At 39.6% G+C, this 57,671-nt stretch carries 44 protein-coding genes, 2 pseudogenes and 1 CRISPR repeat array (1 of these 47 running past the window's edge); of the genes and pseudogenes, 22 read left to right on the top strand and 24 right to left on the bottom strand.

Annotated elements, in window-relative coordinates; genetic code table 11:
* The 7 genes from I8748_RS06825 to I8748_RS06795 form a co-directional block, all read left to right on the top strand.
* A protein-coding gene (locus I8748_RS06825) for a radical SAM protein (RefSeq protein ID WP_198123896.1) crosses the window boundary here: on the top strand, positions 1–405 show its 3' portion. 546 nt of this gene lie to the left of the window's left edge; only the last 405 of its 951 coding nucleotides appear in the window; its start codon lies beyond the left edge, outside the window; it ends in the stop codon at positions 403–405.
* A 289-nt stretch (positions 406–694) separates the two neighbouring features.
* Complete coding sequence (locus I8748_RS06820; RefSeq protein WP_198123895.1) at positions 695–1,564, top strand: FkbM family methyltransferase; 870 nt, start codon at positions 695–697, stop codon at positions 1,562–1,564.
* Positions 1,565–1,684: 120 nt separating this feature from the next.
* Positions 1,685–2,677: a Rieske 2Fe-2S domain-containing protein gene (locus I8748_RS06815; protein WP_198123894.1), complete on the top strand. Its 993-nt coding sequence runs from the start codon at positions 1,685–1,687 to the stop codon at positions 2,675–2,677.
* A 167-nt stretch (positions 2,678–2,844) separates the two neighbouring features.
* A complete protein-coding gene (locus I8748_RS06810) occupies positions 2,845–3,852 on the top strand; it encodes a Rieske 2Fe-2S domain-containing protein (protein WP_198123893.1) in 1,008 nt (335 codons plus the stop codon).
* Between the two features lie 20 nt (positions 3,853–3,872).
* Positions 3,873–4,838: an aromatic ring-hydroxylating oxygenase subunit alpha gene (locus I8748_RS06805; protein ID WP_198123892.1), complete on the top strand. Its 966-nt coding sequence runs from the start codon at positions 3,873–3,875 to the stop codon at positions 4,836–4,838.
* A 53-nt stretch (positions 4,839–4,891) separates the two neighbouring features.
* Positions 4,892–5,890, top strand: coding sequence for a Rieske 2Fe-2S domain-containing protein (locus tag I8748_RS06800; RefSeq protein ID WP_198123891.1), 999 nt, complete (start codon positions 4,892–4,894; stop codon positions 5,888–5,890).
* 45 nt (positions 5,891–5,935) lie between these two features.
* The gene (locus I8748_RS06795) at positions 5,936–7,117 is read left to right on the top strand and encodes an acyltransferase family protein (RefSeq protein ID WP_198123890.1); all 1,182 of its coding nucleotides are present in this window, start codon (positions 5,936–5,938) and stop codon (positions 7,115–7,117) included.
* 103 nt (positions 7,118–7,220) lie between these two features.
* Here the strand turns inward: I8748_RS06795 and I8748_RS06790 are convergent, their stop codons facing one another.
* The 6 genes from I8748_RS06790 to I8748_RS06765 form a co-directional block, all read right to left on the bottom strand.
* Complete coding sequence (locus I8748_RS06790; protein WP_198123889.1) at positions 7,221–8,996, bottom strand: ABC transporter substrate-binding protein; 1,776 nt, start codon at positions 8,994–8,996, stop codon at positions 7,221–7,223.
* On the bottom strand, positions 8,993–9,736 hold the full coding sequence (locus tag I8748_RS06785; RefSeq protein WP_198123888.1) for a sterol desaturase family protein: 744 nt from the start codon (positions 9,734–9,736) through the stop codon (positions 8,993–8,995). The genes I8748_RS06790 and I8748_RS06785 overlap by 4 nt, the downstream gene beginning before the upstream one ends.
* A 38-nt stretch (positions 9,737–9,774) precedes the next feature.
* Positions 9,775–10,998: a DegT/DnrJ/EryC1/StrS family aminotransferase gene (locus I8748_RS06780; RefSeq protein WP_198123887.1), complete on the bottom strand. Its 1,224-nt coding sequence runs from the start codon at positions 10,996–10,998 to the stop codon at positions 9,775–9,777.
* A gap of 117 nt (positions 10,999–11,115) precedes the next feature.
* Positions 11,116–12,486 (bottom strand): MFS transporter, encoded by a 1,371-nt coding sequence (locus I8748_RS06775; RefSeq protein ID WP_198123886.1) that lies wholly within the window; start codon positions 12,484–12,486, stop codon positions 11,116–11,118.
* A 341-nt stretch (positions 12,487–12,827) separates the two neighbouring features.
* Positions 12,828–13,994, bottom strand: coding sequence for an AAA-like domain-containing protein (locus I8748_RS06770; RefSeq protein ID WP_214662459.1), 1,167 nt, complete (start codon positions 13,992–13,994; stop codon positions 12,828–12,830).
* An 816-nt stretch (positions 13,995–14,810) separates the two neighbouring features.
* Positions 14,811–16,166: an AAA-like domain-containing protein gene (locus I8748_RS06765; protein ID WP_225896338.1), complete on the bottom strand. Its 1,356-nt coding sequence runs from the start codon at positions 16,164–16,166 to the stop codon at positions 14,811–14,813.
* 1,210 nt (positions 16,167–17,376) lie between these two features.
* On the opposite strand from I8748_RS06765, the gene I8748_RS06760 reads away from it, so the two are divergent.
* Positions 17,377–18,255 carry a hypothetical protein gene (locus I8748_RS06760; RefSeq protein WP_198123883.1) on the top strand — a complete coding sequence of 293 codons (879 nt, stop codon included), beginning with the start codon at positions 17,377–17,379 and terminating at the stop codon, positions 18,253–18,255.
* 185 nt (positions 18,256–18,440) lie between these two features.
* Entirely contained in the window at positions 18,441–20,135 is a 1,695-nt protein-coding gene (locus tag I8748_RS06755) for a M3 family oligoendopeptidase (protein WP_198123882.1), read from the top strand.
* Between the two features lie 205 nt (positions 20,136–20,340).
* A CRISPR array of direct repeats spans positions 20,341–22,084; the repeat unit is 37 nt; unit sequence GTTTCAATCCCCTTGCGGGGTAATAGAAAGTTGAAAC.
* A 628-nt stretch (positions 22,085–22,712) separates the two neighbouring features.
* On the opposite strand, the gene I8748_RS06750 is transcribed toward I8748_RS06755, so the two are convergent.
* The 3 genes and pseudogenes from I8748_RS06750 to I8748_RS36245 all read right to left on the bottom strand — a co-directional run.
* Positions 22,713–22,910 (bottom strand): DUF2811 domain-containing protein, encoded by a 198-nt coding sequence (locus tag I8748_RS06750; RefSeq protein WP_198123881.1) that lies wholly within the window; start codon positions 22,908–22,910, stop codon positions 22,713–22,715.
* Positions 22,911–23,647: 737 nt separating this feature from the next.
* Positions 23,648–24,103, bottom strand: coding sequence for a hypothetical protein (locus tag I8748_RS06745; RefSeq protein WP_198123880.1), 456 nt, complete (start codon positions 24,101–24,103; stop codon positions 23,648–23,650).
* An 815-nt stretch (positions 24,104–24,918) separates the two neighbouring features.
* Positions 24,919–24,990, bottom strand: a pseudogene (locus I8748_RS36245) (sortase B protein-sorting domain-containing protein); the annotation flags it as partial.
* A gap of 237 nt (positions 24,991–25,227) precedes the next feature.
* On the opposite strand from I8748_RS36245, the gene I8748_RS06735 reads away from it, so the two are divergent.
* From I8748_RS06735 to I8748_RS06725, 3 genes are all read left to right on the top strand, one after another.
* On the top strand, positions 25,228–26,019 hold the full coding sequence (locus I8748_RS06735) for a DUF928 domain-containing protein (protein WP_198123879.1): 792 nt from the start codon (positions 25,228–25,230) through the stop codon (positions 26,017–26,019).
* Between the two features lie 457 nt (positions 26,020–26,476).
* A complete protein-coding gene (locus tag I8748_RS06730; RefSeq protein ID WP_198123878.1) occupies positions 26,477–26,716 on the top strand; it encodes a hypothetical protein in 240 nt (79 codons plus the stop codon).
* 29 nt (positions 26,717–26,745) lie between these two features.
* A complete protein-coding gene (locus I8748_RS06725) occupies positions 26,746–27,564 on the top strand; it encodes an SDR family NAD(P)-dependent oxidoreductase (RefSeq protein WP_198123877.1) in 819 nt (272 codons plus the stop codon).
* 80 nt (positions 27,565–27,644) lie between these two features.
* Here the strand turns inward: I8748_RS06725 and I8748_RS06720 are convergent, their stop codons facing one another.
* The gene (locus I8748_RS06720; RefSeq protein ID WP_198123876.1) at positions 27,645–28,445 is read right to left on the bottom strand and encodes a carbonic anhydrase; all 801 of its coding nucleotides are present in this window, start codon (positions 28,443–28,445) and stop codon (positions 27,645–27,647) included.
* Positions 28,446–29,084: 639 nt separating this feature from the next.
* Between I8748_RS06720 and ypfJ the strand changes: the two genes are divergently transcribed.
* On the top strand, positions 29,085–29,942 hold the full coding sequence (gene ypfJ / locus I8748_RS06715) for a KPN_02809 family neutral zinc metallopeptidase (protein WP_198123875.1): 858 nt from the start codon (positions 29,085–29,087) through the stop codon (positions 29,940–29,942).
* Between the two features lie 116 nt (positions 29,943–30,058).
* On the opposite strand, the gene I8748_RS06710 is transcribed toward ypfJ, so the two are convergent.
* From I8748_RS06710 to I8748_RS35615, 3 genes and pseudogenes are all read right to left on the bottom strand, one after another.
* Entirely contained in the window at positions 30,059–30,499 is a 441-nt protein-coding gene (locus I8748_RS06710) for a hypothetical protein (RefSeq protein WP_225896337.1), read from the bottom strand.
* A complete protein-coding gene (locus I8748_RS35620; RefSeq protein WP_263975722.1) occupies positions 30,496–30,933 on the bottom strand; it encodes a helix-turn-helix transcriptional regulator in 438 nt (145 codons plus the stop codon). Before I8748_RS35620 ends, I8748_RS06710 begins: the two co-directional genes overlap by 4 nt.
* A 3-nt stretch (positions 30,934–30,936) precedes the next feature.
* Positions 30,937–31,437, bottom strand: a pseudogene (locus I8748_RS35615) (AraC family transcriptional regulator); the annotation flags it as partial.
* A gap of 13 nt (positions 31,438–31,450) precedes the next feature.
* On the opposite strand from I8748_RS35615, the gene I8748_RS06700 reads away from it, so the two are divergent.
* The gene (locus I8748_RS06700; protein ID WP_198123873.1) at positions 31,451–32,458 is read left to right on the top strand and encodes an aldo/keto reductase; all 1,008 of its coding nucleotides are present in this window, start codon (positions 31,451–31,453) and stop codon (positions 32,456–32,458) included.
* Between the two features lie 195 nt (positions 32,459–32,653).
* Here the strand turns inward: I8748_RS06700 and I8748_RS06695 are convergent, their stop codons facing one another.
* The gene (locus I8748_RS06695; RefSeq protein WP_225896336.1) at positions 32,654–33,070 is read right to left on the bottom strand and encodes a MarR family winged helix-turn-helix transcriptional regulator; all 417 of its coding nucleotides are present in this window, start codon (positions 33,068–33,070) and stop codon (positions 32,654–32,656) included.
* A gap of 18 nt (positions 33,071–33,088) precedes the next feature.
* Here I8748_RS06695 and I8748_RS06690 point away from each other — a divergent pair, with 18 nt between their 5' ends.
* The 4 genes from I8748_RS06690 to I8748_RS06675 all read left to right on the top strand — a co-directional run bounded on the left by I8748_RS06690 (position 33,089) and on the right by I8748_RS06675 (position 36,770).
* Positions 33,089–33,289 (top strand): hypothetical protein, encoded by a 201-nt coding sequence (locus tag I8748_RS06690; RefSeq protein WP_198123872.1) that lies wholly within the window; start codon positions 33,089–33,091, stop codon positions 33,287–33,289.
* Positions 33,290–33,785: 496 nt separating this feature from the next.
* Positions 33,786–34,211 carry a hypothetical protein gene (locus I8748_RS06685; protein WP_198123871.1) on the top strand — a complete coding sequence of 142 codons (426 nt, stop codon included), beginning with the start codon at positions 33,786–33,788 and terminating at the stop codon, positions 34,209–34,211.
* A 930-nt stretch (positions 34,212–35,141) separates the two neighbouring features.
* Positions 35,142–35,390: a hypothetical protein gene (locus I8748_RS34970; protein WP_198123870.1), complete on the top strand. Its 249-nt coding sequence runs from the start codon at positions 35,142–35,144 to the stop codon at positions 35,388–35,390.
* A 381-nt stretch (positions 35,391–35,771) separates the two neighbouring features.
* Entirely contained in the window at positions 35,772–36,770 is a 999-nt protein-coding gene (locus tag I8748_RS06675; RefSeq protein ID WP_225896335.1) for a hypothetical protein, read from the top strand.
* A gap of 135 nt (positions 36,771–36,905) precedes the next feature.
* Here the strand turns inward: I8748_RS06675 and I8748_RS06670 are convergent, their stop codons facing one another.
* From I8748_RS06670 to I8748_RS06660, 3 genes are all read right to left on the bottom strand, one after another.
* Positions 36,906–37,439 carry a DUF421 domain-containing protein gene (locus I8748_RS06670; RefSeq protein ID WP_198123869.1) on the bottom strand — a complete coding sequence of 178 codons (534 nt, stop codon included), beginning with the start codon at positions 37,437–37,439 and terminating at the stop codon, positions 36,906–36,908.
* Between the two features lie 108 nt (positions 37,440–37,547).
* Positions 37,548–38,465 carry a YihY/virulence factor BrkB family protein gene (locus I8748_RS06665; RefSeq protein ID WP_198123868.1) on the bottom strand — a complete coding sequence of 306 codons (918 nt, stop codon included), beginning with the start codon at positions 38,463–38,465 and terminating at the stop codon, positions 37,548–37,550.
* Between the two features lie 483 nt (positions 38,466–38,948).
* Positions 38,949–39,185, bottom strand: coding sequence for a hypothetical protein (locus I8748_RS06660; protein ID WP_198123867.1), 237 nt, complete (start codon positions 39,183–39,185; stop codon positions 38,949–38,951).
* Between the two features lie 476 nt (positions 39,186–39,661).
* Here I8748_RS06660 and I8748_RS06655 point away from each other — a divergent pair, with 476 nt between their 5' ends.
* Both I8748_RS06655 and I8748_RS06650 read left to right on the top strand, forming a co-directional pair.
* A complete protein-coding gene (locus tag I8748_RS06655) occupies positions 39,662–40,333 on the top strand; it encodes a carbonic anhydrase (protein WP_198123866.1) in 672 nt (223 codons plus the stop codon).
* 244 nt (positions 40,334–40,577) lie between these two features.
* Entirely contained in the window at positions 40,578–41,270 is a 693-nt protein-coding gene (locus tag I8748_RS06650; protein WP_225896334.1) for a GFA family protein, read from the top strand.
* Between the two features lie 553 nt (positions 41,271–41,823).
* Here I8748_RS06650 and I8748_RS06645 read toward each other — a convergent pair.
* The 4 genes from I8748_RS06645 to I8748_RS06630 all read right to left on the bottom strand — a co-directional run bounded on the left by I8748_RS06645 (position 41,824) and on the right by I8748_RS06630 (position 52,179).
* Positions 41,824–42,891 (bottom strand): DMT family transporter, encoded by a 1,068-nt coding sequence (locus I8748_RS06645; RefSeq protein ID WP_198123865.1) that lies wholly within the window; start codon positions 42,889–42,891, stop codon positions 41,824–41,826.
* A gap of 725 nt (positions 42,892–43,616) precedes the next feature.
* On the bottom strand, positions 43,617–49,700 hold the full coding sequence (locus I8748_RS06640; RefSeq protein ID WP_198123864.1) for a hybrid sensor histidine kinase/response regulator: 6,084 nt from the start codon (positions 49,698–49,700) through the stop codon (positions 43,617–43,619).
* A 696-nt stretch (positions 49,701–50,396) separates the two neighbouring features.
* Entirely contained in the window at positions 50,397–51,425 is a 1,029-nt protein-coding gene (gene obgE / locus I8748_RS06635; protein ID WP_198123863.1) for a GTPase ObgE, read from the bottom strand.
* A 70-nt stretch (positions 51,426–51,495) separates the two neighbouring features.
* Positions 51,496–52,179, bottom strand: a complete 684-nt coding sequence (locus I8748_RS06630; protein ID WP_318781196.1) for a Mo-dependent nitrogenase C-terminal domain-containing protein — start codon at positions 52,177–52,179, stop codon at positions 51,496–51,498.
* A 294-nt stretch (positions 52,180–52,473) separates the two neighbouring features.
* Between I8748_RS06630 and I8748_RS06625 the strand changes: the two genes are divergently transcribed.
* Positions 52,474–53,085, top strand: a complete 612-nt coding sequence (locus tag I8748_RS06625) for a metal-binding protein (RefSeq protein ID WP_198123861.1) — start codon at positions 52,474–52,476, stop codon at positions 53,083–53,085.
* Positions 53,086–53,204: 119 nt separating this feature from the next.
* On the opposite strand, the gene I8748_RS06620 is transcribed toward I8748_RS06625, so the two are convergent.
* Both I8748_RS06620 and I8748_RS06615 read right to left on the bottom strand, forming a co-directional pair.
* The gene (locus I8748_RS06620) at positions 53,205–53,876 is read right to left on the bottom strand and encodes a response regulator transcription factor (RefSeq protein ID WP_198123860.1); all 672 of its coding nucleotides are present in this window, start codon (positions 53,874–53,876) and stop codon (positions 53,205–53,207) included.
* A 1-nt stretch (position 53,877) separates the two neighbouring features.
* Positions 53,878–54,978, bottom strand: a complete 1,101-nt coding sequence (locus I8748_RS06615) for a sensor histidine kinase (protein WP_198123859.1) — start codon at positions 54,976–54,978, stop codon at positions 53,878–53,880.
* Positions 54,979–55,495: 517 nt separating this feature from the next.
* On the opposite strand from I8748_RS06615, the gene kdpA reads away from it, so the two are divergent.
* Complete coding sequence (gene kdpA / locus I8748_RS06610; RefSeq protein ID WP_198123858.1) at positions 55,496–57,241, top strand: potassium-transporting ATPase subunit KdpA; 1,746 nt, start codon at positions 55,496–55,498, stop codon at positions 57,239–57,241.
* A 92-nt stretch (positions 57,242–57,333) separates the two neighbouring features.
* Here kdpA and I8748_RS06605 read toward each other — a convergent pair whose 3' ends face one another.
* Positions 57,334–57,582: a hypothetical protein gene (locus I8748_RS06605; protein WP_198123857.1), complete on the bottom strand. Its 249-nt coding sequence runs from the start codon at positions 57,580–57,582 to the stop codon at positions 57,334–57,336.
* Between the last annotated feature and the right edge of the window lie 89 nt (positions 57,583–57,671).

Raw genomic sequence — 57,671 nt, 5'->3', positions numbered from 1 at the left:
TACAACGTCTATGAAGGTTATTTTTACAAATGCCCAGAAAGTATCTTTCTCTCCCGTTTCCTACCTAACAATCCATCAAGTCAATCAACTGTAGATGGTATCAAAATTGAAGATTCTCCCAATTTTGCCCAAGATTTAATAGCCTATCTTGAATCCCCAACTCCATTAGCATCTTGCAAATATTGTCTAGGCACAGTTGGTAAATTATTTCCCCATGAACAAATATCCCGCAAGCATTGGAGAGAACCACAACAACATCCCATTGAAGAGTTAGTTGATTTAGAATACCTGTCTCGGCTGGAAAATGAAGGTTTAGATATCTTTGATTTGGGTGCAAGCTCTACCTTAATTGATGCAGAAAATTATCATCTTCCTGAACCACAAACTCAGGTAAGTTCTCTATAAACCAATACAGTTCAGTTCAGCTTTTTTCCTACTCTTTGCGCCCTTTGCGGTACCCTATCCTTCTCCTGACGGAGACGCTACGCGAACGGGAACGCCTGACGGCGAACGGGAAGCCGCTACTCTTCGAGTTCTGCGAAGCAGTACGCGTCTACGTTAAAAAAATTGACTTCGACAAAAAGTTTTAGCCTTAACTGAACCGTATTGCTCTATAAACCTAAATAATTACTTATCTCTTCCTTGGCGTACTTGGCGTACTTGGCGGTTCGTTTTTTTATAACAGGAGGCATAAATGAAAACGACATTAGAAAATAGTCTTGATATACAAGAAACCCAAACTGTCTTTTTAGAAGAATTTGGCATCACTATCAACAGCCAAAATCACAAATTTTTTCTCGATGCATTGGATCTCGCTAAACCCCTATTAGATATTCCCAATACCCAATTTACAGTCATCAATGACGACACAATTCGCGTCACCGTGGAAGCCGTCACAATCGATTTGCAAACCTATTGGGAAGTCTTTATCGTACACGAAATCTTTTTTGATGGCGCTTACAACATCCTGGCTACCAAAGAAATCGTCGTTTGGGATATTGGCATGAATGTGGGTATAGCAAGTCTATACTTTGCCTCCAAAGAAAATGTTCTGGCTGTTTTTGGTTATGAGCCTTTTGAGAGTACCTATAAACGAGCAAACCAGAATTTTGATCTCAATCCCGGACTCGTCAAAAAAATCAAGCATTATCCTTATGGCATTAGTCATGCTAATGCCAACTTGACAGTAGATTACTGCTATGAGTGGCACGGTGCAAGTACGGTAAATGGAGTACCGGAGATGCTAAATGGGCGAGATGATATTGTTTCCCAGGCGATTAATTTGGTCAGTGCCAATGATACTCTTGACATGATTATGGGTGAATATCCAGGAATTGATATCGTTGCAAAAATTGATTGTGAAGGGTCAGAATACGAAATTATAGAGTCACTTTATACTAGCAAAAAGCTTCGTCATTTCAAAGCCGTGTTGCTAGAGTGGCATGATCCACAAAAAAATAATTCTTTAAAACAGTGGTTTAAAGAATCAGGTTTCAGTATGATTTTTTTCAATCCCTATCACCCTTATGGGATTGCAATGGCATATGCATTTAGGACTGAATAAATAATAGTCATTAGTCCATCCCCTAAGTAGGGTGCGTTATGGACGCGAGTCCTAACGCACCAAAAAATTAAATTAAATTTAGACTGATTAAATCATCTGTGTGTACGAGGAAAATCATATATGTCTCGGTTTTCTTATCCTGCATTTCCTAATAGTTGGTTTCAAGTAGCTTGGAGTGATGAATTAGCTATTGGTGAAGTTAAACCACTGCATTACTTTGGTCGAGATTTAGTTGCTTTTCGCGGTGAAGATAGTGTAGTTCATGTTCTTGATGCTCACTGTCCGCATCTAGGCGCTAATCTGGCTATGGGTGGAAAAGTTGTTGGTAATAATGTCCAGTGTCCCTTTCATGGTTGGTGCTTTGATGGTGAGGGTAAATGTACAAGCATACCCTACACTACAAAAATTCCCCACAAAGCGAAAGTTAACAACTGGCCTGTTAGGGAAGCTAATGGAATCATTACGGTTTATTTTCACGCTGCTGGTAAATCTCCTAATTTTGAAATTCCAGTTATTAAAGGTGATGATGGTGAAGATTTAATTGTCCATGAAAAAATGAAATGGCGGGTGCATTGTCGTTCACGGGATTTAGTTGAAAATCTGGTTGATCCAGTACATATAAAGTTTTTACATGGTAATACAGTTATTCCAGAAGCAACTTTTGCATGGGGAGATTATTCTTTTGATATCCATACTATCGGCAAAGAAATAGTAGGAGAACAAGAAATTGAAGGGCGAACCCATTTCTCTATCTGGGGTGCAGGTTGTTTAATTTTAAATATTTGGAGTGAAGGACAAAAGTTACCGTTTGTTACTTGTAACTACATGAGTCCTGTAGATGAAGAATATGTAGATTTTTATATGTCGTTGTTAAGCGATAAAGCCGTAGATGAAACAACTAAACAAATAATAAGTTCCTGTAGCGAAAAATGGAAATCAGGAGCAGAAGAAGATATTATAATATGGAATCATAAAATCTCCCCCGAAAGACCTATTTTGTGTGAGGGTGATGGCCCAATCATGCAGTTTAGGCGCTGGTATTCCCAGTTTTTTATCTCAGAATTAGTTGATAAAGATAGCTTCAATATTGCTGAGCCTGTAGCTGTATTGTGATTACTTCCTTCCCCGCAAAAATTTACCTATATCCTCTTTACCTCTGTGTTCTCTGCGCCTCTGTGGTTCGTAAAAAATTAAGTATTTTTATACCGGAATAGAGTAATTGAAAATGCTGCACATGAATCATCCTTTTTTCCCTATTCCCTAATTTCTAGTTATTACTTATGAAAACACGATATCCCTTGACATCTTTCCCTAATGGTTGGTTTCGAGTAGCTTACAGCCAAGAACTACCAGTTAAAGGAGTGCAGCCACTCCATTATTTTGGTAAAGATTTAGTGCTATTCCGCACAGAAGACGGCGTGGCTCATGTTATGGATGCTCACTGTCCACATTTAGGCGCACATTTGGGACATGGGGGACGGGTAATTGGTAACACTGTGCAATGTCCTTTTCATGGCTGGTGCTTTAATGGCGATGGACAATGTGTAGAAATTCCTTACACGAAAAAGATACCACTAAAAGCACAATTGCAACCTTGGATTGTCAGGGAAATTAATGGCTTAATTATGGTCTGGTATCATAGCCAAAAAGAAGCACCTAGTTGGGAGATTCCCTTATTATCAGAATATAATTCATCAGAATGGACACCCTTTCGCACAGTTGGTAAATGGCGTATACGTTCTCATGTTCAAGACATTAATGAAAATGGCATTGATGCGGCTCATTTTCTGGCTGTACATGGAATTGACTCTGTAGATGATAGGGCTTTTTATGCTAACGATTCAATTCTCAACTGGTCTTGTCATGCCAAGATGAGTTTACCTGATGAGGATGGTAAATCAAGGGTAGAGGTAGTAAATCGACTTGATTTTACTTACTATGGTTTGGGATATCTGGTAGAAAGAATCTATCCAGGCTCAGAGTTTCAACCAGAGTTTATTAATCTGAATTCGAATACTCCGGTTGATGGTGAGTATGTTGATGATCACCTAATTATCAGCTTTAAAAAGTCTGGAAACGGCTCTGATAATTCTGATTTAGAGGCAATGATACTACAGGCGATCGCTACTGATGCAGAAAAAGATTTACCAATTTTAGAAAACAAGGTTTACCAAAGTTCTCCTGTGCTGTGTGAAGACGATGGCCCAATTATGCAGTATCGACGTTGGGCGAGTCAATTTTATAGTCCTGTTCCCAGTAATAGCAAAATTCCTCAATATCAGTCCTAACCATTTTTATAGACACGAATATGAAATCTAGATTTCCTTTTACATCCTTTCCTAATGGTTGGTTTCGCGTTGGTTATAGCAATGAATTAGCCATTAAAGAAGTTAAACCTCTACATTATTTCGGTCAAGATTTAGTCTTGTTTCGCACTGAAGACGGAATAGCTCATGTTATGGATGCTCACTGTCCCCATTTAGGCGCACATTTGGGTTATGGTGGGTGCGTCAAAGGTGAGACAATTCAATGTCCCTTTCACGGTTGGTGCTTTAATGGCGAAGGTAATTGTGTAGAAATTCCTTACACTAAAAAGATACCCTCCAAAGCTCAGGTGAAACCTTGGTATGTGCGAGAAATTTACGGGTTAATTTTGGTGTGGTATCACGCCGAAGGAAAAGCACCAACTTGGGAAATACCAGAATTACCTGAATATAATTCGCCACAATGGACTCCCTTTCGGACAGTGGGAGTAAACAAGATTTACTCTCATGTGCAAGAAATTGCTGAAAATGTCATGGATATGGCTCATGTAGAATTTTTACATGGAGTTAGTTCTGCTAAAGGTAAGCTTGTACAGACAGAAGGTACAATGTTGCACTGGCAATGGGTTCTTAATGACTATCCAGATTCGGAAGATGAAACCTTAAACATTGAAAACTACATTGATGTTAGTTTCTATGGTTTTGGTTACTGTGTTGTCCATAGTCATCCTGGTAATGATAATCCTGGAGAGATTCTTATCGTAGCTCTGGCTACTCCCATTGATCAAGAATATGTAGAAGGTCATCAATTTTTTAGTCTCAAAAAGCTGGCTGATGCAGAAGAAACAGCTGAGTTAGAAAAGTCTGCTCTAGAGACACTTAAAAGGGAGTCATCTAAAGATAATAATATTTTTGAACACAAAGTTTATCGCACTTCTCCTCTATTGTGTGAGGGCGAAGGTCAGATTCTGAAGTTTCGACAATGGGCTGGACAATTTTATTCCAATTAGTCTTTAAGTACTTGTAAAGTTCCAGCTAATCAATTATAAAACTTGTGTTCAATATGAAATCTCGATTTCCTTTTACATCCTTTCCCAATGGCTGGTTTCGCGTAGGTTATAGCAATGAGTTAGCCATTAAAGAAGTTAAACCTCTACATTATTTCGGTCAAGATTTAGTGTTGTTTCGCACTGAAGACGGCATAGCTCACGTTATGGATGCTCACTGTCCCCATTTAGGCGCACACTTAGGCTATGGTGGTTGTGTTGTTGAGAATACTATTCAATGTCCTTTTCATGGTTGGCGTTTTCATGGCGAAGGACGATGTATAGACATTCCTTATACTCATAAAATACCTGCTAAAGCTCATATTAAACCTTGGTTAGTGCGGGAAGTTAACGGTTTAATTATGGTGTGGTATCACGCTGAAGGTGAAGCACCAACTTGGGAAATTCCCAAATTAAAAGAGTATAATTCACTAACATGGAGTCCATTCCGTTGTGCTGCTCAATGGCGGTTGCGCTCTCATATTCAAGAAATTCAAGAGAACCCTTTAGACACGTCTCACCTCAAGTTTATTCATGGAGCTAATACGGTTAAAGTTCTCAGCTTTGAGACAGATGGTGCAAAATTACTCTGGCGTTTTAGTACAGATGAAGATACGTCATTGGTAAAAGAAAGTTATGTTGAATACACTTACTACGGCTTAGGATATAACCTAGATTATTATTTTCCTGGTAAAACTGGTGACGAAAGCGAAGATTTTTTGCAAGAGATTAATATATTAACTTTGACTACTCCTATTGATCAAGAGTATGTTGAAAATCATTTGCTTATCACTTTTAAAAAACTTCCTACTGAAGCTGAAAATGAGGCTTTTGAGGAAAAGCTGATGCAAACGATTTTCACAGAAACAGCCAAGGATGTACCAATTTTAGAAAATAAAATATATAGATTTTCACCTCTTTTGTGTGAGGATGACGGCCCACTTATGCAGTATCGACGTTGGGCGAGTCAATTTTATAGTTATGTTTCTAGTAATAGTAAAATTTTGGTTAACTAATCACCAAAATTTTATTTAATATTGTCTAATTATCACCAATGATTTGTGAACAAATCTTTTACCCCTCTGTTAAAATTTCCTCAGTTTGTGACAAATGATGAGCAAAATACAGTCGTCAATTATAAACCACGACAGTATATGCCACAGCTTGATGGTTTGCGAGCATTGGCAATTTTTGCTGTTTTCATAGAACATTATTTAGAACCATCTAATCCTATTCGGACTTTCTTACCTTGGGGATGGTTAGGAGTTCGGGTTTTTTTCGTATTGAGTGGCTTTTTGATTACTGGCATTCTACTCAAATCCCGCCAAGAATATGAAGCAGGAAATATTTCTTATTGGCAAGGCTTGAAAAACTTTTTTATGCGTCGGTTTTTACGGCTGTCGCCAGTTTATTTTATCTACCTGATTACCTCAATATTCATATTTCCAGGTAAAGGAAAATATTTGTGGGTGTTTATTTTATATGGACAAAATTGGCTTTTTGCTCTCGAACCCACGATGGTTAGTAGGGCGCATCTTTGGTCATTGGCTGTGGAAGCCCAGTTTTATCTAATAATGCCATTAATACTGATGTTTTTACCAGTGCGATCGCTCCTCCCTATAACTATCGGTTTGGTAATGACTTCACCCATCTTACGGGGTATTGGCATAGTTTATCACCTCCCAATTTTACAAGCATATCAACTACCTTTTAATAACTTTGATACCTTAGCAATGGGAGCAATTTTGGCTTTACTTCATCAATATCATTTTGAAATAGTACAGAAGTTTTTAAAGGTGGCATTATGCGTAGGAATACCGTTACTATCTGGATGCTTTATACTACTGCATTTTCCTCTTCAAGCAGAAGTACAACCAATATTAGTATTATTCATGGATGTGGTAGTTGGTATAGCAGGGGTAGCTATTGTTGGTTATACAGCACAGGGAATAAAAGGTTTATTAGGAGAAATTTTGCATCATCCTTGGTTGGTTTACTCAGGACAAATTAGCTACGGGCTTTATGTGTATCATGGTGATATTCCAGAAGTGTTCTTTAACCACCTCTTACCGCTTTTGAGTCCAATTTTGCCTCCAATAACTCCGCCAATAGTACCCCCAGGTTACATAGCTGGCCCCTGGTTTATGTTTCCTGTTTATGTAGCCATTGCATATGCGATCGCAGCATTTTCTTGGCAGTTTATAGAGCAGCCAATCCATCGCTTAAAATATCGATTTCGTTAGTAATACCAATTCTCTCAAATCCTGCAACACATTCCAACCCCGAAACTCAGGCCATATCTGACTTTCTTAATTACGAATTACGAATTACGAATTGGTATAAGTACTATTTAACCACTTTCAATTCATAAATATTCCAAAATGGCTCACTGGAAGCAGAATATTTAAATCCCTGGATACGATTTCTCATAGCTGCTAATTCCAAAGGTTTAACCAAATAAATAAATGGTAGATACTCCAATGCTAGCCGTTGCGCTTCTGCATAGATAGCTTTACGTTTGACTTCATCAAATTCTGTAGCGCCTTGCACATAGAGATTACCAATTTTTCGTTCCCAATCTGCTACTTTTCGTCCTGTGATTGGTTGTTGTCCTCTTTGGGGTTGCTGATTATATACATGAAACCCACCTTCAGGTAAGAAAACACTAGCCATCTCATTTGGTTCTACAGGATACTTTAGAGGTACTACATGACAATCCCAATCCAAAGAGTTAACAATTTTGTCTATAAATAATCCCAAAGCTACAGGATTGACATCAACTTGAATACCAATTTTATTTAAATCTTGTTGAATATGTACTGCGATTTTTTCTAGTATTTTTTCACTAGCAATTGTAATTAAGGTAAACCTAACTAAATTTCCCTGTTTATCTAATAGCCTACCTTGACTATTATATTTAAAGCCTGCTTTTATCAGTAATTCTTTAGCTTTTGTGGGATTGTATTCATAATATTTTAAACCTGCTTGGGTAGAAAGATAATAGGGACTTTGAATAGGAAGATAGGAAGTAGCAATTTCTCCCAATCCTGCATATACGTTATTTAGCAGACTTTGACGATCAATTCCGAATGCGATCGCTTGTCTAAATGCCAAATTATTAAACCACCCAGATTTAATCGGATCAACTAAGGGTTTACCATTGCGACTACCTTGGTTGAGATTAAAACTAATATGAGAGACATACAAAGAAGCACCACCATTATAAATGGTAAAATTTCCTTTTTTCTCTTCTCGTTTCAATAGAGAGAAATAGCTCGGATCAAGACCAATATAGTCTAATCCTTGAGCGCGGAACTGAATAATAGCATTATCTGTACTATCAATAGTTTGCCAAATTATTCTGTCAATATAAGGTAGAGAATTACCTTGTTGATCTTTGCGCCAGTAATAAGGATTTTTGCGAAAAAATATCCGCTCTCCAGGAACAAAACCTTCTATCTTATACGGGCCATTGGCAACCATTTTTTCAGAAGGAGTATCATTAGCCCAAGTTGATAAAAACAAAGATTTTCCATTTTCATCTTTTATATTGACAACTTGGCGTAAAACATGAGCAGGTAATATGGGTAGCTTTGTTGCTCTGATGAAGGGAAAATAAGGTTCAGGTAGAGTGAATTTAACTTGCAGATTACCAATTTTTTCGACAGATGGAAAAGTACGATTTTTACCAATTCTCAATAAATCTTGCCCATTAGTAGGAATAGTTTTATTCAGAAAAATATCTCGGTAAGTAAACACTACATCATCTGTGGTAATTGGCTGTCCATCTGACCATTTTAGTCCTGACCTCAGAGTAAAAATAATTTCTTTTTTATCTTCAGAAATCTGCCAAGATTCTGCAAGACTAGGTTGAATTACTCCTTGATTATTTTCACTCACTAACCCTTCATGGGTATAACCTACAAGACTAGGATACTCATCGAGTGCTGGGTTAAAAGTCTTAGGATATACAGAAAGGCTAGTAATTATCTTCGAGACAGGTACAGCTTTGCTTTTAGGATAAAATGAGTAGTATCTAATTACTGTTATAGAAGTTATTAAAACTAGTAAAATCAGCCAAATCCGAAAGCCTAGAATTTTAAATTGCTGCCAAGTTTTCATATCCCTACAATCATTTTTGCTGTTATCTGCTCATCTCCTAAACCGAATTTTTCCTCCTCTACGTTAATAGTCTCTGGGTTGACATAAGTGCCAAAAATTCTATCAAAAAAGGTAAACATACCACCTAAATTTTTACCCTGCACTTTGGTACTAGAACAATGATGGATGCAGTGAAAGCGAGGTGTGACAAAAATCCATTCTATAATTCCCATCCAAGGGTGGGATTTAACATTGACATGAGTTGTGGCACTGTAGAGTATCATGACAATCAGAGTTTCTATAGGCAGTTGTAAAAGTGGCACCCAAAGCACAGCAAACCGCAGCAAGAATAAACTCATAAAGCTGACTCTCATACCAGCTAACCACCACACCACATCAATGGAATGATGCCATTTATGAGTTAGCCACAAAAACTGATAACTATGCATTGCTCGATGAATGAGGTAGTAAGTAAAGTCTGATAATAAATAGCAAATAATTACTCTTACCCATAACGGCAGTGATAAAATACCAGTATTTGCAACTGCATCTAGAAGCGTTGGGGTAAATAAAAACCGTAAACAGTAGGCGAATCCTAAAGTCAGAATAATATCAAATAAAAATCTCGCTACCCAGTTCAACAACTCTTTAGGGTATTCAGTGATATATTTAATTTCTGTCCGTGGATCGGCAATTTCCCAAAGCCAGAGTACAGCACCAAATAAAAAAATCTCTAGCCAATTTATCAGTAATTGTTTCATGGTAATAACTAGTTTACTTATAGATTTGTAATTGGCTGTTAATGCTTTTTTTTGATAATTTCTACAATTTTATCTGCCATATAAATCACTTGTTCATCTGTCATCGCCGGATAACAAGGAAGATTGATTAACTGTTCAAACCAAATTTTTTCGGTTGTGGGGCATTCTCCAAATTTATGTCCTTTTAGTCTCCATTCTGGGAGCAGATGTAGGGGAAAATATCGCAAAATAATTTGAATTCCTGCTGCTTCTAGATTGGCTGCAAATTCATCCCGATTTAAGCGAGAATCTGATTTTAGAAAAAACGTATATAGATGCTGAACATGTTCATAGCCACTCGCCCATTTCTGTACACGTATTTCTGGAATACTTGATAATTCTTGATTTAAATAAGCTGCAATATTTTTTCTTCTCTGATTAAAACTATTGAGTTTAGTTAGTTGAATTCGTCCTACAGCACAGGCTGGTTCACTCAACGTTGAATTAGTTCCAGTATGACGGATAGCTGTGCATTCATGGGTGTATGAGTTTTTTTCATGCCCATAAATCCCATAAGCTGGCTTACCATAATTACCAAATTCAATACTTTCACAGGAAACAAAATCTGCATCTGGTTCTGCTGCTCTAATTTTTTTGATGATCTCAAACCATCTATCATTGTTAAAGGTCAACATTCCTCCTTGTCCCAAGGTTGACATATTCTTGAGAGATTGGAAACTAAAACAGCCAATATGACCGATTGAGCCAGCCATTTTCCCTTGATATTTACTACCATTAGCATGGGCGCAATCTTCAATCACAATGATGTTATGTTGATTGGCTAACTCCATAATTGGGTTCATATCTGCCATATACCCACCATAGTGAGTTAAGTATATAGCGCGGGTTTTGGCTGTAATCAGAGATTGAATATTATTAGGATTAATAGACAATGAATTAGGGTCAATGTCACAGAATCGCACCTTTACTTCTTTATCTAGTAAGGGTAAGAGAGTTGCTTGATATGTGAAAGGAGTAGCGATAACTTCATCACCAGGTTTTAAGCCTATTAAATGTGTGGCAAATTCTAGTCCTACTGTGCAGTTGGTAACGGTTAAGGCATACTTTGTGCCAATAAAATTGGCAAATTCTGTTTCAAATTGAGTACGTTCAGAGCCAAAAGCCAGCGGTTCGTCACTACGAAGAAGATTTGCTACTGCTTCTATTTCTTCTTCTCCAAATAAACTTCCCTTACAGATATAAGGAACAATGTATTTTTGCATTATTGTTTATTGATATTGTACACAGCATTAATCAATATCATGTGGTGTATGATACATGATTATTGATGCTGTATCAGATGCTTTTAGATTTATTTTAGAAAGCAGAATGATTTGAGTTTAAGTTCTAGATACAACAGTATCTTCAGTGCGATCGCTTTCACTACTGATATTAAAAGTATCAAGATTTACATCTGGATATTCATCTTCTACAAACCGCAAGCGAGGGAAACAGTAACTAATAGCGGTGGCTAGAATAACCACAAATCCCATGATTAACAAAAGTAGCCCAATACCACGACCAGCACCTACACCAATAATTTGTCCAATGCTTTTTGCTAAATAACCATCAGCAACCATCAAGTGTTCAAACATTTCTGCTAAAGGCCCAAAAGATATAAAGCCTAGAGTAAGTGAGGCGATTTCAAGAGATGATTTGATCGAAAACACCCGACCTTGCATATTCAATTCCACTTTGTTTTGCAGGATAGTTTGTGACAATCCACCAATAATAGGTTGTAAGATAAAGCATAGCAACATACTAAAAATGAAATAACTCAAAGAAGATTTCCAACCAGAAACTAAAATCAATAGCCCACTGGCTAACATCGCCATCAATATTATATTGAGCTTACGCTCTAACCATCCTCCAATACTCATCAGCAAACCACCGATTAGAGTACCAATACCAAAGCAAGCTGAAACCAGACCCAGGATTTTTGTAGAAGCAAAAGTTAATACTAAAGGAGGAATTAGAATATCAATTCCCCCCATAATATAGCTGTTAAAAGATATAGATATTGTTAATCCTAATAAGCCAGGATGAGTAATTAAATAGGTGAATCCATCAAGAGTATCTTGCCAAATAGAACTATTTTTTGCTGCTTCGTTAGTATAAGTAATTTTGGGAAAACGAATCAATAACAAACAAATGATAGCCACCGCCGTCGCGCACAAATCGATTATGATAATCCCTGGAATATGAATTAGGGGTAACAACGCACCTGATACAGGAGGTGCAACAATTCGGGCAATGCTGTTAGATATAGAACTCATACCATTAGCCCGACTATAGTGCTGTTTTGGTACCAGTCTAGTTATGGAAGCAGCAAGGGTAGTCCATAGCAAACTAGCGAAAACTGAATGGATCAAAGCCAGGGTGTATACATGCCATACTGCTAATTGTTGAGAAATATACAAACTACCAATCACTAGGGGACTAATGCTAATTCCGAAATTGGCAATCAGTAAAATCAAACGGCGATCCCATCGGTCAATTAAAGTACCAACGAAGGGAGAAAGCAGGATCATTGGCACAGTAGAAAATACTAGGACTAAAGCAAATTGGGTGATAGAACCAGTGCTTTGATAAACCCAAATATCTATTGCAAAAGAAGTGATGCTAGAACCAGTAAAAGCGATTAATTGCCCCAACCAAACAACGATAAATAATCGCATTTCTTGCAAAACAGTCATTAGTGTTTTTGTCATAGTAGGGATGTTATTATATAAACTATATTGATACTTACAAACTTGAGTGCTGCTGTCAAGTTATTTACAGGTTGCACATATTTTTTATTTTAATTAAAAAACCATGACTTGTCACATCAAATGAACTGTAAGCATCCTTTTTTACCAAAAATACTCAAATAGCAGGTAAAGTCTTGAGTTCAGCACAACGGACACAAAGTTCTGAACTTGTTTACCTTGGCAATGATGAAATAAAGCCTGAATCTGTTATATTTGACCCTGCCATAAAATAATTTCAGCAGCTTTGATCCGTTCTTGTTTATCCTGGTTCATAGTTGCTGATACACACTTTTTATTTATGCTTATATTCTTCCACCAGAACTTATATATCTTTGCAAAGTGGATGCTCTGGAATTTTTTGTCCTTTGTTCTTCTACCCAATTCAGATTAAATATTTCTGCATAAATTTGATTTTTTACTTTGAGTAACCCTTTTTGTATGACCACTATACCGATCAGTAACAGTTCCTTTTGTTCTCTACTATCATCACATTTCACTGGTAAATTTTGTAATATTTGCTGGTAAATATTCAGGATTTTATCCTTGTGTTGTCTACTATGTTCTATGCGTTCGCATATGCTTCGCAAATGTTGAGGTTCATCTTGGAATTCCCAGTTTTCAATTATATACTTTTTGATCAAGTTTCTGACAAAATTAGCATCTACTATTGATGAACTATCTAGCAGTTGCTTTGTAGGGTTTTGAACATAACTGGCAACCAAATCACATATTTTTTGTGTTAAAAATGGTTGTCCACTAGTCCAAAATAAAATTTCTTTTAAAATTGCCTGAGCTTGAGTACCTGTTATTTTTAATCCTTGAGCAAGAAGTAGGGATTCTTGCTGTTCAAAACCGTTAATTTCTATAGATTGACCGATATGAAAAGGACTTATATTCCTGTTTTTAATTAAATCGGATGGTATAGCTACGCCAAAGACAGCAAAGCTAAGGCGCTCGTATTCTGGATTAATTGCTCTTTGGTTATAACAAAAACGAATCATTCCAAAAAAGTCATCAGTTGAAAAACTCAAATTCAGTAAATTATCAATTTCATCTATAAATATCACCAGTCGCTCTCTGGGAAAGTGAACATAGAGTAGTTGTTCAATAAACAAATTCAATATAAAAGTTAAAGAACAATTTTCCCATTGTTGCCACCAAGCTTTTAAATTGATTTTATCTAATAGGCCAAACCCTAAACATAAATCAGCGATAATACTTCTATACCATTGCTGAGGAGTAATGTCTTGACTGCCGATATTGGTCATATCTACGGTAACGCATTTAAATCCTTCTTGTTCTAAGCGATGTCGAATCCTAATTAACAACGAGGATTTACCTATTTGTCGTGAATTTAAAATATAACAAAATTCACCTTGCTTTAATGCTTTGTAAAGTTTTCTGTCTGCTTGCCGCTCAACATAACTGGCTGCTTCAAAACTTAGACTACCACCCACTTGGTACTGCATTGTGTTTTATTGATTAATTAAAAATGACATCTTAAGAACAAATATTGGCTAGCTAAGAAAAGATAGAACTTTTGAAAAAGCTGTTGAAATCATTACTTAGTTTTCATACTGGAAGATGATTTTTCAGATATTTATGTATTGCTATAACTTTTCATAGTTAGAAAAAAAAAGCAATACGTTGACTAAAGTAGTTAAGTACAAGTTGAATAATTAATTAAGAAATGATAAGACAGATAAGACAGTTAAGACAGTTAAACAGTTAATTCACTCAAAAATTAAAGACAGTTAAGACAGTTAAGACAGTTAAGCAGATAGTTATAACTTTTAAGACAATTATTAAAGAATAATTATTTGGTATAATTGTTTACAGTTAATTGGGTAGTCAGCTAGAAAAATTATCACAAATTAAAACAAGGATACAATCATTGGAATTTCATTAGCGCAATAGCTCACCAACACCTCTTTTTCAAGGAGAAGGGAGTAAAATTCTGATTTTTTCGTTGTTCTTCTCTCGCCTTTTAGGAAAGGGAGATTAGGAGGGAGAGGTTTGTCGAACTTTAGAAAAAAGATGTTTCTTTCGCCCCGCAGGTGCGCCTTTGTTGGAGACTCACGTTAAAATTTCCAAACCCTTACCCACAGTGGGGTCAATCCAAAATCGGCAATCTAAAATCTCAAATTCGGTCAGCAATTACTAAAGTATAATTACACTTGTAAATATCAAGTGTCATAAATTTTTAGTTGAGGCTATCAATAGTCAATACTCCAAAAAAGCTTGATTAAAGACGATTGACTATGAACTTTTGGCAACTCTAACCTTTATTTAGTGTGCCAGTTGTGTAAGTCTTGTAAGTGTAAACTAAAATATAAATCATATAATTTACACCTGATTTTAGCCAAATTACCATCTAGTTTAATCAGCCCCATACTTTCTAACTGATAAGCAGTGATAGCTTCTAGTCGCACACTTTTATTAGTATTTAAAACTTGCTGTATGGCTAACGCTAATCGTGTTTGAGTTTGCAGCATTACCAAAAGACTTTGTAGATGGTTAGCATAAATTCCAGTTGATGTAGGAGCTGTTAATAATAATTCCTCCAAAGTCATTCCTTTAGCACTTAGATAATAAAAAGCAAGGTTCACCAAATAGGGATGTCCCCCTACCATTGACATTAGTAGCTCAGTTTGGGGGCGATCTATGCAATCAAGTCTGCATTTTACTGCTAACTCCTGAACCTGCTCACTAGTAAAATCTGGCAGCCTCATTAATAGCCCAACATTGAAGGGTGATTGGTTGATATTTAGAGGTACATATATTTCTGTAGAGTAAACCAGCACAAGCTTGAGCTTTTGCCAAGTTTCTACCTGTTGGGCCAACTCATACCAAAATCGCAACATCGGTAGAAAGTCTTGAGCAATATTAGGATGCTGAAAAACTCTATTCAGTTCATGCAAACCTAATACTATGGGAGAATGTATACATTTGAATAGATAAGCCTCAAAATAAATTTTACAGCTGACCTTGCAACCTATATGCTCATCCCAATAATCGTCTAACTTGGGATTGAGGTTCAATTGTTTAGTAATATTGAGACAGAACCAATACAAAAATTTATCCAAGGAGGCAAAAACTGCTTCATCTGCTTCTTGAAAGTCCAAGTAAATGGTTTGATATCCTACAGCTTTAGCGTGAGCCATGATTCGGCTAAGCAGAGAAGTTTTACCCATTTGCTTGGAACCCTTAATTCTCAGAAGGCATTGAGGCTGGGTAATTTCCGCGCAAGTAATTTCTTCTATTGGGGAACGATTGATGTAAAGAAGAGAGTCTAGTGGTATGGGCCCGCCGGGATATTTGATCTGAGTTTGTGTACACGTAGGATAGTTATTTTGTGATTTTGTGATTATTTTTGTATTTACGGAACTTTGTAACTTGTGATCGCTGTTGTGCATGTACATATTCACAAGTGATGACAAATTTTTTTTGGTAACTCTCTTCCCTGATGCCTGAGACAGATTCTCCCATAACTGAGAAGCTTTTTGTTTCAGATAAGGGACACTGTAAGTATAGTTCCGTGCCATTTCGCTATATTCATGTCCCAGTAAGGAAGAACGCAGGATTAATTGCTCAATGGGGGTGAGTTGCCGAAATAACAGATATTGTTCCGTTATTTCCAAAAATTTATCTATACTTGTATTACTCCTCAGTTGCCCAAAATGCATATGTAAAATTATTAATATGCTGATTTTTCTCAGTAAGAGAATACAGCTTAAGCCTGATTTTAATTAAGTAATTTATAATACTTTAACAATCTCGAAAGTATCACTTTATCTGGTCGTTCTTTGCCATTGGTGAGCCAGCGCGGTGAGGTAGCCCCTGTCTTGGAGGTCACTCGACGCCAGTCGCACGCCACTTGTTCTAGTTTTTGCACCACCGTGAACAATGATGGTTGGTATCATACAATTCATGACTTGTTGTTGGTGCTGTAGGCATTAGTGGTAGTCGGATTGTAAAGGTGGCTCCTTACTCAAGACCTGGACTTTGTGCTTCAATTGTTCCACCATGCAGTTCCACTAGGTGGCGTGCGATCGCCAAACCTAATCCTAACCCACCGAGTAACAGTTAACAAAAAACTCATGGACTTCCTGTATGTTAAAAAAAACTTATCAGTGAAAAATCTGATATTTGATATTTCAAAATTATTTGATATGACTGCGAAAAATCTTACTATCTCGCTAGACAGATATGTATGACACTGATGCCTTCGCAAACTGGCGTTCAAAAGTCAAGATTTTTGGACTTGGGACGCTTTTTGCAAAAAAATACAACACTTGCGTCAATCCTAATTTGATTAAATTAAAGTTTCATAAAGTAATTGCACTGTCAAAATGAGACTACAACTGTAATGTTACGGTAAATATTAGTTTTATGATAACTAGAACTTACTTGATTTGTTAGATAAAATTACTGTTTTTTGAATAGATATATAGGATTTTAGCTGAGACTATGATAACTCTAAATAACGATATTTAAACATTTTTGAGGAAAATTGTACTATTTATTTAATTTTTAGGGGTATCTACGGTTGCTGCAATATCTGAAGTGAGAAAACTGTTATTTTATGAAGTTTTTAAATCAGGCTTGTGTCAACATATAAATTAAAGGTAAGATACTACACATCAATTTTACTTCAAATTAATAAATGCCAAAATTTATCCTCATATAACTGCTGAAGCAAAAATTTTCTTTCAGCTATTGTTTATTGTGTACGTTTTACCTAAAACAAGCACGTAATTTCGTATGTGCATCCTTGGGTAATCTACCAGCTTACTAATACTTTTTGATCTGTTTACATAGCAACAACGACTATTCATTAGAAATAAACTCATGATTACACTACAAGATTTTCTACCTTGGATTGATATTGCTCGTATAGATAGTTTGATGGAGAATACCTGTAAAGATGCAATCACTAATTCCAAAACTCTCTACTGGTTTATGCAGAGGTTTGTACGTTACAGCAGAACGTACAGTTATGTAGTGCCTGCTCTCGCTAGTAAGATTGGCTCTAGTATGTTGTTTCAAGAAACAGGTTGTTCTACTTTAGAGTGTGGCGAGCGTTCAATGGATGTTGCAGCTAAAGTATTTGCAGCATCAATTGAGGAATTTCGTGATCCAAGAACGGGAGTTTCGCACCGTACGTTGTCCTATGCTTTGCTGGATAAATTGGCTCAGTATGCTGATTTATCAACTCAAGAAATACACCAGATAGCTTCGTTAGGTACTTGGTTAAATGACATCCTACTGCAAGTAGAAGCAGGCTATGATGCTGAACCGACAAATCTGTCCAGCTTGATAGAGGCAATGGGATTTCACGCAGCCACAGAAACAATTGGTGGGCATGAGTTCAGTATTATAAATAGTGTGATTTTTTCAAAGCAACGTAACGATCACTTTGGTCAATTTATCAAAAGCAATAAAGTGAAATTTCCAGAATGTAGTGTAAGTCCTTGGTATTGGATAGTAATTCACGGTACTGAGAATACAGTTGGTGTAGAAGCTGATCATTCAGATGAAGCCATCAATGCTTTAAATTTAGCCGTCCAATATACCTCTGTGCCTGAAGAGCAAATAATCGCTTGGGCAGGGAAAGGAGTTGCCAAATTTGCTCATGTACAAGAAACCTTTTTCCAACGTTTGCAAGATGAGTTGCATACTGTTTTGGGAACAACAGCAACTCATAAATCTTACGCAACACTAGTGTAATTAATATCAAAGAGTACCGTAAGAAGGAGACCCCCGCAACGGAGTGGCTCCTAGGGCTGGGAGTGGGGAGTAGGGAGTAGGGAGTGGTATGGTCTATTGATTTGAAAACTGCTGTAAAATATGAATTTTATCACTCCTGAATGCCGCCTGATCACTGAATGTCTTATTACTGAGGGGAATGATTGATGCAAGCTCCAGTAGATTTTGCCGACATCACAGCAGAAACTCCAACGCTCTCAACCGTGACGGCCGAATACCAAGCCATCCAGACACAGTTTAACCAGGCTCAAACTTCTGAGCAACGAAAGGCTGCCATTGAGCAGTGGGATACCTTGCGACGCAGACTTAGTACGTGGAAGGAACTCACGCAACTACACTTTCACCAAGATACGCAAAACCCAGAGTACAAAACTGCCTTGGACTATTGCAACGAACTTTCGCCATCTCTGATTGCCCTTGAAGTAGACCTAAAACGGCAACTTATCCACAGCCCTAATCGCGCCGAGTTAGAACAAAGTTTGGGACGGCAAGCCTTTTTGCTGTGGGAAGCAGACATCACGACTTTTGAAACAGCGATCGCAGCAGATTTAGTCGAAGAATCCAAACTCACCAATGAGTACACCCAACTGATCGCCTCAGCAAAGCTAGATTTTCAGGGTGAGCAGGTGAATTTATCAGGTTTGCAACCCTATCTGCAAAGTAAAGAGCGAGACATTCGCCATCAGGCAGAGCAGTGTCGCTGGCAGTTTTTTGAGCAGAATCAAGACCGCTTAGATCAATTGTTTGATCAGTTGGTGAAACTGCGGCATCAGATGGCAAAAAAATTGGGCTATGAGAATTACATTGCCCTAGGATATCGCCGAATGCAACGAGTAGATTACGATCAAACCGATGTTGAGCGCTATCGAGATCAAGTTGTTCAAGAGGTCGTTCCCTTAGCGATGGAGCTAATTGAGCAAAAGGCGAAGCGCCTCAACATAGACACCGTGTATTTCTGGGATGAGTCCGTCTTTGATGCACAAGGCAGTCCTGCTCCCATTGGCGATCATGACTGGATGTTGGAACGGGCGCAAGAAATGTTTGATGCCATGAATCCATCGTTGGGTGACTTTTTCGCCATGATGGTTGAGCGGCATTTACTGGATTTGCAAAACCGTTCTGGAAAGGCAGGAGGCGGATTCTGCACAGGCTTCCCAACTTATGATGTTCCCTATGTGTTTGCAAATTTTAATGGGACAAAAAATGACGTGCAGGTGTTCACTCACGAGATCGGTCACGCCTTTCAAATGTGGCGAAGTCGCAATTTGCCAGTTTTAGATTACCTGTGGCCTACCCTAGAATCATGTGAAATTCATTCCATGAGCTTAGAGTTTCTCACCGGCTCGCAGATGGAAAAGTTTTTTGGTGATCAAGCTGATCGATTTCGTTCTCAGCACCTAGCTGGGTCGATTCTATTTCTACCTTATGGGGTGGCTGTCGATCATTTTCAGCATTTGGTCTATGCAAACCCAGAAGCAACCCCCCAAGAACGACATCAAATGTGGCAACAGATGGAAGCTCATTATCTGCCTTGGCGTCAATATGGAGATTTGAATTACCTCAATAAAGGCGGACTCTGGCAAGAAAAACAACACATTTACTGTTCGCCGTTCTACTATATTGATTACACCTTGGCGGGGTGTTGCGCGTTGCAGTTTTGGGCCAAAGCACAAGAAGATTATTCGCAGGCGTTGACGGAGTATATTGCGTTATGCGATCGCGGGGGTTCTGCATCCTTTCGAGAATTAGTGCGATCGGCAAATCTGATTTCTCCCTTTGAACCTGGCGCACTTACTCAAGTCGTTGAAAAAGTGCGTTCCTCTTTGAAGGCTGCTGATTGAAAATAGGACTTAGGCGCATTGTCATATTTTTTTCGCAAAAATTCAGGACTTACGCACAGGTAACGTAATTGCAATAAAGCCACTGGTGCAAGATGTCAGATAGCAAAAGGAAGTGAAGCAGAGTAGGAATGAGGGTTTGAAAGGTTTTTTGCGTAAGTCCTATTGAAACCTTTTATCTTGCCATGCCTAGACTGAAAGCGCTTTTGTTTTAATCCCCTTGCGGGGTAGTAGAAAGGTGAAACTAAAGGGGAAAGGGGAAAGGGGAAAGGGGAAAGGGGAAAGACTTATATCAAGTTTCAATCCCCTTGCGGGGTAATAGAAAGTTGAAACACATTAATACAAGGATTTGTAGATCCGTTTTTGTTAAGTTTCAATCCCCTTGCGGGGTAATAGAAAGTTGAAACTGAAAAAGGTAAGATCACGTATCATCTCATCAATGGGTTTCAATCCCCTTGCGGGGTAATAGAAAGATGAAACAGCCCTAGGTATCCAACCGATCATCATTAACTCTCGGGTTTCAATCCCCTTGCGGGGTAATAGAAAGATGAAACTTGGACAGTTAGCATTATGATTATCAACTTGACTGTTTCAATCCCCTTGCGGGGTAATAGAAAGATGAAACTAAAAGTAGGCTCACTAAAGAGTTACTTTGGTATAGGCTGTTTCAATCCCCTTGCGGGGTAATAGAAAGATGAAACAATCCTTAGAAAAGAACTAGGGATGACTGAAAAAGAAGTTTCAATCCCCTTGCGGGGTAATAGAAAGATGAAACGCACACAAGAATTACAAAGCCGCTTTTGTTAAACAGTTTCAATCCCCTTGCGGGGTAATAGAAAGATGAAACGGAATAAAACCCCCTTTAACCAAAGCATCCTGTATAGGTTTCAATCCCCTTGCGGGGTAATAGAAAGATGAAACGTGGACGCGATATCAATTTGAGCCTTTATTGCATCGCGGTTTCAATCCCCTTACGGGGTAATAGAAAGATGAAACTAGTGATAGTCCAAAAGACAAATTTATAGTTGCAAGTTTCAATCCCCTTGCGGGGTAATAGAAAGATGAAACTTGGGCGATCGCCTTGCAGAGATTTGTTGTTCACCTCTGCGTGTTTCAATCCCCTTGCGGGGTAATAGAAAGATGAAACTTGCTCTTCGTCAGATAGTGATCGCCAGTACTCTTGTTTCAATCCCCTTGCGGGGTAATAGAAAGTTGAAACATGCTATTTGGTTTGTTAGGTCAGTTCAACTAGCCGGTTTCAATCCCCTTGCGGGGTAATAGAAAGTTGAAACCAAGCTGCTAGAGCGTTGGAGCGTAGAATAGCTGAAGTTTCAATCCCCTTGCGGGGTAATAGAAAGTTGAAACAAAGAAGAACTGGGCATAAACCTAGATTTTGGCCAGGTTTCAATCCCCTTGCGGGGTAATAGAAAGTTGAAACAATAACGAATCAGAAGCAATTTCAACAAAGCAAGCGTTTCAATCCCCTTGCGGGGTAATAGAAAGTTGAAACCATTTTTACTTGGTGCTTCTGTACGTAGCTATGAAGTTTCAATCCCCTTGCGGGGTAATAGAAAGTTGAAACAGCTTGCCATTTCATAACCAACGCCGCTAAAGTCCCCGTTTCAATCCCCTTGCGGGGTAATAGAAAGTTGAAACAATTATTTTTCAGGGCAACTAGACGAAATTCGTATGTTTCAATCCCCTTGCGGGGTAATAGAAAGTTGAAACGTGGAACCTCAAAATGAATAAGATAGACATAAGGCAGTTTCAATCCCCTTGCGGGGTAATAGAAAGTTGAAACTACCTAGAAAATAAATAGTACCTGGAGTCAGTCCAGTTCGTTTCAATCCCCTTGCGGGGTAATAGAAAGTTGAAACAAGTGGACGTATGCGGTCAGGTAAAGTAATTTGTACGAGTTTCAATCCCCTTGCGGGGTAATAGAAAGTTGAAACCCTGCCTTCTGAAACCGTTACTAAACAAGCTTCCTGCTAGGGATTTTGGCGGGGGAGAAATTTTGGTTAATTTCAGCCGCTCTTATTGCGAAATAATTGCAGTTACCCTAACTGTTGAAACGCTGTAATTATTGATTTGTCAAGGTTCTGGCGATTTTGGCGGGACTCCAGGGATTTTGCCCCCGCTTTCCCCTGCCAAACATCAAGCTGATTACATAATCATAAATGATTGTTTGTTATTGTCGAGGTTTTATGAACTATATGTAACTTTTTACAGTAAAACTTCACAGTAGGGTGCGGGCAAATCTAAAAAAAGTATTAAGGAGATACCCAGGTAAATATGGGTAAAAAATGGGTAGTTCTCCCCTACCTTTGAGTGAGCGATTGAGCGATGATTATTTATATAGAAAAGCGCTGGCACATGTTTTAGGCTAGCATTTAATAAACCGCATATAAATCAAAGCCCTGAAATAAATTCAGGGCTTTTTAATTTGAAAGCTCTGTGTTCAGTCAAAAATATACAAACTGAACAAGGCACAAAAGAGTTAATAGTGAGGTGATTGTGGCTTTTCTCAGGTTTAATTGATGTGACTATTGGCTTAATCACAACAGCGCAAAGTGTTTTGATTTAGTGGCGATGAAACAGAGTATCTAGATAAACTTGAGCAACACGGCGATCGCCATCTGCATTTTGCAGTAGAAAAAGTGAGACTGCTGCTGTTAATACGCGGTTTTCATCCCAATCAGGATGTTGTTGTAAGTAGTCCTTGAGACAGTCATGGAGGGATGAAGGAATTTGTGTGAGGATACTAACTGTTGCGTTCATGGGTTTTGCTTCTGGTAAGCAAATTAATCAGGACAACTAGCACAAAGTGAGGCAGTTTTAAGCTGTTTCACATCGTCCTTCGACTAGTGAACAAGGTGTACTAATACTTGAGTAAGTTTATACAGTTGCTCCTAGAAGTTCGAGGAACTATAAAGGCTAGTCGAATTATTGTGCAATCAGAGGGGGTGGGTTTGTCAATGCTACGAAATGTTAAAGATAACTATAGAAAAAATAAATATTTACGCCATAATCAGGGTTATAGATACTTTTTTGTTACATTTCTAAATAAAAACTGAGTAAGTAAGATTGCTTGACCCTGTAAGGATAAAATCCCCAGTAATGCAACGAAAGCTTATTAGTTTGTAGGGTAGTTGTGGAAAACTCATGAAATACCTGTGGAAAAGCTGTGGAATCAATGAGGAAAAGTTCAGCTAATAATAAGATTTACAAAAAGTTCAAATCCGTAAACTCGGTTTTTGGAATCAGCTGAATTTTCAGTACTCAACAGCAACACCGAAATTTGCGGGTAGATTCAAGGGTGCGTTATGGACGGAAGTCCTAATGCACCGAAAATCATTGATGGTGCGTTGCGCTTCGCGACAACACACCCTACTCAGGCTAGGTAAGAATTTTAAAACTGTACACTATAGCCTTGGTAAGGGGGGACTTCAGGGGTGCGCGAAGTGCGCGAGTGGGGTATTTTTGTACCTCACTAGGCTGAAATCTGCTGTATTACATTAGCGAACTGTTCTATCTAATTTTTCCAAGTTAACTGCATCAAGATATTTATCAACCATCTCTGGTGTTAGCAATTCCAACATCACACGGTTTTCAATCCAAAATTCTACAACATCAAAAGCACCACGGCTACAGGGCAGCACACGCCATCCCTCCCTTGCACCAATTTGTTCAATTTTTTCAACGCTGACGGGAACGGAAATTGCTGCATGAACACCAGTGTAATTTGCAGGATGCTCATTGATTTTAAATCCCGCTTGCCCTTGCCATGCGTCTGGAATAATTTCACTACCCAAAGGATAAAATTCAATTCCTGTGCCAAATTTATCCCTCGCCAGCATCATGTAACCTCCAGGATTGGGTGAAAAAGGCAATACACTGCCGTGCATAATTTCTGCCATTACATTAGCTACGTGTTGAGGGTTTTTCACAGAAATAGAAATGTGGTGAAGCATAGTATTACCTCTTTTTAGACATGTTTATACTCATAAAAATGGCTTCAAAAACTTTGTGTAAAAAAATAAACAGTTGAAAAAATTATATATAAACAAATATTCACTTACACTCAAGTTTTCATTATGAAAGAATTTAAGAGTCAGTAAAAACAATAAATCCGAAGCGTAGTACAAAATGAGCTGATGATTTTTGTACTAAGTTGCGGATGAATATTATGTGGTTTTTAACTCGATGTTTAACTATGAAAAGCATGGTTATTCAAAAGTGTATGCAGTGAAATAACACACACTCAAGATGATATTTTTTTTGAATTTCTGCATTCTTTTTGAATTCTAACTAAACTCTGCTCATACTGACATCTTCTTTAGGATGTTATTAATGGTCAAAAATTCTGACCTAAGGTAGTAATAATATAGATGAAATACGCTATATATCTTCCACAAACTGGATGAATACTAAGGAATAAATGATGGGGTATTTTGTTGGACTACAAAAGTAAAACCTCGTCCTTTGAAGGAGACGAGGCTCAAAAAATCTCCATGAATATGCTGTTGCTTTACATCTCTTACCATTTATAAAGATGTCCCCTTGGATAGATAAAACAGCAACAAAACAGTTATCAAGCTTGAAATAACACTGCGCCCATTCCACATAGCCTCAAACAGACTCAGACAGCTTCATCAGGTTGAGCATCCCTAACGACACCAAGCCCTAACGACACCAAGCGTCGTGACTACCCCTGATTCAAATTAGGCTAACAAACCTTAACTTTAATCCAGAGAGCGATCGCTTTTCAAAGCTGCGCCAAAGGAAATTATATTTTCAAAATTTTTCGCTTTTTTGCATAAAGCACAGAACTAATGCTGAATAGTACTATATACCAAACGCTTTATGTGTAAACCAAGGGACAACAACCTAAAAGTCCCTTATGTCAAATCTATAACTCAAAACTGCTCTGGTTGTCTTCTGGAGCAGTTTTTAACAATTATGTCCGACTTGTAAATCACCTGATACCAATTTGAAAAATGATTGCAACACATAGATTCACAATTCCAAATTTCAAAATCCAAAATGGTATCACTTTAACCTCAACATTAATTTTATCAAGTCGAGTTTACAACCGATGAAACGACTTTTAGCATTAGCTATTGGCTACACAAGTCTGGTGGCTGTTCAGACTTTGGTACTGGCAACACCAGTACCAAAACCTTCTAGTAGCAGTGTCGGGACTATTGCCCAAACAGCACCCCCTTCTTGGCCGCAACCTGATTCAGGTAATCCAGGAGGTCGCGTTCGTGGTGGAGCCAAGCGGTGCATCAGCTATCCATTGGTGAATCCTCCACTGACTGCTTTAGTACCTTTTACCCAGGAACCTAACTCAACGGCGAATGTCTGGGGATTGACAACAGAGGCTAACCCAACCTTTTGGGTCTATACACCATATAGCAAAGATTCTGTTACCAAAGATTGTGCCTTTACTACTGAATTTGTGTTGCAAGATGAGGATTCAAATCTTATCTATAATAAAGCGATCGCTTTATCGGCTCAACCAGGAGTCATCAGCATTTCTCTACCTGCTAACGCTCCCTCTTTAGAAATAGGCAAACAATATCATTGGTTTTTGATAATCAACTGTGATTCAAACCAGCCATCACCCCCCACTTACATTGAAGGGGTGATACAACGAATTAACCTCAAGCCAGAAATTGCCCAAAAGCTAAAATCAGCAACGCCTCAACAGCAGTTTACGATCTATGTCCAAAACGGGATTTGGTACAATGCACTGACAACTTTAGCACAACTGCGTCAGCAAAATCCCCAGGATGCAGCACTCAAGATAGAGTGGAAAAATTTGCTCAGCAGCATCCACTTAGATGACATAGCAGACAAACCAATTCTTTTAGAAAAGCCTTAGTAGAAATTGGTGTATTGTTTCTCTCCAATCTCAGAGTTTTTACCCTAAAAATTACTCCTTTACTCAACTAGACATCATCTGTAAGTATGAAGGTTTTAGTTTCATGCTCTGCTTTAATGTAACTGCATTGAGTAAAATCGACCCATGAAAACTGACCCAAGTATTACTATAGATAACAATCTGCCTAAAATTTAGCCTAAAAAAAATAGATGGGCAACACTTGCGGCCATACTTTTAGTTTTAATTATTATTGTTAGTTTCTTCGCTTACAGATTAGAAATTGTTTTAGGTAAAACTTGGCTTGATTCTGGCATTCGCCACTAATTCCGCAGCCATGTTTCGCCAAACAGATGTAAATCCTAGTTCACGTTAACTCAAAACAGCGCGGGGAAGGGGAAGAAAATATCAAGGTAATTTTTTTCAACTCCCACTCTCCACTCCCTTCTTTAAAACAGTCATGGAAAGAGAAATTAGAGATTCAGATGGTATTACATGGACTTGCATTCAAGCATTTTCAGGTATTTCTGATAATGCAGAAGCTCAAGATGCAGCTCAAGTCAAAGACCAACCAAATAGCTATTGGGTTGTTTGTACCCCCAGTGGCGGCGCGCAGTCTGTGCGGCTAAAGCTAAAAGACAAATGGCAAGAAAATTACTCCGATGAGGAGTTACTTCAGGAAATTAAAAGCCAGCAGTAATGAGCTAAAAATTACGGACGACTGACATTATGACTAACACAGTAATAATCACAGGCGCATCTCAAGGCATTGGCAAAGCCACAGCATTATTATTTGCGCGTTACAAATATAATGTTGTTTTGGCAGCTCGCCAACTCGATCGCTTGGAAGCTACCGCTGCCGAAATACGGGAAATAGGACAAGAAGCGATCGCTATTTCTGTTGATGTCAAAGATCCATTACAAGTAAGTCATCTGATTCAAAAGGCAATAGATCACTTTGATCAGATAGATGTATTAATTAATAATGCAGGCATATTTGGCTTAGGGTCTGTGGAAAATTTTAGCTTAGATGATTGGCATCAGATAATTGATACCAATTTGTGGGGCTACATCCATACTATTTATGCTATCCTGCCCCATTTTTTAGAACGTGGCAAAGGAACCATTGTTAATGTTAGTTCTATTGGTGGAATAGAACCAATTCCTTACCAAATTCCTTATACAACTAGCAAGTACGCCATCACTGGGTTAACCAAATCGCTACACGCAGAGTTATCACCTAAAGGTATTCAGGTTAGCGGTATTTATCCCAGTTTCATTCGTACCCAACTCATGGAACGGGCAATTTTTCGTGGTCAAGATGAGGAAACAGCCGAGGCGCGTTCTGAATTGGTAAGTAAAGCAGTTGAAACTCCTATACTAGAAAAGCCGGAAGATGTAGCCAAATCAATCTGGAGTGCAGTTAAAGATCAACGTTCTGAAGTCCTTGTAGGTACAGCAAAACTTTGGCAAGCAATTTATAACTTATCTCCGAGTCTGATGAAGTCACTTTTCCGACGCGCTTTTAGTATGGAAGAAGGTAGATAATATTTTGCTTGTCAAGTATCTTGTTCATTAGTTATCTAACGAGTAGAGCAAGATACTTATACTGCATGAAAATTTACATTTTACTTTGTTGTCGAGCCTCGATAAATTCGCTCCATTTGCTGTGGAGAAAGCACTGTCATGGGAAACCCTGTATGTGTAGAAATAGGGTTTATCTGGGACAATTCAAACTCCTGTTGTTGAGTTTTAGCGAAAGATATTTTCCTAGTGTTAGCTGTTTCATCTATCTCCGATGGGAGAAGCTGATTTAGAGGCAAGACATAGGCGTGTTTTTGTGGGTCGTATGCCAAGACTTCTCCTGTCTCGATTTGATAAATCCAAGCATAAATACTAAGTTTCCCTTGGTGGAGCTTAGAGTGAATCACCGGATAAGTGCGTAAATTTTCGATTTGGGTGAGTACATTCTCAGCAATAATTATTTCTAAGAGTTCTTCACCTTCGTAATGGCTATAATTGTCTTTCACCAATCGTCGGGTTGCCTCTGCATACTTGAGCCAGTCATGTACAAGGGGCATTTCTACCCGCAAGCTGTCTAACTTCATTAAACCTTTCATAGCACCACAATGTGAGTGACCACAGACAATAATTTGTTGAATGTCTAATGCTTGAACAGCATATTCAATTGTTGCCCCTTCACCGCCATTAGTCGCACCAAACGGTGGAATAATATTACCTGCATTGCGGATAACAAACAATTCACCTAATCCGGCTTGTGTAATCAAGTTTGGATCGATACGCGAATCTGAACAAGTAATAAATAGGACTCTAGGCTTTTGACCATGAGATAGTTGTTCAAATAGTTCTTCATTAGCAGGAAAGTAACTACTTTGAAATTCGCGCAAACCTTTAATCAATTTTTTCATAGGACTAGCTAAATAAGCAATGCTTGATTTTTTTACGAAAAATTGGATTCTCAGATTCAAAAAGTAGAAATGTGCAAAAGTAACAATTAGTTTATATCATTGAGCGTTACTTTGTTTAATCTGAGTTATTTCAAAATGGTTAGACACTATATAACCAAGAGTATTGATTCAATTAGGTTAAAAATATCTATAAACAGATTGACTCAATTCATCGATGTTTGCCATTGTACCACCGAGTTAGTCAAAAGGTGAAATGTATTCTTGTATTGTTTCAAAACTCTTGCTAGATTACCGTCTATGATTACGGTTGTAATGTGAAATCAATCTACCATTGGTAATAAACTACAGGAGAAAGTCCAAAGGGATGAATTAGACCACCCACTAGGGGCAAGATTTTTACCTTTTCCTAGCCTATGTGACTACCGCTTGAGGCCAGCAAACCCGAATTGATGAAAGAGCATTTAGACATGAGTATAACCTTTCTTAAGACCTATTGTCTTGCTTAGCTTGGTTTGTCCACAGATAGACGAACTCAATGTCTGAAATGAGTAATATTTCAACTGTATAGCTAAAGGCTTGTGGGAATTTCATCCTATCTAATTCAAGCCTTGTTTTTCATGAGTTTAGTAAACGGTAATTATGCGTTGGCAATTAGGTCGTCGAAGTACAAATGTTGAAGATCGTCGTGGGATGAATGTTTCTGCCCCTATAGTAGGTGGCGGTATTGGAGCAGTACTGCTATCGCTACTTGTTGCACTTTTAGGTGGAGATCCGAGCGTGATTTGGAAACAAGATAATACATCTAGTAATAGTCCCTCGACTGAATCACAACAGACAACACCAACCTTAGCTCAAGATCAGATGGCAGATTTTGTATCTACTGTGCTAGCTGATACTGAGGATACGTGGAGTGATGTGTTTCGACGTAGCGGGAAAACTTACGTGGAACCAAAATTAGTTCTTTATTCAGATGTGGTGGAATCTGCTTGTGGATTTGCTCGTGCAGCAGTTGGCCCTTTTTATTGTCCGCGCGATCAAAAAGTCTACATTGACTTGAGTTTTTACCGTGATTTAAAGAATAAATACCAAGCTCCAGGAGATTTTGCTCAGGCATATGTAATAGCTCATGAAATTGGGCATCATGTGCAGAATTTGCTAGGGATTTCGGATCGGGTTCGAGAATTACAAAACCAAGCTAGCCAGGTAGAAGCAAATCAGCTTTCTGTGCGGTTGGAATTACAAGCCGATTGTTTTGCAGGAGTGTGGGCAAATCGCGCTCAACGCTCACGACAAATTCTAGAACCAGGCGACATCAAAGAAGCGCTCAATGCAGCTACCAGTATTGGAGACGATCGCTTGCAAGAACGAGCCAGAGGTTATGCTGTACCAGAATCTTTTACACATGGTAGTTCATCTCAACGGGTTAGCTGGTTTCAGCAAGGTTTCCAAACTGGTGAACCTCAGCAATGTAATACTTTTGCCAAGGCAAATCCATAATGCTTTGTAGCCCAATGTGATACCTTTTTGTTTACCAGCTGATTTTTGGCGATCGCTACTTTGAGTTACATAAATCAGAGGTGAAAGTCCACGAACTTGGGAATTTTCCAGAGGTTCTATGTTTCCATCAAAGAAGCCTCTGGTAATGATGGACGCAAACAAAGATATATTAATGGCCCAAACAATGGCAAAAGAGCAACAGCCCAAAAAATGCGCCTATCTTTAATTCCTCGACGTACCATATCATCATCAAACAAAGAAGTAATCGGAAATATCAGGCACATCAGACAGAAATCAAGACTGATGAGGTGAACAAAGGGTCTTTGATAAAACTGCTGAATATAATCTTGCCAATTTCCAGCTATTACTGCATAACTTAGTAAAACAATAGTCACAACTAATAGAGAAATTCCTGTGCTTCGTTGCTCAAGAATCGAAAGCCATTTATCCTTTATTCCAAAAAATGTTTGATTAGATCTACGAAAAATTAAGTAAGGTAGAAGACAAATCACACCTGTAAAATTTGAGCCGATAAAATGGCGTCTTGAGGAGATCATATTGAACTAGCAGTCTCCCTAACAGCTTCTCGCAGTCTCTCCACATCGCGCATCGGTGGTGCGCCAAACAGCCGCTTGTACTCTCGGTTGAAGTGCGAGGCATCGTCATAACCCACACGGTAGGCAGCACTAGTAGCGTCAAGGTTTTCCCCCAGCATTAGACGGCGAGCCTCTTGGAGCCGCAGTTGCTTCTGGAACTGCAAGGGACTCATGGCAGTGACAGACTTGAAGTGATGGTGGAAACCTGAGACACTCATGCCAAGATCTCGTGCGATGTTTTCAATGCGAAGCGGCTGGTTAAAGTCTTTACGAAGTCGCTCGATGGCTCTGGCGATATGGTGGGTGTAGCCACTCAGAACTGCAATATGACGGAGCCGACTACCTTGCTCTCCCATCAGGAGTCGGTAAATGATTTCCCGTGTGACCAATGGCATCAGAACCCGAGCTTCGGCGGGGGTGGAAAGAAGCCTAACGAGCCTGACTACGGCATCTAGCAGAGGCGCATCCAATGGACTCACGTCTATCGCTTTTACATTGGCACGGCTTTGTGCTGAGGGATAGCCTGCCTCGACCATGACTGAACCGACAAGGATGGGGTCGAGATCGAGGCGAAGACTAAGGTACGGTTGCTCCTGGGACGCTTGGAGAATTCGACTCACAATCGGCAGTTCCGCCGTAGCAAGCAGATAATGCATCGGGTCGTACTGATAGCGATCGCTACCCAAAAGCACTTCTTTGCTGCCTTGGGCAATTACACAAAAGGCAGGAATAGAGACAGCATGACAGGGTTCCACAGGCGAGGAGGTACGGTTGAAGTGCAATCCTTTCAGCGGCTCAATCGTCCCATCATGACGGATAGTCTGTGAGATGCGCTCAGTCAGTTCGTCCCTGTTGGCTTGCGCTGTGTCTGCCTCGCGCCTTGCTTGCTGGTCGTTCATTAAAGGAATAACAATGCAAAAGCGCACACTTGGAAAAAGCAACTTAGAAGTCTCAGCGATCGGGCTGGGCTGCATGGGAATGAGCTTTTCTTATGGCCCACCCAAAGACAAGCAGGAGATGATCGCTCTTTTGGGGGTCGCAGTTGATCGCGGCATCACATTCTTTGACACTGCTGAAGTCTACGGCCCGTTCTTGAACGAAGAGCTTGTGGGCGAAGCCCTCGCTCCCTTTCGCAAACAGGTGGCGATCGCCACCAAATTCGGGTTCGACCTGAATCCTAATTTCGATCCTCGTGGGATGAAGGGTTCGCCCGGACTGAATAGCCGACCGGAGCATATCAAGGAAGCTGTGGAGGGATCGCTCAAGCGACTCAAGGTCGAGACAATCGACCTGCTCTATCAGCACCGGGTTGACCCGAACGTACCAATAGAAGACGTGGCAGGAGCGGTAAAGGAACTAATTCAGGAAGGTAAGGTTAAGCACTTTGGACTCTCGGAAGCAGGAGTACAAACGATTCGTCGCGCGCACGCGGTTCAGCCGGTCACTGCTCTCCAAAGCGAATACTCGCTCTGGTGGAGAAAGCCTGAAGAGGAAGTGATACCAACTCTTGAAGAACTCGGAATCGGCTTTGTCCCCTACAGCCCGCTGGGCAAGGGCTTTCTCACTGGCAAAATCGACGAAAATGCGACCTTTGACAGTTCTGACTTCCGTAGCACCCTGCCTCGCTTCACGCCGGAGGCTCTCAAGGCGAATCAAGCCCTGATTAATCTGCTAGGCAGCATTGCAGAACGGAAGCAGGCCACACCTGCTCAGATCGCGATCGCCTGGCTGCTGGCCCAGAAGCCGTGGATTGTTCCAATCCCAGGTACCACGAAGCTGCATCGCTTGGAGGAAAACATCGGGGCAGTCTCAGTCGAACTCACATCTGAAGATTTGCATGACATCGATGACGCTGCCTCCAAGATTACGGTGCAAGGAGCTAGGTATCCCGAAAAGCTGGAGCAAATGACCGGTCGCTGAAAATTATACGTATCTCGGCTCAATACCTATAGCAGTCAAAGCAGTTCTGATTGCTACTAGCCTTGAAATTACTTGGTTTCTACTCAGCAACGCCAGTCCCCTGAAGTTGGGTAACCTTTAGAGTGCGGCTGGTTCCACCCTGCGGGAAGCCGCAGAAGCGTCTACAGCACCAGCGCACTCAGCACTTTGCTATAACTATGGTTCAAGCATTGCTGGGATACCAGCTTGTAATTTTTGCTGAAGTTCAATGAGAGTTTTCTTTTCCTCAGATGTCAGCTGCACCATCAATCCAGTTGTGCGACAAAAATGGTCAGGCAGCATTTCAGACATGAGTTGGTGTCCTTTTTCTGTAAGATGAACACTTAATATGCAGCGATCGCTGAGGCTGGGTTGTCGTAGTATTAATCCGTCTCGCTCTAGTCCATCCAACAGTCCTGTAATGGTAGCACAGGTGACTCCCGAACGCTCCGCACATTCAAAAGGGGTTAATCCTTGCTCATTTGCTTGGGATAGTTGCATCAATATTCTAGGTTGTATAGCAAATAAATCCATATACTCATCACTTTCAACACCTTCATCTTCATCGCAACTTTCAACTTCTGATAGTGCCAACGAAGAGATTTCATTAGATTGTTTACTTCCTCAGAATTAAAAAGCGCAGACACTATCTCTTCAGAAGATGCAAAATTATTTGTTAATAACCTTTATCAAACAATTGATAACAATATTTTTGATCCCACCTTTAAGAATGAACTTCGACAACAGAATTTAAAAGCTTTAGTTGCTCAGGTCGAAGCACAACCAACTTGGTCAAGGTTAAAGTTAACGTAACTCGTTGATAATCAACTTCATAAGCTGTCAATATCTCATATTATATAACTTTACTAACATATATTCATGTTTATTTATATCCTGCACAGTTGCGTTATTGACATTTTTGTAGGATAGGCGCTGCAATTGGTTTGCTCAAATTTTGATTTTTACACTGTAAAACTGCTTGTTCTCCTTCCGAAACCCAAATTTGGCGCAGGATGGGATGAATTTAAGCTTATAACTATACCATGAATCTTTACATTAGTCAAATAATTTGCTTAACTGTCTTAACTGTCTCAAAAATTTGCTTAACTGTCTTAACTGTCCTTGAATTTCCGCTATAAAGTTGAGAAAATACTAAATTGTTAATTAATAAAACAAAGAAATATCGAGGGTAAAAATCTATAGGTTTTTAGAAATATATCTAGATCACAACTTTGTTGATCTGAGATGCTTTCTGAAGCTGTAGTTTTTGCTCTCAATGGGGAACACAAACACTAAGGGATTGAAAACAATGACAGCTGCAACTCAAACAACTAATATTACAGATTTAGTGGTTAACAGCAAAAAGAATTGCTACCACCTCTTTTCGCAACGCATGACTGAGATTCAAAACACAGGAGTCAGCACAGAACTCAAACCAGGGATTCACGTTATTAGAATTCGGAAAGGTTCTTTTGATTACATCAAAGGTGATGCTCAGAAGGGTGAACCCATAGTCATGCTCTGGATTTACGGTGGTAAGTTCAAGAATCTAAAAACTAATGTAGAGGTTCCAGCAGGTTGGTCAACTTTGAATGGTTATGACGATACCCTGACCTTGGCAGTATCAGAAACCTCGACACTTTGTGCCTTCTTTTTTGATGTTGAAGTTGGTGATAATGATGGTGATGTGACAGTTTCAGTGATTAAAGTTGGTGAACTTGACGATTTAATTTAAGTTTTCACTTTCTCAACTCTAAAAGATAGTCATTTATCAAAATATGCCATTTAGGGGTGTGAAAAGGTAGGGTATTAACTGCCTCTTCATACCCCTTAAAACTAGAAAACAGTTGAGACATTTTTGTAGGGTGGGCACTTCTAATGGTTCATTCAAACCTTGATTTTTATGTTGTTGGCAGTGCCCACCGGTTAATTGAAAATGGTGTAAGTAAGTCGGTGGGAAAAAACAAAACTATGTTAATAAAGATGAAATAGGCTAAAACCCAATGGCACGCTCGAAAACGTGAAACCTCGTTTGGGCAGGGTGTAGGGGGTGGCGCAACGGGTGTAGGGTTAATAACTATTCATTTCTTAAAGGTGAAACACAGGTTATTTCTTCAAAGTTCCCTACACCCTACACCCCACACCCCACACCCCAAAACCAGTAATATCAAGGATTTTTGCTTATCTTAGTGCCATTCGGCTAAAACCCTCTTCCCTCCTGTCCTTCGGGTGACGCTCGTACCTCGCTACCGCTTCGCGCTTCGCCACTTTACCATCTCGGCAGAAGCCCTCTGGGTACTCTTCTCCTTCAAAGAAGGCGTTCCCGAAGGGTAGCACGTGGCGTCCAAGACGGCGACTCACTCACCAAGACGGCAAGTGGACTCACCTCCTGCCTCCTATCCGAAAATTGGTCTAAATTCCAACACTGAGCTTACAATCAATAGTAGACTATCGCAACCTTAGACCCGTCTGACAATCGCTTAGAGAACTTAGTTTGCCGTAAGAGCAGTTGTCACCTAAATTACACGCGTTTATAAGAGGCAATGTCTCACTGAACAATTGTTGTTATTTTGAAAATGTGCAAGCGCAATACTTGACATAATCTCAAACATTTTATGTTTAATAGAGAAAATCTATTAAATGAATGAGGCTAGAAAGAGCATCAATGCCCAGCAAGATAATTGATGTCCGAGAGTACACAGTTAGAGCGCACAAGCGGGAAATTCATACTCGCATTTTCAACTTTGTGTGTAAGCAGTGTGAGCAGCCAACCAGCCGCGAGACTTATGGCCCCCGACCGTTGTACTGTGAGCAATGCCGCGCTCCTCAACCGCCCAGAAAATCAGTAGTTCCTCTCAAGAAAAGAAAACCCAGAGCTATGACTTACGACAGTGGCAAAGGCATCGCGGGTTGATTTGTTACCATGAAAAAATGGAGACGATCGCCGCCTTGTTTGACTCTTGTGCAAAGCGCGATCGCTCCAACTGTTGACTTCAACAGCCTAAAATCAATCATTTTTGTTAAAGATTTTACGTTGAATCTTGTAAGGGATTTTGGTAACTACTAAAAATATTGCTACAATCCCTAGGTTCCAATTCTAGAAGGTCACAAAATTTCAAATAATCCGCTTGCTAGTAAAATGAGTGCAATCGCATTAACAAACTTAGAAGCTATTTTGCGTCATTAAATGCTGACTGTTGAAGGCTTGACATTATGGTTGTACTTATTTGGGCACTCGGTCACTTTACTTTATTCTTACAGTGATAACGGTTTTTGAAACTTGATAAACACTCAATTGCAACTACAACCTCTCCCCGAAACCTTCATTCAACCAATGTTGGAATTACGAGACTACTATGCTCAGCAAGTAGAACAGTATGAAAAGTTACATCGACAGGCTTTAGACAATTTGAATCATGTGAAAGCCTTATTATCCAACTGGTCTTCTAGCACAGATGCGACTCCTAACTTTTTAGGGGAGGATAGCCGTTGTGTCACAGAAAACTTGACGACTGTCAACAGCGATGACATTACCCAGTTGTCACTCAATTTGGTAAAACCTATCGATTCTCAAGTTGTACAATTTCTCGATGTAGAAACCGAAGATTCAAACAGTGCTGATGCTGACCAACAACAGCAAAAGCCTGTCAAAGAAACCCAAATCGCAACTTCATCTAACTTGCTGTTGCACTCAGAAGTTCCGATGTTACCGGAATATGAATCTCTAACACGCACCGAAGCTATTCAAAAAGTATTACAAAAACACCTTGGAACTGTGTGTCACATCGATTTTATCGTGCGATCGCTTTATGGTGAGTTAGAGCCAGATTCATTCAAAGTAGTTAAAGGCAGAGTTCAATCAACACTGACTCATGGCAAACAAACCAATAAATGGTCACTCGTTCCTGGTCAACCTGGGTGTTACACTCTGGTTTTAAGTTTAGTCAATTCTACTTCTGGTGGTTCTTCTAAGAAAGGGAGTAACAAAAATAGACTTCCTTCACCACTGGCACAAACTAATATTATCCCAATGCTTGAGCCTTATAAAGGACAATTTTTGATTGATGCTCTCACCTCTTTATTACAAAAGAGTCCAGGTCAAGTTTTCAATGTTGCAGAAGTTATCCAAGCACTATATGGAGAGCTAAATGCTGAACAACTTAGAGAAGTTAAGCCAAAAGTCCTCAATGAATTATCGCGCGGTCATCGTATTGGGCGATTCTCTAGAGTGCCTAAAGAAATAGGACTTTACACTTGGGACTCAAAGTTGTTGCAACAAAAAGACCCTAGTTAGCACTGTAGGGGGTAGGGTATAGGGAGACGGCGTTGAACGGGGCTTCTTACCCCACACAACGCATCCGCCACCAATACCCAGTCCGTTTTATAGAAATAAAAGCACAAAGCCCACGTGCTTGTAGCCGTGGGAGTGTCAATAATTCTGTTTTTGTTCAGTGATGGAAGTAGTTTTTGAGTCAGATGTAATGATACTAATGCTACCGTCAGCTTCCATATACGCGAATTTCACCTCAGCCAAAAATTCTACACCTTGCTGACGTAACTTGCTCATCAACTCATCTTCTGTAATTAGCTCCTGTTGCAGATGCCGTTCAATAAGCCGACCATTTTTTACCAGCAGGAGCGGTGGGGGATTAAGGAAGCGTAACTTAGGAAATTTGTAACCTAACCAGTTAAGAAAATAGCTCCAAAAAATAACAGTTCCTACTAAAATACCTCCCTCAGTAATCGATGTATAGTTACTAGCCATTGCATTTTGGGCAGCTTCAGCAAATAGTACAACCACAAGCAAATCAGTAATTCCTAGGGTTCCTATTTGTCGGCTAGGTAATAACCGTAATACCGAAAACAGTGCCAGGTAGACCAGCGACCCACGTATAATTAGTTCCAAAACGCTAATACTAGGAACAAAAATTCCCCGCCAATCGATAAACAACCATTTCTCCATGAGCGCTGATTTTACCCTTGTCAGTTGTCAGTTGTCAGTTGTCAGTTGTCAGTTGTCAGGAGGCAGGAGACAAAAGGCAGGAATTATTCTCTTAGTTCACCCATCTCCCTATCTCCCTATCTCCCTATCTCCCCTGCTCCCCCTACTCTCTCCCCTGACAGGCATAGCATTCTTATTTGGTGTGATGCCACTGCCGTATTTTCTAGCGTAAACCTGGGTAAACTCCGCGCCAAAAAAAAGAATTTGAGCAGCGTAGTAAACCCAAGCGAGGATAACTACCAGTGAACCAGCAGCGCCATAGGCTGAACTAAAACTGCTGTTACCTAAATACTGTCCTAACAAAAATCTACCGATAGAAAACAACACTGAGGTGATAATAGCTCCAATTGAAACATCACTCCAAGTTATTTTGACATCTGGTAGTACTTTAAAAATTAGTGCGAACAGCACCGTGGTGATACCAAAAGAGAGAAGAAAACTGACTATCTGCCAAAGGGAATCAACACCCGGTAGCAAGTTACTAAAATATGTGACCAATGCTGATAATACTGCGCTAATTACTAAGGATACCAAAAGTAAAAAGCCAATACCTAGCACCATCGCAAACGATAAAAAGCGTTGACGAATTATATTAATAAAACCTCGTCCTGGTTTTGGCTTGACTTCCCAAATCGTGTTGAGGGAATCTTGCAATTCTGTAAATAAACCAGTTGCACCCAATAACAAAAGTAGAATACTAATAACAGAAGCTATAGTGCCTGTTTGTGGTTTGTTGGCATTTTTGATGGCTGTTTCGATAAATATTGCACCATCCGTACCAACTAAACCTTGAATTTGTCGAAAAATTTCACCTCTTGCTGCTTCCTCTCCAAATACTGCTCCTGCGATCGCAATTACGATGATTAGCAAAGGAGCGATAGAAAAAACTGTGTAATAAGCTAATGCTGCTGCTAACCGTGAGGCTTTATCCTCGTTCCATTCTTTAAACGTCTCCTGAAACAACCTCCAAATCCCTCGCCGAGTCATCTCATCAGTCTCCTTTTCGCAGGTAGTAGTTTTCTTCCTGCTATATTTGATACTGATTTTCTCGAAAATCACATCTTCCTAAAGGTTTTTGGCAAGATTCCTTGAGGAGGAAATCATTGAAAATTGGGAATTGGGAATTGGGAATTGGGAATTGGTGAGCCAGCGCGGTGAGGCAGTACGGTCTTGGGGTCTCCCCAAGTGGAGTAACTGCCGAACCCGTAAGGGTCTTGGGGGTTCTCCCCCAATCCCCACTCACGAGCGGTCGTGGGGGCCCCGAGTCCCCCATGAGCGACTGGCGATCTCAAGAGCGTTAGCGACGGAAAGCGTAGCGTCTCCCCTTGGGAGAAGGAGCGTCACCCGAAGGGGAATTAGGAATTGGGAATTGGGCATGGAAAATTGTTATTAGTTCTTTCTCCCCATCCCCTCTGCTCCCCTGCTCCCCTGCTCCCCTGCTCCCCTGCTCCCTCTGCTCCCTTTAGTCTTTTAAATCACAGCTTCATCACGCTGGCAATCAAAAACAACCACGTATGTTGCGTTGGGTGTCCTTTGACGTAGATGCTGCATGTAACCATCTGCATCAGAGCGACTACGAAAACGAGCAATAATTTCCCGTTGTGCGTCAGGAAGTAAACGCGCAACTGCCCAAGAATGAAGGCGCTCTTTGTAAGCGATCGCCTGATTTTCTGAGTTTGAAGCTTTGTAATCGGTATTTTGTGGCATGATTATGTTATCCGTATTAACTTTCTCGTAAGGCGTTACTGATTCTCCTGGCAGGGATGCACTAACGCCTTTTTTAGTATGCTGCCACCTTGTTATTCGATTATTAAAAAATTGTCAATAGTGAGTGCTACATTTCAGACAAACACCCGTTGCAATTTCCAGTTAGCTACAAACCTCAAAGCCTTAATTAGCAACTAATAAAGGGAAAATAAACCCAAATTAAAAAAATCTGGCAAGTCTTGAACTCTATTGTTTGTATCAGTAAGTACAAGTAGAGCTAGTATAGGCGATCGCCTTTACACCCATACAAAATTTAGATAATTGTTGATGTTTCATAAGATACAAAAATATTTAAATTTTTGTATAAAAAATCAACCATCTGTAAGACAAAGAGAACTAATTATAAAGAAATTCATATTCTTAAACCAAAAAATATAGAACAGCTAAAATATTTATGAGAAGCTCTATCAAGTTTGATGAAATATAACAGCATTGAACAACTACTCAGAAATAATCAGGCTTGGGTTGCAGAAAAACTGGCTATAGACCCGAATTACTTTGAAGAATTATCCACCGGACAAACACCACCTTTTCTCTACATCGGATGTTCTGATAGTCGTCTGCCCTTGACAAACTTTACTCGTACAGAACCAGGAGAATTATTTGTACATCGAAATATTGCTAATCAAGTTTCTCTGACAGATATTAACTTTTTAGCCGTTTTAGAATACGCTATCTTGCATCTTGAAGTGAAACATATTATTGTTTGTGGTCACTACGATTGTGGTGGGATTAAGGCAGCTTTAGAATGGAGAACCATCGGAATTATTGATAACTGGGTAAACCCGATTCGGGAACTATATCTACAAAAGCGAGAAGAAATTGATGCCTTGCCAACAAGAGAAGAACGTCTGAATCATTTGGCAGAAATCAATGTTGTAGCCCAAGTGAAAAATCTTTACCAAACTTCTATGATGCGTCAGGCACTCTATCACAAGAAAGCGCCACTCGTTCATGGCTGGGTGCTGGATATCCGCAGTGGGTTAATTAAAGATTTGAATGTCTCAACTTTGCAATGGGAATTACACCCATGCCCCTTGCTTTTGGAGTTTCGACTCTACTCTATGTTAAAAAATGAGAATTCGTAAAGACTAACATAGATACAGCAGAGCATCGCATCTTAGGGAACTCTTACAGTAAATTATTCTGCTTGAGATTGTTGACTGTTGAACGCCAGTCGCTACAACGGAGGGAACCTCCGCAACGCGCTGGCTCCTGATGACTGATAACTAATGACAGTATCAGCCATCACAATAATATATGCAACTTTTATGTGAAATAGCTGATAATTTTCTTGATCTTTCTCATTAACCATCTCAAAAGGTGCGAGACATGTCAAATATACAACATGAATCCTGCGCTGTGGAAAAGGCAATTTTAAAACGCTTTAATCGTCAATCTCTACTCTCCAACGACAATTCAAATTGGAGCGGTATCCGGTTCCAATTCACTCATAGTAAGAGTGCAAGTGCATTGTCAGAGGAGATTGTCTTTCCAGAGAATGCAATTCATATTTATACAGATATACCATCTGGGTACGTTGTTGAAGCACGAATTAATGGACAGTTGCAAAAAAGCTCAGTGGTTACTGGTCATAGTCTAATCATTTCTGTCCGCTACGAATGTTCAGCCCAACCTATTGCAACGGGAAATTGCCACTGTCGTGATTGTCAACGGGCAACAGGAAGTGCTTATGCCTCTGCGCTTCTCGTACCCCAAAGTGCAGTCACCATCACTGGAGAAGTGAAATACTATAACGTAATTGGTGATAGCGGCGGTCTTGTTGGTCGAGGCTTTTGCCCAAACTGCGGTTCCCTATTATTTAGCAAACCCCCGATTCCTGAGATGATGGGCATTTTGGCAGGAAGTCTCGATGACCCTAGCTGGTTCCAACCATCTATGGACTTATACACAGCCAGCGCCCAGCCGTGGGATTACATGAATCCGGATCTACCCAAATTCGCCAAGATGCCGTTGATGGAACAAAATAGCGCATCAGATACTAGCGAACAACTCAAAACCTAATACCATTTTGGATTTTGCGAAAAGTTGCGTGCGGTGAGCAGTCCGTTCGGTCGCCAGACTTGAAGGAACTGCGAACCCGTACTGCAAAGCAGAACCCGAAGGGTAGGGAGGTTCCCCCCGTTGAGCAAACTTTTCAAGACGGATTTTAGATTTTAGATTTTAGATTGTGAAAAAGTTAGTGGCTAAGCTTTTGGGCAATCCATCTGTCGCCATGAATTTTCAAATTGGTATAGCAAAGTGCGCTCGTGCTGTAGACGCTTGGTGCGGCTACTCTTCTCCTTCGGAGACGCTCTTGCTAGCTTGCTTAAGCGTAGGGGTACGAGAACGCCTAACGGCGAACCCGCTATCTTGGAGCCACTGCGGTGAGTTATACTATTTCACTAAATTAATGATACAAATAATTTCTCCCCTGCTCCCCATCGCCCCTAATCCCCAACGCCACATGCTCCACTTGGGGAAACCCCAAGACCGCAGTGGCTCCTCCCTTTCGGTCGTGGGGGCCCCGAGTTCCCCATCGCCCCTGCTTTGAAAGCTCCCCATCTCCTTCACCTAATTAAGGTAAAACTTCTGGCTCAGATTCTCTTACCGATAAGTTTACAGGGTTTAACTTGTTAGCAGATGCTTCTAAAACTTGTGGCTGTGTGGTAATTTTTTCCGTCACAGTCACGATGTTTTTGTGCCCTGCCAAAGTGTCGCGCTGGTTGATGAGATAGATACTAACTAAAGTCAAACAAACTCCCAGCCATTGCAAGGGACTGAGAACTTCCGAGAGTAAGAGATTGCCAAATAGCAGGGCAAAAACAGGCGTCAGAAAGGTAAGAGAACTGAGACTAGTGAGACTCCCAGTAGAAGCAAAGTAGAAAAATAACCCATAAGCGATCGCACTACCAAACACTGTGGCATAACCCAAAGCCAGCCAATCAGAGGGTAAAAGATTCTGCCACTGTTGGGATTCGACAACCGATGAAATTCCCCATAACGGCAATCCACCTAAAATCATGTGCCATCCCGTAGCTGTTACTGCATCCACATGACGAGTGACAAACCGAATTAACACTGTTCCCACTGCCATAGAAAGCGCTGCTAACAGCATTAACCACTCGCCACTGGCAAACAAATTTTGCCAATTACCGATTGTGATATCTACACCTGAGTCAAAAAAATGGAAAATCCACTCATCCGGTAAGCCAATCAAACTAATCCCCGTGACTCCAAATCCTAGCCCTAGCCATCCCCAAAAACCTATGTGTTCCTGAAATAACCACAACGACAGCAAGGCCACAGCCAACGGTTGGGAGTCAATCATCACAGACCCTAACCCGGCACTAGTTCTAACTAACCCCTCTGCCAAAAAGCCTTGAAACAGTGTCCCATCTACCAACGCAAATAAAGCAATCCACAGCCATGCTGTCCAACCTTTCGGTTGGGGTCTACCCGTGAGTGCTGCTGTAATCAAAATTAATACCCCAGCTGGTAGCAAACGTACACCTGCCATGAATAGCGGTGTGGTGTGGGGTATTACTCCTTTCATTGCCACCATTGCTGTACCCCACAGGAAAAATGGAGCTATTAGCACTAGGGGGGCGAAGGGAAATCGAAATGCACTGAGTTTCAGCTGCATGGGTTTGCTGATGCCTTTGTTTAACAAGAGCAGAGATTGCTTTAACTAATTTTACCGAATTGTGTCTTTTTGTAAATGAAAGCATACTTGTTAACGAGTTGAGTCGAGGGAGGCTATTAGCCTCGCCCCTCCGTATAATCTGGATTTACGTTGGCTCCAAATATATGCAGGGCAAACGCATCTAAATGTTGAGGCCTAATGACATAAATTCCTTCGTGTTGATTTCATTTGGTATATTCATCGTGGGTTGTAGAATGTCGTACCCGCTAGTAGGTCAAAAGCTAGGAGAATAAGCGCAGCCGCCAGTACGAGCGTTGCTAGCAGTAGCAACCCGGAAGCATTTGCGATCGCCAGTAGTCCCACTTCAGAATTTAAAACAAGAAAGTGGGCGATGAGTGGGAAAAGTCAAGCCAGTTGCTTAGAGGGGTTTGCCGACTTAGGCTTTCCTGAAGTGTGAGCGCTGGCTTTTGACGAGCTGTTAGCGATCGCGAGTACTCAGGTGTTCGCAGGAATGTCACTTTTTAAGACAGACTAGGGCGTGTTTTCAAAAAGGTTTTGGTTGATTCCAAAACCAGCTAACCACAGCAGTGGGTTGTAGATTATTCGATTCTGGGTACGCCAACTGGCATAACACAATGGACACCAGGCTTGATACAAGCGCAGAAAACTCAACTCAAAGGTCAAACTTGCCCATTTTAAGGGTGACAAATTAGTCAAATCTCGACTTATAAAGGCTCAAAATAGTTTTTGAGAAATGCCAATATTTGTTTTACTTTAAAACCTTTAGCTAGTTGATATAAATGACGAGCAAAAGGCTGTAATTCATCAGCCATTTCTTGTAGTTTGACAGATCGTTCAGTAATGCTTTTTAAATCACCTCGCATAGCCAAATCTAATAAAATTGCTAGTTCCCTTGCTGAAGGAGGCACAATAGAAGTCGAATCTACCAAATTTAAAGTATTAGTCAAAGTTTCATTTTCATTATTAATATTGCTTGCCTTACCTTGATCTTCGTAAACCCATTCCAGTCCCAAATGAACCTGTAATTTTTCTAAAATTTCTCCTTTTTGAATTGGTTTCGGTAGAAAATCATCACACCCCACTCTGCGACTTTCTTGTTGATTAAATTCAAAAATACTAGCTGATACAGCAATCACTATTACTTTCTTCAAGTTTTGTAAGACTCTGAGGCGGCGGGTAGCTTCAAATCCATCCATTCCTGCCATTACTAAGTCCATAAAAATCAAGTCTGGCTGAAACTCAGGAACCTTTTGAAGACAATCTAACCCATCAGTTGCTTCTGCAATTTCAAAACCTATAGGCTCTAAGATATTAATTAATACAGAGCGATTTTCCCATTTATCATCTACCACTAAAATTTTGCGTTTAGCGCCTGAAAAACCAATTATTTTTTTAATTTCTTTAATTTTATTATTATTTGAGTGTTGTAGAACTTCTAGTAATTCCAAATCTAGGGAAAAAACGCTACCCTTACCTAATTCACTCGTGACATATAACTCACTTCCCATCATCTGTACTAATTGGCGACTAATAGTCAAACCCAATCCAGTTCCTTCTGTTTTCAGGCTATCTTCACCTACTTGCTTAAAAGGTAAAAATATTTCTTCTAATTGTTCTGGAGCAATACCAATTCCTGTATCTTCTATTTGAAATCGAATTTTTAAATTTGATAATTTATCTGCTATTCTCTCCTTATTTATTACCCAGTTTCCATCCTGATTTACATAGCCTACCTTAAAAGTAACACTACCTTTTTTTGTAAACTTAACTGCATTACTTAGTAAATTAATTAGAACTTGACGTAAGCGTTTTTCATCAGCACAAATTAGACTAGGTAGTGGATATAAAGGTTGATAAATTAAACTGATACCCTTATGTTGCGCTCGAATTCGACAAATTTCTACTGTTCCTTCTAAAAAAGCTAAAAAATTAAACTCTTGTAAGTAAAGCTCCATTTTTTTAGCTTCTATTTTAGAAATGTCTAAAATATCATTAATTAGTGTTAGCAAATGTTCACCACATTGATGAATAATATTTATGCCATTTTTTTGTTTAGGAGTTAAAGATGTATCTGTCTGAAATATTTGAGTGTAACCCAAAATACCATTAAGTGGGGTTCTCAGTTCATGGCTCATGTTAGCAAGAAATTCACTTTTAGTACGGTTGGCTGATGCGGCTATTTCTTCAGCTTTTTGCCGTTCGCTAATTTCTTGTTGTAATTGTAAATTTTTATCTTGTAATTCAATAGTGCGCTCTTTAACTTTGATTTCTAATGTCCGATTAGATTCTTCTAACTCATTATATAGACGAGCATTCTCTAGGGAAATTGCAGCTTGTGATGATAAAAGTTGTAAAATTTCTAATCGTTCTGGTGTAAATGCTCCAGCAATCAATTTATTTTCTAAATAAAGAATACCAATCACCTTCCCTTGATGAATAATCGGGCTACATAAAATAGATTTTGGTTGATGCTGAGTAATATAGTTATCCGTCGTAAATCCTCCCTCATAGGTAGCATCGTTGAGTACAATATTCTCCCTAGTCTGATATACATAATTAATTATATATATAGGTAATTGCTTACTAGACTCTACAGGTATTGATTGCTGCACATGGATTTCAGTTTGGGCAAAGCTACCTGAAGCTTCTATAAATAAACCACCTGCTCTCTCTAAAATTAAAAATCCTGTTTCTGCACCAGCATTTTCCAGCAAAATTTGCATCAACTTAGATAGTAATTTGTGGAAAATAATTTCACCAGAAAGAGCTTGTGAAGCTTTGATAACTGTTGCTAAATCAAAAGACTTGCTAATACTTGTATTTGCCGAGTAAAAAAGTTGGTTTTTTTTAAAATTGTGCGTTCTTTGCTCCAACAATGGGACAAAAATTTGTGGATATTTTGTTTCTAACTCTCTAAGCTTTGCTATTGCTCCCCATTTACTATATCCATAATAAGCATCAACCAGGTAAGTCTGAGCTACCTTTTCTCTACCACACTCAAGATAAAACTTTGCTGCTAGTTCGTTGGCAAGAGCTTCTTCCTGAATGTATCCTTGCTCTTTAGCTCCAGCAATGGCTCGGTCATAGTATTCCATTGCTTGCCAATATTGACCTAAAATTCGTGCTTTCTCTGCTTCTACCAGATCATATTTATGCTGAAAATTCATGGGTGCATAGTCTGCCCATTTTTGCATTTTTTGTTGATTAATTTTTACCTTATCTAGAAGAAGTTTTTGATTTGCGGATGAATTCGCTGGATAGATTGCCAGTTGTGCTAGAGAATCGTAGAAATGAAATAAAGGCACAGTTAACCAGCCTGTTACTCCATCTAAATACTGTTGAGCTTGTAGCGAATTTTCGACAGCTAGAGTGAACTCACCAAATAAATAACATAAAATTAGTTTATTAAGAAATACATAATGAATTACTGTTCGCTCATTTGATTGGATGTGCAGTGTCAATAATTGCTCCTCATTATAATATTTACCTATTAAACAGTAAGGTTTTTCGGACAATCCTCTTAAATTTAAAACTGTTTGATGAAATACTTGATGCCATTTCAGGGCAGTCTCTTGATGAATTTCAGAAATTGCCTTACTATATTTTGCCATTTCTCGTTCTAAGCTATTTAATTCCGAACCACTCCAGTAGGAATATTGACATTTATTACTTGCTGAATATCCAGCATGTGCTAAATCCCCAGCTTCTAATCCACTAAAATAAGCATCTTCTAAAAGTGGTAAAGTTTCTTTCACATGATATTTCCAATGAATAATCAAAGTTGCTACTTTAAACAAAACTTGGCTTCTAACTTCAACAGCATCTAAACGCTCTAATAAATTTAATGCTAGTTGCCCAATTTGATGAGCAGCTTCAATATCTTGTGATAATCCGCTAAAAACTACTCCATAATCAGCAAAACCGCTAGCTGAAAACAGCGTATTTCCATATTGAATAGATAAATTTACTTGTTGACAAGCCATCAAAATAAATAATGCAGGTGAAGATTGATAAGCAGCAGGAATTAAACTTGCTATTAACCTCATAGCTGCTAGTTTATGAGTATCTGTCATTGGAGGCAAATTAATTAAATCTTCTATAGCTTTACCTGATAAATTGCTTGTGGTTTCTTTAATAGCTTTTTGAATATCTAACGAAGTTGGTGATTGCTTCAGTTTTACTCCCAACATTTCCAGAACTTGTAGACCAAGCCGCACTGCTTCAATTAGTTTTCTTTGTACTTCAAAACTTTTGATACACAGTTCATAAACTTTCACTTTTTCCAGTTGCGTTTTAGCTTGTTGCAATACTATTTGAGCTAATACCTCCATTTGTTCAAAGTCACCGCTGAGGAATGCCGCTTCTGTTGCTTCCTCGTGCAAAGTTAATGTTAGTTCATACTGTTGATTCCAACTAGAAATTGTCAATAGGCTCAAAGCTACCTTTAAATAGCGCATGGCGGAATCATAAGCTGCTGCTGCTTTTGCCTTCTGTCCAGCTATAAGGTTGAGTTCAACTAGCTCATATTTATCCGACTCTAAAGTCAATAAATCAATGCCATAATTGAGATGATTTACTAAATCAAAGATATTTTCTTTCCGCTCTTCAACCGAAAATTTCTGGAGAAGTAATCGCCCAATCTTCAGGTGAGTTACTTTTCTCTGAATATCTGGGATCAAAGAATAAGATGCTTGTTGTACACGGTCGTGCAAAAACTTATATGCAATTGTTTGATGTTTTTGCTCTATTCTAAGTTGTTCTACCTGCTCATTAACAACTAAAGGTATTTTATAAGATGAGTCTACAGGTAAAACTAAACCTGCTTGCAAAGCTTCCCATAGTTGCTTGGCTGTTTCTGACAAAGACTTTTGATTAACAATGCTTAAAATATCTAAATTAAATTTATTACCAATACAAGCAGCTAATTTCAGAATTTCTTGTGTTGCTGGTAATAGTCTTTGAATTTGATTTATCATTAATTCAACAACATTATCAGTAATTTCAATATCTTTAATAAGTTCAATCTTCCATTGCCAGTATCCTGTATCAAAATTAAAGAATAACAAGTCTTCTTGGTAAAGAGATTTGAGTAGCTGGGTTACAAAAAATGGATTTCCTTGAGTTTTATTAAATACTAAATCAGCTAGTTCATGGCATTTTTCTAAACAAGTATGAAGTGTATCGTTAACTAATTCTTTCACATGCCAAATATCTAAAGGCTGAAGAATAATATTAGTAACATTTGCGTTTGCACCAGATTTTTGCAGTTCTTCTAGAGTTAATCTTAACGGGTGATTTGGACTTACCTCGTTATCTCGATACGCTCCTAATAGTAATAAATACTTACTCTTAGGGTCATTAATCAGCAGTTTGATAAACTTGAGAGAAGCTGCATCTGCCCACTGTAAATCATCCAAAAAAATTACCAATGGATGTTCAGCTTGAGTGAATACATTAATAAATTGTTGAAATAATCGATTAAATAGATTTTCAGCTTCACTAATTCCTAATTTTGGAATTTCAGGCTGAGAACCAATAATCTTGGCAACATCAGGAATAACATCAATAATAACTTTGCCATTGATACCCACTGCTTCTAATATTTTTGTTTTCCAGTTTGTTATTTCTCTAGCACTTTGGGTTAATAACTGTCTGATTAATTCTTGAAAAGCCTGAATTAATGAAGCATAAGGTATATTCCGTTTATATTGTTCAAACTTTCCCGAAATAAAATAACCACGCTGGCGGATAATAGGTTTATGAACTTCATTAACCAACGAAGACTTACCAATTCCAGAATAACCGCTAACTAGTATTAACTCTGTTGCTCCAGAACTAACTCGGTCAAAAGCATCCATCAATTTAATAAATTCTTGTTCTCGACCGTAAAGTTTTTGAGGAATCAAAAATTGGCTATATAAATCAAGTTGACCAACAACAAAATTTTCAACTTTACCAGTTGTTTGCAATTGGCGTAAACATAATTCTAAATCAGCTTTCAACCCCAAAGCATTTTGATATCTTTCTTCGGCAGTTTTAGCTAACAGTTTCATGACTATATCAGATACTGCTAGCGGTATTTTAGAATTTAATTTGTGAGGTGGAACTGGAATTTTAGCAATGTGTGAGTGAACTAATTCTAAATGATCCTCTGCAACAAAAGGCAGTTTGCCAGTTATCATTTCATAAAATGTTACTCCTAATGAGTAAAAATCAGTCCGATAGTCTAATGAGCGGTTCATTCTCCCAGTCTGCTCAGGTGATACATAAGCTAAATTTCCTTCTAACAAATTTAGATCAATAACTATCTGATTTTCTCTTGATAGAAATGATGCCAGACTAAAATCGATAATTTTTGTTTGGCTAGTTTTAGAATTGACTAGAATATTATGAGGTTGGATATCTTTATGAATAATATTATTTTGGTGTAACTGATATAATGTCGTAGCTAATTGAATAGCAATTTGCAAAAAATTGTTTAACTCTAACTTGTGTGTACTAATAATATCTGAAAGTATTTCTCCCTCAAAATCTTGCAAGATAAGTGCTATACCATTCTGTGTGTTTTCTAAGGCTAGAGGTTGAATGATTCCTTCTATTTGCAGAGATTGCAGTATTTGATACTCGTGCCTGATATGAGCAATTTGTTTTATGCTGGGATACTCAGCTTTTGGAGTTTTGATAATTACTGGGGTTTCTTGTGATTCTTTAAAAGCCCCGTAGATATAAGTATCTATACCATCAAAAATAACTTTGATGAGGTGATAATCGCCAAGGATAATACTCATGTTTATTTTGTCACTGGAGTCAACTAACTTTGAAAATTAATTGGAAAAAACTTAATTTTGGCATTCAAAGGCTTATTTATGGATGTTTAACTACTTAAAACGTAAAATAATTTCAAAATGATTCTCATAGTTTATCGCTCGTTTGTGATGTGTTAATTGTAAATAATTCTACTCACTCTAACACTATTATTTTAAAATCTTGTGATGCGAACTAGCATACACCTCAACTTTTAATTCTTGGCTTGTTGCTTTACCTTCTGGAAAGCTGTCATGAACCTATCCCATTAATACCAGCTATATGATAATCTGCTGTTGATGAAGATAAGTTGTGTCAGGGTATGGCTGGGCGATTTAAAGGGTTAAGCGACCTGGAGTGGAAGCTGTTTGAAGATATATTTCCCAAGGAGCCAGAAAAGAGAGGACAGGGAATGCCTCATGCGCCGTTTCGTCATGTACTTAACACATTGCTGTATATAATTTCTTGGGGTGTGAATTGAGACAGCTTGTAATTAGAGTCTTTGAGAATAGCAGCGAGATTCATTAGGCTTTTGATTCTATTTCAATTAGCTAAATACCGAGAAATTATAGAAATACTAAAGCCTCAAGGTAGATAGCTGAATTAGTATAGAACCAAGCTTGACATTTTGAGTCAGTTAACTGTTTTTTTTACTTGAATTAACACAACCACTGCATCAATCAGCCCAACACCTCGACTTCTTCAACAGCATTAATTTCATCCAGAATTCGCCAAATTTCCTGTAACATTGGGTCTATGCCGGTGCGGGTGACAGCGGAAATTAAGAAAACTGGGGCATAGGAAAGGTGATTTAGTTGGGTGGCTAGCGCTTCTAAATCTACTGTTTCCGTATCAACTGCATCAATTTTGTTGAGTGCGAGAATTTGCGATCGCTCACTTAAACCCCGTCCGTATGCTTGCAATTCTTGCTGAATTGTATTGTAGTCTCTAATCACATCATCACTAGTAGCATCAATTAAGTGCAACAATACCCGTGTGCGTTCGATGTGGCGTAAAAAATCATGTCCCAAACCTGCACCTTGGGCAGCACCTTCAATTAAACCGGGAATATCTGCAAAAACTGTACCATCACCAGTGGGTTTCCGCACTACACCCAAATTCGGGATGAGAGTAGTGAAGGGGTAATCTGCAATTTTGGGACGTGCAGCTGATAAAGATGAAATTAAAGTGGATTTCCCTGCATTTGGTAGTCCAATAATTCCCACTTCCGCCAAAAGTTTCAACTCCAGACGCAGTAGCTTTCTTTCTCCTGGTAAACCTGGGAGGGCGTATTCTGGGGCGCGGTTACGGTTACTCAAGAAATGCTGATTTCCTAGTCCACCTTTACCACCTTCGGCAATACGCAATCTTTCTCCAGCTTTGATTAAATCACCGAGTAAAGCGTCTGTTTCAGCATCATAAACAGCCGTACCGCAGGGAACTTCGATTATTAAATCCTTGCCATTTGCCCCAGTACGGTTATTTGGGCCGCCGCGGCCACCGTTTTCGGCTTTAAACAGATGGTTATATCTGAAATCTAGCAAGGTTTGCAGGTTTTCGTCGGCAACAAAAATTACTGAACCACCACGTCCGCCATTACCACCAGAAGGGCCACCAGCGGGTACATACTTCTCGCGCCGGAAGGCGACAATACCATCTCCACCCTTACCAGCTTCTACTTCAATTTCTGCTTGATCGATAAATTGCATAGTTAGTCAGTTGTTAGTTGTTAGTTGTTAGTTGTCAGTTGTTAGTTGCTACTGACCACTGACCACTCACCTAAATATATGGTGAAACATCTTCACCACATTTATCTGCTAGATAGGAGAGGGCGCGAAAACGTAAACCTACGAGTTGTTCATATAACGGATTGATTTTACACATTGGTGGAATGTGAACAATTTTGTGTCCAAACAAAACTACATCGCGTTCAAAGGGACATTGGGAAGGAATCATTTTACATAAAAAACGGGCAACTCTGGGATCTTCGATGTCTAGCCCGTCCAGCCAGTCGCGCATGGGGCGCAGTGGGTCATATGGGTGTGCTTTGGGTAAAGCTGGGGCGGGAACGATTTGCTGTTCTTTTTGTTCTAAAGTGTGACGCAGGGTTTTGAGTATATCATCTTGCAGTTCTAAAGCTTGACAAAACTGGTGCAAGATTTCATCTTCGCTAAGAGAATATGTACCATCTGCGATCGCAATCATCACCGCTGTACGTAAGAAATTTTCCGCTGCTGGTGTACCTTTACCCAAAATTGTGGCTAATTCTTCTGGTGTAATTACTTCTAGCGATTCCCATTTTAAGCTAGGAGCTAATTCTTCCTTGGTGATACTAGCTATTGATTGCTGTTCTTGTTCATCAAAGTTTCCATCTGCCCAAGCAACAGTAAGTAATCCCCGCAACCAAGCGGCAATTTGTTCGGGGCTGTAGGTAGATTCAACGGCACTTGTCATAAAACTCACACTTCTAGCTTTCCTAAGTCAATACTAGGCTACCAACAATAAGGGAATTGGGAATTGGGAAACAATTTCTCCCTCATCTCCCTCATCCCCCAATACGGTTCGGATAAGCATTTTAAACTCACAATAGGGTTTGGGGAAAAGGTTACTGGGCTTGGGTTAAAGGTTTTTCTTCCCCTTTTCCCTTTCCCCTTTCCCCTTTAACCGAACCGTATTGCCTCATCCCCCATCCTCCTCATCTCCCCTCAAGTGAGATTATGAATTATACTCACTCGTAATCACTACTCAGGACTTAGGATGCCATCTGGCCGGACACATGATCGCATTACTTTATATGCTCTGCCACTGGTGGCGGGTGTCACTTTGTGGCAAAGTCGTAGTAGCAATGTGACTTTGCTGGTTGCAGGTGGGTTTCTGTTTGGCGGGCTGATGTTTGGCCCGGATTTGGATATTTATTCTCTGCAATACCAACGTTGGGGTTTTTTGCGTTGGATTTGGCTACCTTATCAAAGAAGTCTCCGCCATCGCTCTTTTTTATCTCACGGGCCGATTATTGGCACAACGCTACGGGTGCTTTATCTAAGTTGTTTACTAGCTGTATTGGCACTTTTCGTTTTGCTAATTGTTGCCAAGCTGTGGAATCTCACTTTTACTTGGCAAGATGTAGGTGAAAATGTCGGGCGATCGCTTACTAATTACAGTACAGAATTTCTTGCCTTATTTTTAGGTTTAGAACTCGGTGCTATGAGTCATTCTCTCAGCGATTGGAGTGGTTCGGCATACAAGCGCTTTCAAAAGCAAGGAATTCGTGGTTTACTTCCTAGTAGTAAACCTAAGAAGCGTAAAGCTACAAGTCGCCCTAGTCGTCGGTCTAAACCAAGAATTAGTAAAAGCCGTACAAAACAATAGTCTCACCTCAAGATTATACCAAGTTGCAGTCAAAGATAGTAACTTGAGGTGGGAGTAGGGAGTGGGGAGTAGGGAGTAGGAATATTTCCCCTTCCCTGTTCCCTGTTCCCCGTTCCCTTTCATTGATTTTTAATCAATTGTTTTTGCAAAGCTACAACCACAGCTTGAGTGCGATCGCTCACTTCTAATTTCTGTAAAATCGCATGAATATGCACGCGCACTGTTCCAGGTGCAATATACAGTGTATGAGCGATTTCTTGATTGGTTTTTTTGGCGGCTAACAGTGAGAGGATTTCTAGTTCACGCCCAGTTAGCGGATTGGAAGGTTTTATAATGTTTTCTGGCTCAGGTTGAGGTGGTTCGTAACTCAAGGAAGAACGAATTTCTTGGGTTGCAGTTGCATCCCACCAAGAAGCACCCGCAGCCACAGAACGCAGTGCTAAAACTAATTTTTCAGCAGCAATTCCTTTGAGACAGTAGCCTTGTGCGCCTGCTTCAATTAAGCGTGTAATCAAAGGTTTTTGCGAATGGGAAGTCAAAACTAAAATTGGCAGCAGAGGATTTTGCTGTTTAATTTGTCTACAAGCTTCGATTCCACCAATTCCTGGCAAACCCACATCTAATAACACCACATCCAGAAGATTTTGCTTGACTAACTCGATAGCTGTTTCACCATCCTCAGCCTCAGCAACAATCTCTAACCCTGGTTCTTGTTGCAATCGCACGCGCAAGCCTAGTCGGAAGAGTTCATCGTCCTCAACAAGTAGAATTTTGATTGGAGTAGAGGACATTTCAGGCAGTTACAGATTGAAATGGATAAACGGGCAATTTAAATGCAAACATCGTACCGGTTGGAACTCTGTTCTCTGCCCAAATTATACCTTTGTGAGCTTCAATAATTTGACGAGATAAATAAAGCCCCAATCCTGAACCTTTGGCTTGGCGATCGCTATGTCCTTGATAAAATCGCTCAAATAAATGAGGAAACTGTTCTGGTTGAATACCTGCACCCGTATCCAAAATCTTTACCACTTGGTAAGAAGCTTGTGGTTCTAAAACTACTTCTACCCTTGCACCGCGCCGCGAATGATTAATCGCATTCACTAAAAGATTGTTAAAAACTCGTTGCAGTTGCAGTGCGTCACCAAAAACCCACAAGGCGCTTCGCCAATCAGAATCACTATAACTAACCGACAGATGAACACGACGATTGGCAGCTAATTCAATTAAACTACTAGCTACTTCTTCGGCTAAGTTAGTTAAATCTACAGGTGCTAAGTCCAGTTTTAAGCCTTCAGTATCGTTGCGATAGACATCTAACAATGTTTCTACAAGTTGTAAAGAAGTCTTGTGACTGCGTGCCATTGTGTCCAAAACTTTTTGCTGGGTTGGTAAGACTGGGCCAAATTTTTCTTGTTGAAATGCTTTGATAGTTTCAATTGCTCCCAGCAAAGGCGTTTTTAAATCATGGGTGAGTGTAGAAGCAAAATCTTCTCTGACTTTGGCTAATTCTTCTTGAGATTCTAGCTTGGCACGGGTAAGGGCGATCGCTTCTTGGGAACGACGTAAGCGATCGCTTAACACCCCAGTAACAATCAAAGCCATTGCAGCGATCGCTCTACTGGCAGCTGTGGATGGCTTAATCACTTCACCCCCTGGTAAGAAAAGATTTAAAATTGTTAAGCATACAGCAAAAGTTGTCGCCTGAAAGTTGGCAATTTTGCCAAACCATGAGTTTGTCAATAATATTGGCCCTGTATAAAGATATCCAAACACATATTCAGTTGGTGTCTCAAACTCCATTAACATCACAGCACCAAACAGCCCCAATATGACTGCCAATCTGCTCAATTGTGAGTTTTTAGTCAGTAATTTCGTTGCAAATAAAAGCATTTAAAATATATAGCGTAGTTTTGTAGGGTGCGTTACGGACTATCGTCCGTAACGCACTGCAAATCTCTGGCGGTGTTGATGCTGGCGCGATAACACACCCTACCAGACTATCTGATTCTTTAATTATTCTGACTCCTAAATTCTGACCTTAAATTTAATTATCATAAACTATTTTTGTACAAAAATTAGCGTTTAGAAAATATATAAACGCACTAAACACTTAATATATAGCTTCATCTAAACGCTAGATATAGAAAAATAAACGCTAAATCAAGAAAAATAAGCCTATTTTTATATCTTCTATCTCTTGTTTTTGTGACCAAATCAATAGATGATACAAATAATTCCAGCAGAAATTGCTATGTACAAAAATTCAGATAATTAATTTTAATTCTCATTGCAACAGAGTATTTGATGAAATAAGAGTATTTACTTATATTGGAGTTTAATTAATACCCCTCACAAGAAATTTTGACATTCTTAATTAACAATTATGAATTAGCAATTGGTATAATTTATGCTACAAGGATGGATTCAAATAGCATTAACGCTACTAATTGTTGTAGCGTTAACTCCCTTTTTTGGGAGATATATGGCGCGTGTCTACCAAGAACAACGCACTTTCCTCGACCCAATTTTGAACCCAACTGAGCGAATACTGTACTCTTTGGTAGGTGTTGCAACTAAAGAAAATATGACAGGTTGGCAGTATGCAAGAGCTATCTTATACAGCAACATAGTCATGGGTTTGTTGATTTTCTTCATCCTCATGAGTCAAGGATGGCTACCTCTCAACCCTACCAAAATAGGTGCGCCAACTTGGGACACAGCATTACACACAACCATATCCTTTATCACCAACACCAACCAACAGCACTACTCTGGTGAAACCTACCTCAGTTATGCCAGTCAAATGTGGGGACTTGGCTATCATATGTTCACCTCAGCGGCGACTGGGTTAGCGGTAGGGATTGCCTTTATTCGCGGATTGACTGGTAGATCGTTGGGCAATTTTTATGTAGATTTAATTCGCTCAATCACGCGAATTCTGCTACCTATTTGTATTGTGGGTGGTATTGCCCTAATGGCCGCTGGTGTTCCCGAAACTTTAGCGGGGCCAGTTGTATTCCCTACTTTAGAAGATTCTAATATTAGTCAAGCGATCGCTCGCGGCCCCGTTGCCCATTTTGAAATCATCAAACAACTAGGAGAAAACGGCGGCGGCTTTTTCGCCATCAACTCAGCACATCCATTTGAAAATCCCAATGGGTTTTCTAACTTAATTCAGGTTGTGGCGATGCTGTCAATTCCCACAGCCTTGATTTACACTTACGGCTTGTTTGCCAACAACACTAAACAAGCTTGGTTAGTCTATGGCATGGTAGGCATTATTTATTTAGTTTTCATTATCATCACCGCCATTGGTGAATATAACGGCAATCCAGCAGTCAATACACTTTTGGGGAGTACACAACCAAATTTAGAAGGAAAAGAAGTTCGGTTTGGTTGGGCGCAGTCTGCATTGTTTGCTGTGAGTACAACCGGCACTATGTGCGGTGCAGTCAATAGTATGCATGACTCATTCATGCCTAACGGTGGTTTTGTCACCCTCTCAAATATGTTTTTACAAATCATTTGGGGTGGACAAGGTACAGGAACAGCTTATTTGTTTGCCTACTTAATTTTGGCAGTATTTGTTACAGGCTTGATGGTAGGACGCACACCAGAATTTCTTGGACGCAAAATCGAAAAGCGTGAGGTGGTACTTGCCAGTTTTCTGATTCTCTTAGTTCACCCCATTGCCATTATGATTCCAGCGGGAATAGCTTTAGCCTTTCCCGACCAACTAGCAGGAATCAGCAATCCAGGTTTTCACGGCTTTGCTCAAGTCATCTACGAATACGCCTCCGCTGCGGCTAATAATGGTTCGGGATTTGAAGGCTTAGGCGATTCTCAACCTTCACCTTTGGCTATTGCAACTGGCGCAAAAACCACCGCAACTGCCTTGTGGTGGAACCTCAGTGCTTGCTTCAGTCTCCTCGCCGGACGCTACATTCCTATTATCGGTTTGCTATTACTAGCAGATAGTATGTCCCGCAAACAACAAGTTCCTTTCACTGCTGGAACATTGCGAACTGACACCGGATTATTTACAGGCGTAACCGCAGGCGTAATTTTAATCCTCGGCGCACTGACATTCTTCCCAGTCCTAGCATTCGGCCCCATCGGCGAAGCTTTCTGGATTGCGAAAGGGATTGGGTAGTGTAGTTGTTAGTTGTCAGTGGTGAGTCAGTGTGGTCTTGGGGGTTTCCCCCATGAACAACTGACGAACCCGTAAGGGTCAGTTGTCAGTGGTCAAGGTCGAAATTTGAGCTTGAAAGCTGCTACTTTCAAGCTCAAAGGTGCAACTGTCAGCTTCAAAGACTCAATTTCCAAGCTTAAAGGTGCAATTGTCAGCCTCAAAGGCTCAATTTCCAAGCTTAAAGGCTCAACGTTCAGGCTTAAAGGTGCAACTTCCAAGCTTAAAGGTGCAACTTTCAGGCTCAAAGGTGCAATTTCCAAGCTCAAAAGCTCAACTGTCAGCTTCAAAAGCTCAAAAGACATTATAAATTTACAACGCAGTTTGTCCCACTAATCTCTCCCCATTTCTCCATCTCCCCCATCTTCCCCATCTCCCTCATCTCCCCCATCTC

It is taken from the genome of Amazonocrinis nigriterrae CENA67 (assembly GCF_016056305.1).
Taxonomy (GTDB): domain Bacteria; phylum Cyanobacteriota; class Cyanobacteriia; order Cyanobacteriales; family Nostocaceae; genus Amazonocrinis; species Amazonocrinis nigriterrae.
This window is presented reverse-complemented; position numbering and strand designations above follow the sequence as displayed.

Excerpts from the sequence above, each read along its gene's own strand:
- I8748_RS06820 (WP_198123895.1), top strand. The coding sequence starts at position 695 with ATGAAAACGACATTAGAAAATAGTCTTGATATACAAGAAACCCAAACT.
- I8748_RS06815 (WP_198123894.1), top strand. The coding sequence starts at position 1,685 with ATGTCTCGGTTTTCTTATCCTGCATTTCCTAATAGTTGGTTTCAAGTA.
- I8748_RS06810 (WP_198123893.1), top strand. The coding sequence starts at position 2,845 with ATGAAAACACGATATCCCTTGACATCTTTCCCTAATGGTTGGTTTCGA.
- I8748_RS06805 (WP_198123892.1), top strand. The coding sequence starts at position 3,873 with ATGAAATCTAGATTTCCTTTTACATCCTTTCCTAATGGTTGGTTTCGC.
- I8748_RS06800 (WP_198123891.1), top strand. The coding sequence starts at position 4,892 with ATGAAATCTCGATTTCCTTTTACATCCTTTCCCAATGGCTGGTTTCGC.
- I8748_RS06790 (WP_198123889.1), bottom strand. The coding sequence starts at position 8,996 with ATGAAAACTTGGCAGCAATTTAAAATTCTAGGCTTTCGGATTTGGCTG.
- I8748_RS06785 (WP_198123888.1), bottom strand. The coding sequence starts at position 9,736 with ATGAAACAATTACTGATAAATTGGCTAGAGATTTTTTTATTTGGTGCT.
- I8748_RS06780 (WP_198123887.1), bottom strand. The coding sequence starts at position 10,998 with ATGCAAAAATACATTGTTCCTTATATCTGTAAGGGAAGTTTATTTGGA.
- I8748_RS06775 (WP_198123886.1), bottom strand. The coding sequence starts at position 12,486 with ATGACAAAAACACTAATGACTGTTTTGCAAGAAATGCGATTATTTATC.
- I8748_RS06770 (WP_214662459.1), bottom strand. The coding sequence starts at position 13,994 with ATGCAGTACCAAGTGGGTGGTAGTCTAAGTTTTGAAGCAGCCAGTTAT.
- I8748_RS06760 (WP_198123883.1), top strand. The coding sequence starts at position 17,377 with ATGATTACACTACAAGATTTTCTACCTTGGATTGATATTGCTCGTATA.
- I8748_RS06755 (WP_198123882.1), top strand. The coding sequence starts at position 18,441 with ATGCAAGCTCCAGTAGATTTTGCCGACATCACAGCAGAAACTCCAACG.
- I8748_RS06750 (WP_198123881.1), bottom strand. The coding sequence starts at position 22,910 with ATGAACGCAACAGTTAGTATCCTCACACAAATTCCTTCATCCCTCCAT.
- I8748_RS06745 (WP_198123880.1), bottom strand. The coding sequence starts at position 24,103 with ATGCTTCACCACATTTCTATTTCTGTGAAAAACCCTCAACACGTAGCT.
- I8748_RS06735 (WP_198123879.1), top strand. The coding sequence starts at position 25,228 with ATGAAACGACTTTTAGCATTAGCTATTGGCTACACAAGTCTGGTGGCT.
- I8748_RS06730 (WP_198123878.1), top strand. The coding sequence starts at position 26,477 with ATGGAAAGAGAAATTAGAGATTCAGATGGTATTACATGGACTTGCATT.
- I8748_RS06725 (WP_198123877.1), top strand. The coding sequence starts at position 26,746 with ATGACTAACACAGTAATAATCACAGGCGCATCTCAAGGCATTGGCAAA.
- I8748_RS06720 (WP_198123876.1), bottom strand. The coding sequence starts at position 28,445 with ATGAAAAAATTGATTAAAGGTTTGCGCGAATTTCAAAGTAGTTACTTT.
- ypfJ (WP_198123875.1), top strand. The coding sequence starts at position 29,085 with ATGCGTTGGCAATTAGGTCGTCGAAGTACAAATGTTGAAGATCGTCGT.
- I8748_RS06710 (WP_225896337.1), bottom strand. The coding sequence starts at position 30,499 with ATGATCTCCTCAAGACGCCATTTTATCGGCTCAAATTTTACAGGTGTG.
- I8748_RS35620 (WP_263975722.1), bottom strand. The coding sequence starts at position 30,933 with ATGCCATTGGTCACACGGGAAATCATTTACCGACTCCTGATGGGAGAG.
- I8748_RS06700 (WP_198123873.1), top strand. The coding sequence starts at position 31,451 with ATGCAAAAGCGCACACTTGGAAAAAGCAACTTAGAAGTCTCAGCGATC.
- I8748_RS06685 (WP_198123871.1), top strand. The coding sequence starts at position 33,786 with ATGACAGCTGCAACTCAAACAACTAATATTACAGATTTAGTGGTTAAC.
- I8748_RS34970 (WP_198123870.1), top strand. The coding sequence starts at position 35,142 with ATGCCCAGCAAGATAATTGATGTCCGAGAGTACACAGTTAGAGCGCAC.
- I8748_RS06670 (WP_198123869.1), bottom strand. The coding sequence starts at position 37,439 with ATGGAGAAATGGTTGTTTATCGATTGGCGGGGAATTTTTGTTCCTAGT.
- I8748_RS06665 (WP_198123868.1), bottom strand. The coding sequence starts at position 38,465 with ATGACTCGGCGAGGGATTTGGAGGTTGTTTCAGGAGACGTTTAAAGAA.
- I8748_RS06660 (WP_198123867.1), bottom strand. The coding sequence starts at position 39,185 with ATGCCACAAAATACCGATTACAAAGCTTCAAACTCAGAAAATCAGGCG.
- I8748_RS06655 (WP_198123866.1), top strand. The coding sequence starts at position 39,662 with ATGAAATATAACAGCATTGAACAACTACTCAGAAATAATCAGGCTTGG.
- I8748_RS06650 (WP_225896334.1), top strand. The coding sequence starts at position 40,578 with ATGTCAAATATACAACATGAATCCTGCGCTGTGGAAAAGGCAATTTTA.
- I8748_RS06645 (WP_198123865.1), bottom strand. The coding sequence starts at position 42,891 with ATGCAGCTGAAACTCAGTGCATTTCGATTTCCCTTCGCCCCCCTAGTG.
- I8748_RS06640 (WP_198123864.1), bottom strand. The coding sequence starts at position 49,700 with ATGAGTATTATCCTTGGCGATTATCACCTCATCAAAGTTATTTTTGAT.
- obgE (WP_198123863.1), bottom strand. The coding sequence starts at position 51,425 with ATGCAATTTATCGATCAAGCAGAAATTGAAGTAGAAGCTGGTAAGGGT.
- I8748_RS06625 (WP_198123861.1), top strand. The coding sequence starts at position 52,474 with ATGCCATCTGGCCGGACACATGATCGCATTACTTTATATGCTCTGCCA.
- I8748_RS06620 (WP_198123860.1), bottom strand. The coding sequence starts at position 53,876 with ATGTCCTCTACTCCAATCAAAATTCTACTTGTTGAGGACGATGAACTC.
- I8748_RS06615 (WP_198123859.1), bottom strand. The coding sequence starts at position 54,978 with ATGCTTTTATTTGCAACGAAATTACTGACTAAAAACTCACAATTGAGC.
- kdpA (WP_198123858.1), top strand. The coding sequence starts at position 55,496 with ATGCTACAAGGATGGATTCAAATAGCATTAACGCTACTAATTGTTGTA.
- I8748_RS06605 (WP_198123857.1), bottom strand. The coding sequence starts at position 57,582 with ATGTCTTTTGAGCTTTTGAAGCTGACAGTTGAGCTTTTGAGCTTGGAA.